Raw genomic sequence first — 56,726 nt, 5'->3', positions numbered from 1 at the left:
CAATTGCGATACCCAACTCTTGCAAGCGTTGCTTGAATGCATTACGGCCAGACAACTTACCCAACACAATCTTGTTAGCAGACCAACCCACATCTTCTGCGCGCATGATTTCATAGGTATCGCGATTCTTCAAGATGCCATCTTGGTGGATGCCGGAAGTGTGCGCAAATGCGTTGGCGCCAACGACCGCCTTGTTTGGCTGAACTACGAAACCAGTAATTTGCGAGACCAACTTCGAAGCAGGAACAATTTGAGTGGCGTCGATACCGCATACCATATCAAAGTAATCCTTGCGTGTACGCAAAGCCATCACAATCTCTTCTAAGGCCGTATTACCAGCGCGCTCACCTAAGCCGTTAATGGTGCACTCAATTTGTCGAGCGCCACCAATCTTCACACCAGCTAATGAATTGGCGACAGCCATACCTAAGTCATTGTGGCAATGCACAGACCAAACCGCTTTATCTGAATTCGGAACACGGGTGCGTAAGGTCTTGATAAATTCACCATACAACTCTGGCGTGGCATAACCTACGGTGTCAGGAATATTGATGGTGGTCGCACCTTCGTTGATGACCGCCTCCACTACTCTGCATAAGAAATCCATTTCTGAGCGATAGCCGTCTTCTGCAGAGAACTCGATATCCTCAGCCAAGTTTCTAGCAAAGCGAATAGAACGCTTAGCTTGCTCTAAAACCTCTTCTGGAGACATGCGTAATTTCACAGCCATATGCAATGGGCTGGTTGCCAAGAAAGCATGAATGCGTTTTGCATTAGCCGCTTTTAGGGCATCTGCTGCACGAGTTATGTCTTTATCGTTGGCGCGAGCAAGCGAACATACGATGGAATCTTTCACGGCCGCTGCTACAGCAGAGATCGCCTGAAAGTCGCCCTCAGAGCTCGCAGCAAATCCAGCTTCGATCACATCTACCTTGAGGCGCTCTAACTGGCGAGCAATGCGAACCTTCTCATCCTTGGTCATTGAGGCACCAGGCGATTGTTCGCCATCACGTAAGGTGGTATCAAAAATGATTACTTTGTCACTCATCACTACTCTCCGGTTCAATATTGCTTAATTGTGTTTACTACTCAATTGCGAATCTAAAAACAAAAACCCCAGCAATTTGCTGGGGCTGGTATGTCGTGGCTAATGAATTACTTTAATCTCATTAACTCAGGCCTTACCTGCCCCAAGCTGTAGGCTTAGTGCTAGTAGAAGCAGGTTCGAGATTAGTGAGAAATTCATCAACATGGATTAAATATAACCTAAATATTCCAAATTAGCTAAAACGGCGGCCGCTCAGATGCCCCCAAGCCCAAATTACATAACCGGAGATGGAATACACCACAAAGAGGCCAAACAAGGTCAAGGGTGGATTAGAGGAGATCAAGACGAAGGTCAGAATCATCAAGACCATCACACCAAACGGTACGCGGTAGCGAACATCCAAGGCTTTGCCACTGTAAAAACGGGCATTCGATACCATGGTTAAACCAGCATAAACAGCGATAAAGAAAGTAATCCAAGGAATCGCCGTGTCACGCACAGGAATCTTATTGTCATCGGCCAACCAGATAAAACCAGCCATCAAAGAACCAGCCGCTGGGCTTGGTAAACCTTGAAAAAACTTCTTATCAACTACGCCAGTATTGACGTTAAATCGGGCCAAGCGCAAAGCAGCCCCTGCGCAATAAGTAAAGGCGGCCAACCAACCCCACTTACCCAAATCTTTTAGAGCCCACTCATAAGCAACTAGGGCTGGGGCAACACCAAATGACACCATATCGGCTAGAGAGTCATACTGTTCGCCGAAGGCGCTCTGAGTATTGGTCATACGGGCAACGCGACCATCCATGCCATCCAAAACTAAGGATGCAAAGATAGCAATAGCTGCCATCTCAAACTGGTGGTTCATCGCATTAACTATCGCAAAGAAGCCGCAGAATAAAGCCGCCGTAGTAAATGCGTTAGGTAGTAGGTAGATTCCTTTGCTGCGTTGACGCGGCTTATCCGCATGCAGCTCTTCTACCTCGAAATCAATTCCATCGCTGAGCTCTTCAGCCCATTCAGCCTGGGAACGCTCAGCCCGTTTAGGAGCAAAGCGACTACGGTCTATACGGCCACGACGACGAAATGTACTCAAAGAATATTCCCAGTTAAAGCGGCTAAATTAATCTAAGCCGGGTACGCGAGCTAATGCGGTGTTCGTAGCAAAAACTTTATCACCAACACTAACCAAAGGTTCAGCTGTTAATGGCAAATATACATCTACACGAGAGCCAAAGCGAATAAAGCCGTAACGCTCACCTGCCTTAAGTCTATCGCCAACGTGGATATAGCAAAGAATGCGTCGCGCAATCAGGCCTGCAACCTGGACCAAAGTCACGATTTGACCATTGGCATCAATCACAACGGCATTACGCTCATTCTCAGTGGAGGCTTTATCTAAATCGGCATTTACAAACTTACCAGGGAAATACTGAATCTCTTTTACCAAGCCGTTGACTGCGCTACGGTTGGAGTGAACGTTAAATACGTTCATAAAAACACTAATCTTCAAAGCTTCGCGACCCGCATAAGGATCATTGGCTTTTTCTACCACGACGATACGGCCGTCAGCTGGTGATAAAACTAAATCACGACCAAGAGCAGCAATACGCTGCGGATCGCGGAAGAACTGCAGAACAAAGATAAAAATGATCCACAAAGGCCATGACCATGCAATGCCACCAAGATAGTGGACTAGCAAAGTAACAGCCCCCACTAATGCCAAATACGGCCAACCTTCTTTCGCAATAATGGGGTGTGGATACATCATCTTTGTTCTGAGCCTTTTTAGTTACTTCTATTAATTTCTAACTGCATGAAACCTAGTTCTTGCTTAGTTCTTAGTTTGGTCAACCAACTTGTTCTTCGCAATCCAAGGCATCATGGCGCGCAACTTCGCACCAACCACCTCGATGTCATGCTCAGCGTTCAAGCGACGACGTGAAATCAAAGTAGGCGCACCTGCTTTGTTTTCCAAGATGAAGCTCTTAGCGTACTCACCAGTCTGAATGTCTTTCAAGCACTGACGCATTGCGTTCTTAGTATCTTCAGTAACAACACGTGGGCCAGTCACATACTCACCGTACTCAGCATTGTTAGAGATAGAGTAGTTCATGTTGGCGATACCACCTTCGTAGATCAAGTCAACAATCAACTTGAGCTCATGCAAGCACTCGAAGTAAGCCATTTCAGGAGCGTAACCAGCTTCAACCAAAGTTTCGAAACCGGCTTTGATCAATTCAACTGCGCCACCACAAAGAACAGCCTGTTCACCGAACAAGTCAGTTTCAGTTTCTTCACGGAAGTTCGTTTCGATGATGCCGGCACGACCGCCACCGTTTGCTGTTGCATATGACAAAGCAACATCACGAGCAGAGCCAGATTTATCTTGGTACACAGCGATCAAATGCGGAACACCGCCACCTTGAGCGTAAGTACCACGAACAGTGTGGCCTGGTGCCTTAGGAGCAATCATGATCACATCTAAGTCAGCGCGTGGCTGAACTTGACCGTAGTGAACATTAAAGCCGTGAGCGAATGCCAATGCAGCGCCCTGCTTAATATTAGGATGAACTTCTTTGTTGTATACGTCAGCGATTTGCTCATCAGGCAAGAGCATCATGACTACGTCAGCATCTTTAACTGCTTCGCCAACTTCTTTTACTGTCAAGCCAGCATTTGCAGCTTTGCTCCAGGAAGCGCCATCTTTACGCAAACCAACAGTAACGTTGCAGCCTGAATCTTTCAGATTCAATGCGTGTGCGTGACCTTGTGAACCATAACCAATGATGGTTACTTTTTTGCCTTTAATGAGGGACAAATCAGCGTCTTTATCGTAAAAAACTTTCATGCTCTTTCCTTGTTTTGAAAATGTAGTTAATTCAGTAATCCGTTAAAAAAATTAAACCTTGAGGATGCGTTCGCCGCGCCCAATACCAGAACCACCCGAACGGACAGTTTCTAGAATCGATGCACGATCTATCGAATCAATAAAGGCGTCTAATTTGGCACCATCACCAGTTAATTCAATGGTGTAACTCTTATCAGTCACATCGATGATGCGACCACGGAAGATATCCGTTGTACGTTTCAACTCTTCACGCTCTTTACCAACAGCGCGAACCTTGATCATCATGAGCTCGCGCTCAATATGAGGACCTTCAGTTAAATCAAAAACCTTAACCACTTCAACTAGGCGATTTAAGTGTTTGGTAATTTGCTCAATCACGTCCTCAGAGCCAATCGTGACGATTGTCATACGAGAAAGCGAAGGATCTTCAGTAGGTGCAACACTTAAGGTTTCAATGTTGTAACCGCGAGCCGAAAATAAGCCAACAACCCGAGACAATGCGCCTGGTTCGTTCTCTATCAATACAGAAATAATATGTCGCATTAGAGATCCTCACTACCCAAAAGCATTTCAGTAATACCCTTACCCGCTTGAACCATTGGCCAAACGTTCTCTTCTGGGTCTGTCTGGAAATCCATAAACACAGTGCGATCTTTTAAACGAATCGCCTCTTTGAGCGCACCCTCAACATCAGACTTCTTCTCGATACGCATACCAACGTGTCCATAGGCCTCAGCCAACTTCACAAAGTCTGGCAATGAATCCATATAAGAGCTGGAATAGCGCTTGTTATAAGTCAGCTCTTGCCACTGACGAACCATACCAAGGTAACGGTTGTTCAATGACACGATCTTCACAGGCGTGTCGTACTGCTTGCAAGTAGACAGTTCTTGAATACACATCTGAATAGAGCCTTCACCAGTGATGGTGAATACATCTTTTTCAGGAAATGCCTTCTTGATACCCATAGCGTAAGGCAAACCCACGCCCATAGTACCCAGGCCGCCTGAGTTAATCCAGCGACGTGGCTTATCGAACTTGTAGAACTGAGCGGCCCACATTTGATGCTGACCAACGTCAGAACAAATAAAGGCGTCACCTCCAGTAAGCTCCCACAACTTCTGAACTACGTACTGAGGTTTTACGATTTGCGAAGCTTCGTCGTACTTCAAACAATCTTTTTTACGCCACTCATTAATCTGCTCCCACCATGCCGCAAGCTTTGCATCATTCTTGCGCGGGCCAGCAGCTTTGAGCTGGGCAGTCATCTCAACCAATACTTCTTTGAGATTGCCAACGATAGGAACATCTACCTTCACGCGTTTAGAAATCACGGATGGGTCGATATCAATATGAATAATCTTGCGTGGATGACTTGCAAAGTGAGCAGTATTACCAATCACGCGGTCATCAAAACGTGCGCCAATCGCAATCAACACATCGCTGTGCTGCATTGCCATATTCGCTTCGTAAGTACCGTGCATACCGAGCATGCCTAGGAATTGCGGACTAGTGCCTGGAAAGCCACCGAGGCCCATCAAGGTGTTGGTGACTGGGTAGCCCAGCAAATCAGCAAACTCTTTTAACTCTGGTGCAGCGTCAGCCAAGATAATGCCGCCACCGGTATAGATATATGGACGCTCTGCTTCTTGCAATAAAGAAACTGCTTTACGAATTTGTCCGCTATGCCCCTTAACTACTGGGTTATAGGAACGCATCTCTAATGTTTCTGGGTATACGAACGGCGCCTTGGCTGCGGATACATCTTTAGGGATGTCGATCAACACTGGGCCTGGGCGACCAGTTTGTGCAATATGAAAAGCTTTCTTGATTACCAAAGGAAGATCTCTGACATCCTTTACCAAGAAGTTGTGCTTCACCACTGGACGAGTAATACCAACGGTATCCGCCTCTTGGAAAGCATCTTCACCAATCGCATAAGTTGGCACGTTACCGCTGATGATCACCATCGGGATCGAATCAGTGTAAGCAGTAGCAATTCCGGTAACCGCATTGGTTACACCAGGACCTGAAGTAACTAGAGCGACACCAACCTTACCGGTTGCACGCGCATAGCCATCGGCCGCATGAACTGCTGCTTGCTCATGGCGAACAAGGATATGTTCAAACTTGTCCTGCTTAAAAATTTCATCGTAGATAAAGAGAACAGAACCGCCTGGGTAACCCCAAACAAATTCAACACCCTCTTTGTGCAAAGCCTGTACCAACATCTCCGCGCCAATCATTTCAGGCGCATTCGCTGTGGAATTTGGGTTTGCTGTGTCTTGGTTAGCTTTAGAAGCTAAAAATTCGGCGCTGCTTGTATTCATTTTTCTTTCGTCCTTTGCAATTTTCGGCAAAAAATTGTTTGGTCTGTTCTGTCTCCTGCTTGTGGCCTGAGTTCGAACGGCGCTGCTACCGGAAAAAACCACTTCTTGAATGAGATTCTAGGTAGTAAGCCCTATATTCTATAGCAATCCCCTAAAATAGACGAATTCCATCTGATTCAGGTCTAATCTACTGAATGGCCTCACCCCAAGAACTTTCTGACTTTCTGAGCAGTGTTGAGCAGCGCGCTTTTAAGCAAGCGGTCTACGCTGTGCGAGATGACGATGCCGCCTTAGACATTGTTCAGGATGCCATGATTAAGCTGGCTGAAAAGTATGGTGACCGCCCCGCAGCAGAACTACCCCTCGTTTTCACCAGAATTCTGCAAAACCGTATTCATGACTGGTTTAGACGGCAAAAAGTTCGCAATACCTGGGTGACCCTATTCTCGAATATGGGCAAGAAATCAGATGAAAACGATGATTTTGACCCCCTAGAGTCACTTTCAGCCCCAGATGACAGTGAAATTCACCAAGATGGTGCATTTAAGCTGGAACGTAGTCAGCTATTACAGTCCCTGGAGTCAGAAATATCAAAATTGCCTGCCCGTCAACGAGAAGCCTTCCTGATGCGTTATTGGGATGAGCTGAGCATTACTGAAACTGCCCTTGCCATGAGTTGTAGCGAGGGAAGCGTCAAAACCCACTGCTCAAGAGCCACCCAGGCTCTAGCTAAAGCATTGAAATTAAAAGGAATTACGCTGTGAACCGCAATGAAGACATCCTAAACCCAACAGAAGCCGACCAATTTGGCCTAGCTGCTGCCACCCTGCTCCGCCACGGATCCCAATCCTTACCAGCAGGCATCAAAGATCGTCTGTACGCAGCACGCCTCAAGGCCATTTCTGTTAAAAAACCAGAAAAAATCCGCATTCAGCAGCATGTTTTGACCAGTTCCACTGGAAGCTGGTCTTCAGGCTCACGCTCTTTTTGGGATAACGTAGGTTGGATTGCTCCACTGATTGTGTTGGTCTTTGGCCTGATTGGTATCGCCCAATGGCAGCAAGACTCCCGCATCAACGATATAGCCGAATTGGATGTGGCCCTCTTAACGGATGACGTGCCACCTGATGCTTACGCCGACAGCGGCTTCATGGGATTCCTCAAAAATGGTCCCTTAGCCGAATCCGATCAAGATAGCCTTGATTCAGCCAAGTCACCGTCTTAAAGTTCACGCGAATCTTAAGCGGATGCTGAACAACCCACGATCCTTAGGCGCCTTACTCGGCATCAGCATGATGTTGGCAATTGGCATACTTGGATCGGTACAAAGTTCAAGCGCATTAGCTCAAACACCTCCAGCTGCGCACGGCAAAACCACTGGCACTCCAGAGAAAAAGCCGGATGGCACATGGGAAGGTCTGAAGCCTGCACAACAAAAAATCTTGGCACCACTGGAAAGCGATTGGGATTACATGCTCCCAGATAGTCGCAAGAAATGGATACAGGTTGCCAACCTCTATCCAAAGATGAGTGAGGGCGATCAACAGCGACTTCAGTCTCGCATGACAAGCTGGTCCAACCTCTCTCAAAAAGATCGTCGTATCGCGCGAGAAAATTACCTCAGCAGCCTCAAGTTCCCTGCAGAGAAAAAAGCAGAGGCTTGGAGTGCGTATCAAAAACTGAGTGATGAGCAGAAAAAGAAATTAGCTCAAGCAGAGGTGAATAAGAAAAAGCCGACAGCTGCGAGTGCACCTACATTGCAACAACACCCTATTACACAGAAGTCCAATCTGGCGCCAACCCTGCCAGCAAGTAGCAGCCCGACTCCAGATGCTCCGGCTCCGAGCGTAAGCCCGGATAGCACTTCAAGCAATCCTTGAGAATCCCCAAGCTGTGATTACCCCCGCCGAATTAAACGCGCTCCCTGCTCCACAATTTTGGCGGAGAGTCTCCTGCGGTCTCTACGAGCAATTAGTTCTATTAGGCGTCATCGCGCTGACTTTCCTAGTTCCCAATTTGGGCCTAGGCATTCTGTTTGGATTTGCCCTACCAAGCTGGCTAACCTTTCTCTATCTATATACCATCCTAGGCATTTACTTTGTTTGGTATTGGACTAAGTCTGGTCAGACGCTGGCAATGCAAACATGGCGCGTTCGCATGATTGGTCCGGGAGGTTACAACCTCACTCGAAAGCAGGCAGTCTGGCGCTATGTCTATGGATCTCTGTGGCTTGTGCCTTGCGTCCTGCTGCAATGGCTCTTTGGGCTCCAGAAGTGGCAGATTATTGAAATGCTTTTCACAGTGGCTTTATTGCTGTGGCCACTCAGCATTTACTTGGATCGCGCCAGCCCCCTGCTACGTCAAAGTCTGCCAGACCGTTTTGCCAGAACCCGCTTAGTGGAATTACCAAAGAACTTGGTGAAACTCTCGTAAACACGAGAGTGCGTGAGCCCTAGATCTCGCGCAAGCACTCCATTGCGGTAGCGGTTTGAATTTTTCTCTGAAAACGAAAGCCGGCCAAGAGACAAGCGAGTACTCCAAAGCAAATTCCCATTGCCAAAGATTGGGCGAATGCATTGAACTCAATCTCCAATACAAAACGACCAAGCGCCCATGTGGCCATTCCAGCAGCTAGTCCAGCCAATGCTCCTGATAGCACCCCAATGATTAAGAGTTCGGCTAAAGCAATCTTTCTAAGTAAAGCGCGTGATGCACCTACCGCCTTGAGTAAGGCTGCACTTCTAAAGCGCTCGTCTTGCGTCGCTGCAATTGCAGCCACTAGCACCAAAATCGCTGCAGCGATCGTGAAAGCAAACAATAGGCCCAGCACGGAAGATAGTCGATCTAATACATCTTGTATTTGCCTCAATGAGGTCGCTACATCAACAATTGTCAGATTAGGATAAGTCTGTGCGAGCTGGTAGTCCAAGCCCTCAATTGCAGCACCTTGGTAATAAGAAGTAATCCAGGATTGCGGCATTTGCTCAAGCATGGCAGGCGGCATGATGACGAAGAAGTTCACCTTCATCGAACTCCAGTCCAACTTACGCAAAGAAGTAATTGGTGCAGTCACTTTTTCACCGGCAAGTTCAAAGGTCATTTGATCGCCTAGTTTTAACTTCAAGGTTTTCGCAATCCCCGCCTCCAAAGAAACTTGCGGAACACTACCCTCAATCCATTTTCCAGAAGTAATGCGATTGCCCTCTGGTAATTGCTCGGTATAGGAGAGATTGAATTCTCGATCTACCAGGCGACGGGCATTTTCATCAACATAATCATTAGGGCCAATGGTCTTTCCATTAACTTCAACCAAGCGTGCACGAACCATGGGGCTAAAGCTCGGCCTTGCTACACCCGCATCTAGTAGTGACTGAGTAATACTTAGCTTTTGATCTTCCTGAACATTAATCATGAAACGATTGGGTGCATCAACTGGAATATTTCCTTGCCACGTAGATAGCAAATCCTGCCTGAGCAAGAGAATCAGCAGCAAGGCCATCAAGGCGATACCTAAAGCAGTAATTTGCATGACTGCAAATCCTGCGCGCCGTGCTTGTGCAGTAAGCGCAAAACGCAGGGCAAAGTTCTGAGCACCCCACTTAGAAAACAAAACATTAAGTATGCGCAGCGAACACCAGGAGAGCAGAGTAAAGAGTGCAACAGCAGCGCCAAAGCTCGCAGCAACCCAAGAGGCCAACTTCCAGTCTTGCGCTGCAATCGCAATTAAGGCCAGACAAGTCATAAGCCCAAAGAGCGCCACCCAGATCACTTTAATGTTTACCGAACCCAACTCCTTCCGAATGAGTCGCACCGGTGAAATCATGACCAAACTCAATAGAGGTGGTCCAGCAAAACCAATCAACAAGCAAGAGGAAAATAAAATGCTCCAGGCCAAAGGCCAGAGGGACAGCGAAGGTAAATTGGCAAATACCAAGTTACCGAAAATACGAATCAAGACTTCTTGCACACCGTATGCAATGGTAGATCCCATGATGGTAGCCAATAAGCACAAAGCGCCCAATACTTTTACTTGATTTAGCAGAATCGTCTTTTGGCTTGCGCCAAGGCATTTCATGACAGCGCAAACATCCGCTTGCTTCAAAACATAACGACGCGCCGATAATGCAATCGCGACTGCAGCCACCATTGCAGTCAGTAAAGCAACTAAAGATAAAAAGCGCTCTGCCCGCTCTAAAGTTTTACGCATGACAGGCTGGGCATTTTCCAAGGTCTCAATGCGCAATCCTCTTAGGCCTTCGAACTCAATCCATTGCGTAGCCCACTGCTCATAATCAGAGATGGCTTGATCGCCTCCCGCTAGCAGCAGACGATAAGTAACACGGCTACCTAGGCCAATAAGACCCGTTGCAGGCAAATCATCAAGCGACATCATGACGCGTGGTGCAAAGTTCATAAAACCAGCACCCCGATCGAGCTCACGCTCCAAGATGCCACTGATGAGAAAAGTCTTATCCCCTAATGACATCCGATCACCCACCTTAGCCTGCAGTGCGCTGAGCATTGCAGGATCGACCCAAACTGAACCAGCCGGTGGTGTTGTGCTGCCTTGCTGTGGTGATACCTGTAAGGACCCGCGTAGGGGATATGACGCACTTACCGCCTTAAGAGAGGCCAGCTTACTTTGAGAGCCAACTGTGGCCATGCTTGGAAAGACAACCGTTTGAGCAGAGCTGAGCTCCTCCCCCTGCTGCCGCTTCGCTTCTTGAATAAAACGCTCAGGTAAGGGCTGATCGGCTACTAGCAACAAATCTGCAGCCAGGAGTTGGCGAGCATCAAACTCAAAAGCCCGCTGCATTCGGTCCGCTAAGAAGCTAACACTAGACAGGGCCGCTACAGAGAGCGTCAGAGCAACTAGTAGTGCTGCCAGCTCACTAGATCGAAGGTCTCGCTTAACAGTCCGAAGAAAGCTTGCCAACACGGAGATTAAATTGCCTGAATCTGACCACCATCAACCCGGATCACCGACCCAGTGATAAAGGACGCACTTTGGCTGGCCAAAAATGCGGCAGTATCGCCGTATTCTTGAGGATTACCGTAACGACCCATCGGTATCTGTTTTAAGCTGGCCTGCACAACAGAATCGTAGCTAACATTTTCACGTTGGGCACGTGCTTCATCCAATTGACGTAAGCGATCCGTTGCTACACGACCCGGCATGATGACATTTACAGTAATTCCTTCGGCAGCCACTTCTGCTGCCAAGGTTTTAGACCAAGCTAGCAATGCCGCGCGTAAGGTATTAGAAATTGCTAAGTTTTTGATTGGGGCAATCGCGCCTGAAGTGGTGCTCGTAATGATGCGACCCCATTTACGTTGACGCATTCCCGGAAGGACTCGGTCAGTAATACTGATAAGCGACAAGACCATATCGTTAAAACTCTTTTGCCATAGCGCGGGGTCTTGCCCAGTAGCTAGGGTTGGAGGCGGTCCGCCAGTGTTATTGATCAGAATATCAATCGGTCCGAGCTCTTGCTCCACTTTGGTAACTAGTGAATCAATCACTGAGCTATCCGATAAGTCCCAGCTTAAAGCCAATGCTTTACCGCCAGCAGCCTCAATCAACTCCACGGATTTTTTTAGACCCTCAGCATTACGTCCAGTCACCGCCACCTTGACGCCTTCGCGAGCCAATGAAACGGCCATTGCCTGACCTAAACCACGACTAGATGCCATTACTAAGGCCACTTTACCTTTGAGTCCTAAATCCATGTCTTCTCCATCTTTTTTATTTTTTTATCCATATCACCAAATCCAGGCTGTCTACTGTCCTAGAGGTGGAGGTAAATTACCGGCGTACTTATAAAGCACTACCTCATACTCTTTGAGAATTTGTGCCAAGGCCTCTTGCTGACCCAGTGCTAAAGCCTGAGGCGTATTGTCTTTAAGGGCAACTCTCTTGCTATAACGATTTTTGCCAATGACAGGATTGCGTTTTTGAGGATCTGTTGCAGTCAGGAAAAACTCAACGGTAACTACGGCCTCAGGTCGAACTCGATAGTCGCCGTAGAACTCCTCTACAGAAGTCTGCAAGATGTAATACGGAAAGAAGCTATTGCCCTGCCCCACCGTCATAGAAAAGATCTGGGCATTATTGAGCCACTGACGGGTCGCATTACTGACCATTTCATTAGGCAGTGCAGAATAAATATTGTAGAAATCCTTTTCATAGCGTTGGTCACCCAAGCGATAAACCAAAGACTTTCCATCAAAAGGAGGTGCTGTTGAGACTGAACCCATCTTCAGCCAAACATCTGTGCGTGGCTTATAAGGAGCACCTGTGCGTTCTGGAGCCACCATCCAACTAGTTGTTTCGAGTGCCGGTCTTTTAGGTAAAGAACAGGCGCTTAAAGCAAGCGCAATGAATGCTACAGCAGCGAACTTAGAGAGGCGTGAGTTTTTCATCACCTGAGTTTTCATTGACATCATTTCTGAGCTCCATTCATTGGAGGTGTAATTCTTGCGGGTGGCTCACCCCAAATCAAACTTGAAGGTGATTGACTCGCTACCCGAGTAAATTCATTTAACTGTTCACTTGCCTGACGGATATTCTCTAGGGTGGCAGTGGTGTCGCCTTGAACGCTAGTAACCGTTTGACGCAAGGAAACCATAGTGGCAACCAATTCGCGCATCAAAATATTAAGCTGATCTTTATCCGTCACCTTGGCAATACGATCCAAAAGCACGTTTAGATCCTTAACCGAAGTAATCAGACCAGAATTGTCTTTTCCATCACCCGCCATTAATTTATTCAGATTACCTAAGAGTGCATCAAATTTCTTCTGAGTTCCATCTACATCCATTCCATTTAATGCGCTGATGAGTTTTTGAATTCCGGAAATAATCTCATCCGCCTGGTTAGGCATGGAAGGAACAACTGGATATTCTGGCTCCCATGAATATGGCAGTGGGGTGTATTGAGATGCGCTTGTATAGAAATCCAATTCTACGTAATTCACACCAGTAATTCCCATGGATCGGATACGTGCCCGCAGGTTATCCTTTAGATAAGTTTGCAAATGGCTCAACTCAATCTTATCTCCAAAAATTTGCATCCGCACCACAACATATTCACGACGCTCTGGCATTGGCACCTCTTTTTCATAGACATCGCCCGACAAGTCTATCGAAGTTACCTGACCAATCTTTACCCCTCGAAAGCGAACAGCAGCACCAGCATCCAGACCAGTCACCGATTGCTTAATGTAGGTTTCCACCATGAATGATTTTTTAAAGAGCTGGCCTGAGCCGAAGATCAAGATGATGGTGAGCAGTGCACCGATTGCCGCCAAGACAAAAATGCCTAAGCGGAAATAATTGGGATTGGAGTTATTACTCATGCTGCGTCCTTGCTCATAATGCGATTAAAGAATTGATGCACTCGGGGATCTTTACTGGTATCTCTAAGAACCTTGGGATCGCCCTCAGCAATAATGCCCTTAGCGTCCTTATCCAACATGATGACCTTATCGGCGATGGAATAAATGCTCGCCAACTCGTGAGAGACGATCACAAAGGTAAATCCCAAGTTTTTTGAGAGATCCAAAATCGTACTATCCAGATCGGCCGATGTAATGGGATCGAGACCTGCTGATGGCTCGTCTAAAAATAATATCTTTGGATCTAGCGCCATAGCGCGTGCAATGGCAGCCCGCTTTTGCATGCCGCCACTAATCTCGCTGGGCATATACGTTTCGTATGGAAGTAGCCCTACTAGATCGAGTTTGCAGCGAGCCAATAGATTCATTTGATCCCTAGTCAGCTGGGTGTACTCCTCCATAAAGAGTGTCACGTTATCCAGCAAATTCATAGAGCCGAATAAGGCGCCCTGTTGGTACATCACCCCAAAGCTGGTCATGATTTTTTGACGCTCAGCGCCTTGGGAGGTAGTAATGTTTTGACCTTCGATCAACACATCTCCAGAGAGCGGCTCATATAGACCGAATAAATTCTTTAGGAGACTGGATTTACCGCAACCTGAACCGCCCAAGATCACAAAGATCTCGCCGTTCTTGACGGAGAAGTTCAGGTTCTGCAGAAGTACTTTTGAACCATAGCCCACGGTGAGATTTTGAACATCAATTGCGTTATCAAGAGCATCCATCAGAAACCCGTCCTGTAAGAGATGTATGCAAAGATGCCGTCCACTAAAACGATCATGACGATACTACTCACTACCGCGCGGGTTGCAGAGATACCCACTGCGGCTGCACCAGTACCCGTCTGCATGCCACGCAAACAACCCATTGCTGAAACCACTACGCCGAATAAAGTGGCTTTCACCAGGCCAGACAAAACATCTTCAACATCCACAGCAGCCAGCATGCCGTTATAGAAATTAATAAAGGGGATGCCATAAATCTGCATCGTCAACATGGAAGAAAAAATGCTGACGATGTCGGCAAACAAGGTCAAGATCGGAGCCACTAATATTCCTGCTAGTACTCTAGGCACCACTAAAAAACGAATCGGGCTTAAGCCACCCGTAACCAATGCATCCACTTCACTATTCACAGTCATCGTACCGATCTCAGCTGCGAACGCAGCGGATGAGCGGCCGGCGAGCAAGATTGCAGTAATCAGCGGCCCCATCTCGCGTACGATACCCAGAGCGGCAAGCGGCCCTACAAATGAAACGGCGCCAAACTGCTGCATACCAATAGCAGCTTGAAAAGAAAGAATCACACCAATTAAAAAAGCGACCAGGCCAACGATGGGTAAAGCAGAGATACCAGCCTCTACTGCGGCATTCACAAAATCACCCCAACGTACTTGCTTAATATTTCGAATCGACCACACTAAGTCCGCTGATAGATGGCCAACAAAAGTAATGAGTCCACGGCCATCATCTATGAGATCTTGAGCAGCCATTCCTACGCTTACAACAAAATTGGTTTTTGGTTTTGCTGTAGCTACTGGAAATAAGTTATCAATCGGATCGAATTCACGCAAGAGCGGCTGATACTTTGGATCAAGGCCCTGAATATCAAATAGACCCCCTGCCTTTTTCTGAGCCTCTTCAACATCAATCAGGAATGCAAAAGCAGATCCATCTAGAGAGCTCACTTTTGATGCATCAAAAACCAGTGAGCGGCCTTGAGCATTTCCCTGCCCCAGCCAAAGACTTTGCTTTTGACGAATATCAGTCCACACGCCCGCCAAGGAATACACATTGACAGCGCCACTCAAGGTAACTTGAGCGTGGGTTGCGTCAGTTTGCGCCCAGATCGCTACTGGAGCTGGTGAAATCGCGGAATTAGCGTCTGAAAGGGCCATAAGCAAACTATAAGGGATTTGAATGAATGCACTATGAAATGGCTAAAAAGAAAAAAGGGCCCAGTTTTTCAACTAGGCCCCGTATGGGTTGGTGCGGCTGGCAGGAATTGAACCCACGACCCCTTGGTTCGTAGCCAAGTACTCTATCCAGCTGAGCTACAGCCGCAACAGCCATAATTATGCCATGGAAGAGAAGAACTACATCACACCCGCTGGCCACGAGCGTATCAAAAGTGAGCTTTTACAGCTCCTGAACCTTGATCGGCCTGAGGTTGTCAAGGTTGTTCACTGGGCAGCCTCCAATGGCGACCGCTCTGAAAATGGGGACTATATCTATGGAAAAAAGCGGCTTCGGGAGATAGATCGCCGAATTCGCTTCCTAAATCAGCGCCTTGAATTTGCCGTAGTAGTCGATAACCAAGCCCGAAAATCAGGGGATGCCGATGCCGAGCAGGTCTTTTTTGGGGCTACTGTCACCTATGCCAGCCTAGAGGGTCCAGAGGCGGGTAACGAGACAACCATCACGATTGTGGGGGTTGATGAGGTCGATCTGGATTTGGGTCATGTCAGCTGGGTCTCGCCGATTGCCAAGGCTTTAATCAAAGCCCGCCTGGGTGATTGCGTCAAAATCCAAACCCCTACCGGCCCTACCGAGATTGAAATCCTAGACGTCCAGTACCTGTAATTGGACTTAAAAGAATTTAGCTAACCCGCACCCGGGTCACGCGCATCACATCGTGATTGGTACGTAAGCTACGCATCACCTTGGAAAGGTGCAAGCGATCTGATACTTGGATCGTAAACCGAATGGTGACGGCATCTTCTTTGTAGCGATCATCCATCGACACGTTCATGATGTTGGAGTCAGCAGCAGTCACACTACTTGCGACCCTAGCCAATACACCTTTACCTTGGCGCGTATCGATCGCGAGATCAACCTCAAATTCTCGGTTGACCTCTTTGCCCCACTCAACCTCAACCCACTTGTCACTGTCCTTGGAGAGCATTCTGAGGGCTACTGGGCAGTCGTTGGTGTGGACCTGCAAGCCCTCACCCTTGCCAAGATAACCAATAATGTTGTCGCCTGGAATCGGGTGACAGCAAGTTTGGAAACTAATTGAGTTACCTTCGCGTCCATCGACCAAGATGGCCTGACGCTGATGATGGTGAGACGCAATTTCTTGTTGAGGAGAAACCCAGTCCGCCGCGCCCAAGCGCATTTGCTCTGAGCCACCCTCGTCATCAATCAAAATCTTTAAGCGAATGGCTAGCTCTTGAGGGGATCTACGACCCAAAGCAATATTGACACAGGCTTCCTCGCGGGTTTTATCACCAGTCCAATGCAATAGCTTTTCCCAAATCTCGGGCGATAGCAGTCCGGCATCTACGCCTTGTTGTCGTAAGGCATTAGCCAAGAGGCGCTCACCCAACTGCAAAGACTCGGCATAGTGCTTGGTCTTGAGCGAATGACGAATGGAGGCACGCGCTTTACCGGTTCGAACAAATGCCAACCAACCTGGATTAGGTTGAGAGTTGGCTGATGTCACTACTTCGACAATATCGCTATTCTTGAGCTCGCTGCGCAAAGGCAACTGCATGCCATTAATCTTCACAGCCACACAAGTGTTACCTACATCACTATGAATTGAGTAAGCAAAGTCTAAAGCGGTAGCGCCACGTGGCAAGGCCCTGATCTGCCCTTTTGGAGTGAAGACATAAACCGCATCCGGGAACAAATCAATTTTGACGTGCTCCAAGAATTCTTGTGAATCTCCACTGCTATCCTGAATATCAATTAAAGATTGCAACCATTGATGTGCGCGGTTTTGTACCTCGCTCATATCTGGGGTGCCATCTTTATAAGCCCAGTGAGCGGCAACGCCTGCCTCGGCAACTGCGTGCATATCACTCGTACGTATCTGAAACTCTACCGGTACACCAGATGGGCCTAATAGTGTGGTGTGTAGAGATTGATAACCATTGAGCTTAGGAATTGCAATGTAATCCTTAAACTTGCCTGGCATTGGTTTATAGAGTGCATGCAAAATTCCGAGAGCCCGATAGCACTCGTCAATCGAATGCACGGTGACCCTGAAGGCGTAGACATCAAGTACCTGAGAAAAACTCAAGTGCTTACTACGCATTTTGTTGTAAATACTAAAGAGGGTTTTTTCTCGACCTTGCAGATCAACCTCGAGATCGGCTTTTGCAAATGCCATCCGGGCATTTTGCAAAATCTTCTCGACCATTTCTTTGCGATTACCACGCGCCCGCTTTACTGCACCTTCAATCACTCTGAAGCGCATTGGCATGGAGTAACGGAAACTAAGATCTTGTAAGTCGCGGTAAATAATATTGAGGCCGAGACGGTGCGCAATCGGTGCGTAGATCTCAATCGTTTCAGCGGCTACTCTGCGACGCTTTTCCATTGGGACCGCATCTAGCGTGCGCATGTTGTGTGTGCGATCAGCTAGCTTCACCAAAATGACGCGCACATCTCGCGCCATCGCCATAAACATCTTGCGGAAGCTTTCAGCCTGCGCCTCAGCATGGCTCTGGAATTCCAACTTATCGAGCTTGGTTAATCCCTCAACTAGCTCCGCAACTTTGCTACCAAACTTGCCAACCAGGTCTGCTTGAGTACAACCCGTGTCTTCGATCACATCATGCAGTAAGGCCGCCATGATGGAGGAGGCATCTAGGCGCCATGTGGCGCAAAGTTCAGCTACCGCTACGGGATGGGTAATGTACGGCTCGCCACTATGACGATACTGACCGAGATGAGCAGCATCAGCAAAATGAAAAGCCTGCTTGATGAGATTCACTTCATCAGGCTTGAGATAGCCCAATTTAGAAATCAGACCATCAATAGAAACAACTTGATGCTTTAAAGGTAATGTTGGCGCAGAGGTAGGGCCAAATAAATGTCGGCTCGACTGAGCCAACAAGGTGGCGATGATGGAAGACTTATCGCTCTTAGCAGTCTCTTTAGGCGAGACCTGGCCTTTGGATTCCGATGTGTTTGGGTCGCCTAAGGGGAGCTCCACAACGGAACCCCTGTATTACAAAGGTACTTTGGTCAACATGTCACGGTCAGTTACACCAGCAGCAACTTCACGCAACGCAACTACCGTTGCTTTATCTCTGGACTCAACACGTGGGGAGTGACCTTGAACCAATTGACGTGCGCGATAAGTCGCGGCCAATACCAGCTCAAAACGATTTGGGATAGTTTTTAGACAATCTTCTACAGTAATACGGGCCATGCTGAACTCACTTAAATTTAGCTTCAATACCTATAGGATAACTGATTAGACCCCAAGGCGCCTTAAAAGCGCAGGGTTGCGAGCCATAATCGGTCCGGAGCGCAGGCGGCTGGCTGCCACCACATGGCGTAAATCAATTAAGGCCTGCTCAAAATCATCATTGATCACAATGAAATCCGCTTCATGGGCATGCTGGAGCTCTAAATGGGCCGCAGCTAACCTTCTCTGAATGGTTGCCTCATCATCCTGCCCTCGTTTGCGCAAGCGCTCCTCTAGAGCCTCAAATGAAGGTGGGAAGATAAAGATCCACTGTACTTCCGGAATGATTTGACGAATTTGCTGAGCACCCTGCCAGTCGATTTCTAACATGACATCGCGCCCGGTTTTCATCTGGGTTTCGATCCAGGCTTTGGAGGTGCCGTAAAAATTGCCGTGCACTTCTGCATGCTCCAAGAAATTACCCTGATCGCGTTCAACTATAAATTCTTCTCTTTTGATAAAGCGATAGTCTTTGCCATCTACCTCACCTGGCCTTGGTGCACGCGTTGTGGTTGAAAGGGAGAGCTTGAGTGCTGCATCTTCTTGCAGTAAAGCGTTCACCAAAGAAGATTTGCCAGCGCCTGATGGGGCAACGATCATCAACATACTGCCTTGGTAGGCAGGAGATAAGTTAGCTTTAGGTTTGGGGCTGGCCATAATAATTTGTGTAAGTAACAGTTACTCTAAATTTTGCACTTGTTCACGCATCTGCTCAATTAAGAGCTTGAGCTCTAAAGCAGCTTGCGTGCATTCTTCTGAAACGGATTTGGAGCTTAAGGTATTGGCCTCACGGTTCAACTCTTGCATCAAGAAATCTAAACGCTTACCTACCGGCCCTTTGCCTGCAAGCGCAGTATCTACCACCTGAAGATGTGTCTTGAGGCGAGCAAACTCTTCCGCCACATCGATGCGAACTGCGTAGAGAACAACTTCTTGACGAATACGCTCCATCAACTCAGTACCAGACCCACTACTTTTACCTTGTTCTTGTGCAGCCAATGCTTCTGCCAGACGCTCAGTCAGTTTCTCTTGATACTGGGCTACATAGACAGGAACCTTAGGCTCAATCACCTTAACAATCTCACGCATCTTGCTAGTGATATTGGTGAGTACTGTGACCAAGGCTTTACCTTCTGTGTGGCGACTATCCATTAGCGCAGCCAAAGCAGCGCGGCCCGCTTCTACGGTGGCGGCAATCCAGCCCTCTTCTTCACCTCTAGGCTCAGAAACAATTCCGGGCCAGCGCAAAATATCAGCGATACGCAATGCTTCAGCATTGGGAAAGGCTACTTGAGCATGCTCTTGAAGTGTATAGAGGGCATCCAAGCGATCCTTGTTCAAGGCACCTAAGGCATGGGGGTTAGCTTTTGCAGCCCCAGCGGCACCCGAATTAACACGCCAGGCAGCCCGAAACTCAACCTTACCCCGAGAAAGGCTTTGAGTAGCCATCTCTCGTAAGGCAGGCTCAGCCCCGCGACACTCGTCCGGAAGACGAAAGCCCAAATCCAGAAAGCGGCTATTAACAGCCCGACATTCCACTTGCAGATCAGCTACAACGCCAGCTCCTAGGGAGACTTGACGAGAAGCGCTGCCATAACCAGTCATGCTCGATATCATATGGACATTGTAGATCTTTAGGACCACACCCCATGACTCAGCACAACATCACCCGCCCTAGTGGCCGCACCCCTACGCAATTACGCCCTGTGAGCATCAGCCGTGCCTTTACCAAGCATGCGGAAGGCTCAGTCCTGATTGCCTTTGGTGACACCAAGGTGCTCTGTACAGCCAGCGTTCTAGAAAAAGTGCCTCCGCATAAAAAAGGCTCTGGTGAAGGTTGGGTTACCGCTGAATACGGCATGCTCCCCCGCTCTACCCATACCCGTAGCGATCGTGAAGCAGCGCGCGGCAAACAATCTGGACGCACACAAGAGATTCAGCGCTTGATCGGTCGTGCAATGCGCAGCGTCTTTGATCTAAAAGTCTTGGGTGAAAGAACTATCCATTTAGATTGCGATGTCTTGCAGGCTGATGGCGGAACAAGAACTGCATCAATTACTGGCGCCTATGTAGCAGCACGCGATGCAATTAATACCCTCCTGCAAAGTGGTGCACTCAAGGCCGACCCAATTATTGATAGTGTTGCAGCGATTTCTGTTGGCATCTATCAAGGCGTCCCCGTGCTCGATTTAGATTATCCAGAAGATTCTTCTTGCGATACCGACATGAATGTCGTTATGACAGGCAAAGGCGGCATGATTGAAGTGCAAGGCACAGCTGAAGGCGCTGCCTTCTCACGCGCTGAATTAAATGCACTGCTTGATTTAGCAGAACAAGGTATTGCGGACTTAACGCAACTCCAAAAAGAAGCGTTTAAATAAAAGATTAAAGGTAGATGGTGCAAAAACTCGTTCTCGCCTCTAACAATGCCGGCAAGGTTCGGGAGTTTCAGGAACTCTTAGCGCCTTTTCTATTTCAGGTCATCCCTCAAGGCGAGTTAGGCATTCCTTCAGCAGAAGAGCCGCACCATACTTTTGTTGAGAATGCGCTTACTAAGGCACGTCATGCCAGTGCTGCCAGCGGCTTGCCCGCACTTGCTGATGATTCAGGAATTTGTGCTCATGCATTAGATGGGGCACCAGGAGTTTACTCGGCACGCTATGCAGGCGTTGATGGAGATAGTGCAGCTAACAACCAAAAGCTGATTGCATCCTTACAAGGTAAAGCCGATCGTGGGGCGCATTACGTTTGCGCCCTCGTCATGGTCAATAGCGCCAATGATCCAGAGCCGCTGATTGTGCAAACTCGCTGGTATGGCCAAATCATTGATGACGCCAAAGGTGCCCATGGCTTTGGTTATGACCCCCACTTCTTTTTACCTGAACTTGGCAATACAGCCGCAGAACTAGAGCCTTCTGAGAAAAATCTCATCAGCCATCGTGGTCAAGCATTGCGCGAACTCATCGCCGAACTTCAAAGCCGTGCTCAATCCGCTTAATCCGGTTTTGGCAACCCAGCCAAAACTCACTGCCCTTCCCCCGTTATCTTTGTATATTCATTTTCCGTGGTGTGAAAAGAAGTGCCCTTATTGTGATTTCAACTCGCATCAAATTAAAGATGGTGTTGGTAATGCAGATGCAGGCGCAAAAGCCTCTCAGGGATTTGATGAAGCGCGCTATATCAAGGCCCTCATTGCTGATCTTGAGACAGAACTACCTCGCATCTGGGGTCGTCAAGTACATAGCATCTTTATTGGTGGCGGCACTCCGAGCTTGATGTCCGCTAATGGCATGAACGAATTGCTTTCAGCCATTCGAGCGCGCGTGAACTTAGAGCCTGATTGTGAAATCACCATGGAAGCTAATCCCGGCTCAGTTGAAGCGGAGAAGTTTGCTGGCTTTGCTAAAGCAGGCATCAATCGCGTCTCTTTAGGCATTCAGAGTTTTCAAGATCAGCAACTCAAAGCATTGGGACGTATTCATAATGGTGAAGAAGCTAAGCGCGCGATTGCGATTGCTTTGCAACACTTTAAATCCGTCAATCTGGATTTGATGTTTGGCTTACCGAATCAAACTTTGGAAGCAGCTAAAGCCGATATTGAAACTGCGCTCTCGTTTAAGACACCGCACCTATCTTTCTATAACCTCACGCTAGAGCCCAATACCTATTTTGCAAACTTTCCTCCGAAGCTGCCAAACGAAGATGAGATAGATGCCATCTTTGAACAGAACTTGGCGCTATTAGAGAATGCAGGTTATCGGCGCTATGAAGTATCTGCGTACGCTAAAAAAGATCAGGAGTGCAAACACAATCTCAACTACTGGCGCTTTGGGGATTACATCGGAATTGGCGCAGGCGCGCACGGAAAGATTTCCTTCCCAGACAAAATTACCCGCCAAGTGCGGGAGCGTCATCCAGAAAACTATATGCAGGCAATGGAAAGCAAAGGCAATGCATTAATTGAAGCAAGAGAGATTCCCGCTAAAGATCTTCCATTTGAATTCATGCTCAATACATTGCGCCTGACAGATGGCGTTGACACCATCACCTTTAGCGAGCGTACCGGCTTACCGCTAAATGTAGTTTCAAAAGGATTGGAAGAAGCTAGCAAGAAAGGTTTGTTAGATCCCAACCCAAACAAGCTCAAAGCAACTGAACAAGGTTTGCGCTATCTCAATAATCTGCAAGAGATGTTCTTATAAGTCTAAAGATGGGTGTTTGCGGACTTGGATTACTTTCCAGTCCAGACAGGTGGTTTCCCATCTAAAAATGCGGAAACACCATTCTTAAAATCTTCACTGCCATAACATTCCCGAATGAGATCGCTGCAGTCCGGTAAGTTATTTTTAATCAATCTAGCTAAAGTCAACTTGGTCGTTTTTTGTGTAATGGGGGCTAATTTCATTAAGCGTTCAGCCAATTGATTAGCCTCAAGCTCAAGATTTTCGGCTGGATAAGTGGCTAGGAGATAGCCCTGTTTCAATAACTCGGGTGCAGTAACCAGTTCAGCCAATAGCAACATACGCTTTACGATATTGACACCTAGATGCGCGACGAGCCAAGCAACATTGCCGGCAGATAAACAATTGCCCAGAGTTTTTGCAATCGGAACTCCAAAGCGGGCATCTGGTGTGGAGATTCTGAAATCGCAACAACTGGCAATTGCAAGACCTCCACCAACCGCCATGCCATCAATCACCGCAATCGTCGGGATAGGCAATGTTGCCAAGGGGGCTAAATATTGATCGATACCCTCTTCATAAGAAATCCCGTCCTCACCGGACGTAAAGCCGGAGAACTGAGCGATATCACTTCCAGAGACAAAGGACTTGCCTCCAGCACCACGCAAGATAGCAACCTTGGCCTTAGGGTTCTTAGCCAAATCTTCACAAATGGATTTCAGACTCTGATACATCCCTACCGTCATTGCATTGCGGGCGGCAACGTGATCAAAGATGATGTATGCAACATCATTGCGAAGTTCTAAGCGAACCTCGGCAATACGTTCTGGAGTGGAGTTATTTTCTGCTGTCATGAAATAAAAAACCCTCCCTCATTCAAGAGAGAGGGTCTGTAAATACTATAACTGAATAAGCTAATTCTAGAGATTACTCAGACTTGATGTTCAGACTCTTTACCAAGCGCTGATACTTTGCCAACTCACCCGCTAAGAACAAGCTGAAAGCAGCTGGTGTTGCCGGACCTTCTGGCTGCAGACCCTGGGCATCCAATGTTTTCTTAATCTCTGGATCGTTCGTAGCAGCTTTGACTGCCTGGTCAATCTTATTCACTACGGCTGGATCCATACCTTTTGGACCCATCACGGAGTACCAATTGGTCACATCAAATCCAACGATGCCTACTTCGTTAAATGTAGGTACGTTAGGTAGCAATGACAAACGCTTTGGGGTAGAAATTGCCAAAGCTTTTAAATTGCCCTGACGAATCTGCTGCAAGTTTGGTGGCAAGGTATCAAAGTTCATTGTGATTTGACCGCCTAATAAGTCCACAATCGCTTGGCCGCTTCCTTTATAAGGAACGTGATTCATTTCTACACCAGCGATCTTGGAGAACAAGGCGCCGGCGAGATGTTGCGTACTACCAATACCGGATGAGCCATAAGTCATCTGACCTGGATTCTGCTTAGCCAGTGAAATCAACTGCGCTACGGAGTTCACCGGAAGAGAAGATTTAACAACCAACACGTTTGGCACATAACCCAAATAGGTGATCGGCGTAAAGTCTGTCGCTGGGTTGTAAGGAACATTCTTCAGCACAAATGGAGAAATCGCATTGGAGTTGGAATGCCCCATCAATAATGTGTAGCCATCTGGATTAGATTTAGCAACTAGGTCTGCACCAATCGTTCCTGCAGCGCCAGATTTGTTTTCAATAATGACGCTTTGACCCAAAATCTCACTCATTTTTGGAGCAATAGCACGAGCCACAATATCGGTACCGCCACCAGGAGCAAATCCGACAATTAAACGGATAGGTTTAGTTGGGAAGGCCTGTTGCGCACTCGCGGAAAATGGCAATACACTACAAATACCTAGGGCCAAAAAAGCGAATCTGCGCAAAATCCTTTTAGGGGATTGATTGATCATACGGTCTCCATTTTTTGTTTTATATTCAAGGCTAGTATTTAGCAGAACAATATAAACATATAAAAACAATTGAGACAATGATGAAAACACCTACCGGTAAGCCTTTACCCCTAGCGGGAGTTCGAATTCTTGACGTGAGTCAAGTTATGGCGGGCCCCTACTGCTGCATGTTGCTTGCGGACTTGGGTGCTGATGTCATCAAAATTGAACCTCCAGGCACTGGAGACCAGACTCGTGGGGCAATGGGATTCAAGATGAAGGGTTCGGACAGCATGGGCTTTCTGAATATGAATCGCAATAAACGCAGCGTAACCCTCAACCTGAAAACGGAAGCCGGAAAAAAGGTATTTTTTGAGCTGGTTAAAACCGCAGACATCCTCGTTGAAAACTATCGCCCAGGTGTGATGAAAAAATTGGGCATTGATTACCCTTCGTTGAAAGACATTAACCCAGGATTGGTTTATGCCAGCATCTCTGGATTTGGGCAAACGGGTCCATGGGCAGATCGCCCTGGTTTTGATCTGATGGCACAAGCGATGTCTGGCGTCATGAGCGTAACAGGCTATCCGGATGGTCCCCCTGTAAAAGCGGGTGTTCCCGTAGCGGATATTGGTTGCGCCCTCTTCGCGGTCTATGGCATTTTGTCAGCCTATATTGGTAAAACCAAATCTGGTGAAGGTCAATTTATTGACGCTTCCCTGTTTGACTCTGCATTAGCATTCTCGATTTGGGATACAGCGCAGTATTGGGGCACAGGTGTTGAGCCCTACAAGCTAGGCACCGCCAATCACATGAGCGCGCCCTATCAGGCCATGAAAGCCTCTGATGGGTACTTTGTAATGGGCGCTACCAATCAAAAGCTCTGGAAACTCCTCTGCGACAAAATTGATCGCCCAGAATTATTTGAAGATCCGTTGTTTGTCACCAATCCCTTGCGCCTAGCCAATCGCTTAATGTTGGCGGCCGAACTTGAGAAGACCTTTGTCACCAAAACCAGCGAGGAATGGGTTGACCTCCTCCTGGCGGCAGGCATCCCGGCTGGGCCGATCAATACCTACCCCGAAGCTTTTGATAGCGAGCATGGTCAGCACCGGAAAATGCGCATGGAGATTGATCATCCAATCGAGGGCAAAGTTCCCAATATTGGCTTTGCAGTCAAGATGATGGGTACACCACAACAAGTTACGCGCCACCCCCCTTTGCTTGGTGAGCACACTGATGAGGTGCTTCAAGAATTGGGTATTGCTGGAAGCGAACTGAAGGCGCTTGAAGACGGTGGCGCTTTTGCGGCCTAAGGAATTGATCTCTTGCAGGCAAAAGAAATGGGCTCCAAGGAGCCCATTTTTTAATGCACATCTATCACTTGACTTAAGTTAAGCGCCATCTGAGTTCGCAATCGGAGGAGCCTCAAACGGGTCTTTGATTGGTTGAGCTGGCGGAGCTTTTTTAGCCTTTGTACCCGGCATCAACTCAAAGTCCGGGGTAAAGGTAGTCATTGTGCTTCGCAATTGATCAAATGCCTTGCGATCACCTTCGAACTTGGCTTTTCCTTCAGCTTGCAGTTTTTCAAAAGTAGTTTGACCGCCCATGACTTTTTCTAAATCACTGCGATTTACGGTAATAGTTAGATTTGGACTTTTATCCTGGTAACCCTTGATATTGGTCAGCGCAGAATTACTCATCTCAACCACAAACTTCTCGCGGTTATCAGGAGTGTTCAAGTTAATAGTGAACTTCATGCCGGCAGCTTTTTTGCTATCCATGCTGATGGCCAAAGCATTGAGCCAAAGCTCTGTAGTCATTGCTCTGATCATGTCAGGGCCATTGGTCTTTGGTGATGCTCCAGAAGGCATGCCGTGACGCAACTCGTAGGCAGCACCCAAGAAGCTGTTACGCACACTAGGACTTTCTTTTTGATAGCCAATTTGCTCAAAAATATCTGCGAGCAAATCTTTAGCAGCGGTATTGTTTGGCTCTGCGTAAACTAATTTATTTACGATCTCCATTGCTTCGCGATACTTACCCTGCTTATAAAGTTGCTTACCTTTGGCCATGATCTTGGCAGAGCCGCCCATCATCTCTACATACAGCGGCGCAGAATCTTTTGGCGAAAGCGGAATCAAGGTAGCAGGATTAGCATCCCAGTAACCCAAGTAACGATTAATCACTGCACGGCTGTTGTGCTCCTCTGAACCGTGGTAGCTATGTGCTGCCCATTGGGACTTTAAGCTCTCTGGTTGCTTGTAGACGTTATGCACTTCATTGATCGTTACGCCATTGTTCGCCAAATGAAGAACCTCATTGTTCAAGTGTGCATAACTATCACGCTGCGTGCGCATCACTTCTTGCACGCGATCATTACCCCAGCGCGGCCAAGAATGGGAGGCAAACATCACCTGCGCTTCATTGCCATAGCGATATAAGGCATTGTTAATATTCTTAGACCATGCCAAAGCATCACGTACTAGAGCGCCACGTAAGGTATAGATGTTATGGATGGTGCCAGTAATATTTTCAGCAGCCCAGAAAGCCTTCATCTGCGGGAAGTAGGTATTCATCTCTGCAGGCGCCTCTGTACCCGGCGTATTTTGGAATTCCATCTCCACGCCATCCACTGTCATTTTTTCAAATGGCTCATTAATGAGAATGGTTGGCTCGATTAAACCGAGGTTTCCTGCTGCGGTATTTTTACCAATCGATTGGTCAACGTGACCAAATGGGCTGCGCGGCAATAAAACGCCGTACTGGAAATACAAGCGGCGTGTCATGGCATTGCCCGCGTATACGTTCTCTGCAACTGCGTGATCCATGAAGCCGGCTGGGGCAATAATCTTCACTTTGCCACTCTTCACATCCGCCTCATCCACTACACCACGCACACCACCAAAGTGGTCAGCATGTGAATGTGAGTAGACCACTGCTACTACTGGGCGCTTGCCTAACTTCTCATTCACCAACTCCAAAGCTGCTCTGGCAGTCTCTTTTGAGGTCAATGGATCAAAGACAATCCAACCGGTATTGGTTTTAATAAAGCTAATATTCGATAAATCAAAGCCGCGAACTTGATAGATTTTTCCGGGGACGACTTCGTACAAGCCATAACCCATATTGAGAATCGCCTGGCGCTGCAAGGATGGATGGACGCTATCGAAATCCTTGCCTTGCAATAGGAACTCGTAACTACCCATATCCCACGCCACATTTCCTGCATCAGCCATGATGGTTTTATAGGCCGGTGCCGCAATAAACCCCCTCTTAGATTCCTCAAAATCACGCTTATCTTCAAACGGAAGAGTTTTGCGCAAACCGTTTTGTAACTCTACCGTATAGGTTGATGGCGCCTTACCCTTAGCGTCAAAGTGCTTGCCTTGCATTGCACCTGGGTCAGCAACAACTCCACCTCCGCCTGCTGCAAAAACAGCGTTTCCAGAAATTAGTGCGATAGATGCAGTAATCAGGGTTAAGTGGGTTTTCATGGGGGCCTTGAGCTAATGCAAATATTGGTAAAAAAGTACTTATCGAATATAAAGAATCGACTGTCTTTGGGCAATTAGCCCTATAGCTAGTAAGCTACTCCTGCGTGGATGGCAAAAAAACAGTAAATTGAGCACCACCGCTAGGGGCATCTTCATAGCGAATGCGGCCACCATGACGAGAAACAATGTGTTGGCAAAGCCATAAGCCTAAGCCCATACCTGAACGCTTGTTGCTATTGGAGAGTAATTCAAATAAGTGCATCTGGGCATCAATCGGAACGCCGCCGCCATTGTCAGAGATAAGCAATTGAATCCCCCCAGAAACATCTCGACTCTCAATCCGGAGCATTCGAGAGGATCGAGTGGATTCACTAAGAGCCTGGATTGCGTTATTAATGAGATTCAGAAGCACTTGCTGAATCTCGCCACGATTAACATTGATTGCCGATCTTGAGCTCAGATCTAGAGCCACTTGAATATTCTTCGCCTGAATTTCTGGCTTGGTAATTTTGAGAATTGACTCGATCAACTCCACAATATTAATACGCTCTACCCCAATCTTTCCATCAGAGAATATGGAGCGCAGCGATTGAATGATGTTGGTGGCGCGCTGGTTATCAGCCAGTAACGCAGCCAGAATCTCTTGGTTTTGCTCCGCAGTCAAATGACCCTCAGATAACTTCTTCTGTAGAAACTGAATATTCAGTTGCGATGCCCCCAAAGGCTGGTTAAGTTCATGTGCTATAGAGGCTGACAAAGCCCCTGTTGCCGCAGTTTTATTGGCCTTAAGTAAAGTCGAAATTAAATTCTCACGCTCGATTATTAAGGCTTTAATTTCATCATTTTCACTTTTTGATTTTGCGTTTGCCAAGGCGACTTTTTCAGCCCAATAACCCCCAATAGCAATGTAAGAAAGCGTATTAACGACCAACTGACCAACCGTCAGCAATATCAGCAGTTGCGGAAGTTGCTCCACCTTGCTGATAGTAAAACCGGTTGAAGCTAAAACCCCCAGGCGGCCCAAGGAAAAACATAACTCAACTGCAGTTGCATATTGCATATACATTAACTGCTGAGAAGGCTCAAAACTTCTCTTGCGCCTGAGCATCATAATTTGCCAAGAGAAAAATATGATCCCTATTACGCACATAAACGTGGTGCGCATCTCGTAGTTTCCATAAATGCGAAGAAACTCGAAAGTCGGGATAAAAACCACAGTGGATAACGCAAAGCCATATTGCAGGCGCTTACTAATTGGACCAATCAGTGATTTGCAAAATAAGAGCTGAAAAATGGCGGCAATATAAAACAGCGAATTCGCGATGGTGAAATTAAATTCAGTCTTTTCAACGCTCTGAATTACCATGGCGCCACCACCAAAGATCACTAGGGCAAGAACATTCAATATTAATGAACCCATCCAATAAGGATTGGGTCTGAGTTCACTTTGGGATCGGTGATAGTGATAGATGCCCAATAACAAACCCAGCTGGATCATGGCCAGGATAAAGAAATACAGGGCAATCAGAAGCTTCATACTATCTATCGTACAACGAGGGACAGGGCCAAGGAACTACATCCCTCTCGAGTTGGGTATTTACTGCGTGAGGCTGGGCAAGCTACCACTAAGAATTAGATAGAAGAAGTAGATGGTGCCAAGTAAAACTAAAGCTCCAATCAGATACTGCGGATATCGAATACCCTGCTCTGGAAAGCCCTTCTTTTTGCCAGTGACCATAGATCGCACCAGATTCTGCTTTTCAATAACGCTCATTCCAATTGCGGCAATGATATGGACGATCACAAGGCCGAGAACTAAGCTTGCAACCGCTTCATGCATCTCAGATGCAAAATTACCGAAAAATTCTTTAACTGTCAGGTAACCAGTAAATCCAATTAAGAGAATCAGAAGCATCAACACAAACATGACTAAGCCACCCGCAGGATTGTGGCCAACATCATGATGGGGATGACCACGCAACATCGCCATGAAATGCTCAATGACTGCTTTTGGACTTTTGAGGAACTGACTAAATCTGGCGTAGCGAGTACCAATGACACCCCACACCAATCGAACCAGCACGAGTAAGCACGCGGTATAGCCAAATGCATAATGAATCATTGCCAGTCGCTCACTCTCTGAGGTAAGCCAGGCACCTGCAAAACAAATCACCAATAACCAATGAAACACTCTCACTGGCATATCCCACACCATAATTGCTTGCTTCACTTTTCCAGTCGCACCAATCGTGTCGTTTATAGGTGTATTCATTTTGCAGGAATCTTAATATTTTTCTCACTGAAGATGCCATTAGCAGCATCAATGTGACAAGCGCTACAGTTGGCAGGACTCTTAATCCCAGCCCTCTTCCAGACATCCGGCCTCACCTCATCATGTTTACGAATAAACCAAGAAGTTTTAGTGATGCGATTTTCTGGGGCAGTCTCGCTATATTTTTGACGAGTAGCTGCATTCTTAATTAACCAGTTCGTAAGCTCAGCCTGAGTCTTTGCATCCACGCTGGCATCTGTGCCAAAGTGTTTTGACAAACTAGACATCACGTTTTTCCAGCTTTGCTCACTTAATAGTGCTGGCGGATAGGCCATATGGCAACTTGCGCACTCAGCTTCGTAAGAAGCTGGTGCATCAGCAGGCATCGTCATTTTGGCGGCAAACGTAGGTGAAGATGCTAGTAGCAAGGAAGCGGCAATGAATAGAGTTTTTTTCATATTGATGGGTTTTATTTAACAGTCATTAACCAAGAGAGCACATCTGCTTTTTCTTGGGCAGTGCAATCTCTACCCAGCACATCATTGCAGTTACGCTTAAACCACTTCTCAGCTTTAGCTTCATCAGTGAATCTCGCAGGATTGGCGCTAGGTGCTAATGGCTTAATGACCTTGCCAGTAACAATATGTTTGGTGTCGTGATTGGGCGGATTTTCATGGCAGGAAGCACAGCTCCACTCTTTGCCATGTTTGGCATTGAAAAACTGCTCCCCTCTTGCAGGCGAAGCTTTACCTGATTGAGCTTCATAAGACTTCAACAAGTCCTGTGGAGTTGCTGCCATCGTAGAGAAACTTAAGCCAACCAGAATACATACCGCCCATCTTTTAAATAACATACTTACCCCTTGTTTGCTTACTTTCAGGTATTAGTATGCTCCTTTGGTGTGACAATCTAACCCTGATAGATAAGCAGAATAGTCAAGTATTGCAAAGAGATTGAATCCAGTTGACTCAACAATCATTCTGATTACTGATATGAGTAATACAATTGGCAGAATTGCTATTTATTAGCTTTTATCTATTACCGCATTACCCCTTCAATAGGGTATTGCACATGATCAATATTAAGGACCAAATCATTATGAAAAAAATCATCATTGCTATCGTCATTGCTGCTATCGCAGTTGGCGCATACCTTTTCCTCACTAAGCCAAAAGCACCTATCGCTGGTGTAGCTGCTCAAGAAGCTGCCCTCATTTATGACGGCGAAGTAATCAAGATTGATGCTGCAACTCGCACTGTTACTTTGAAAAATAAAGACGGTGAATCTACTGTTGTTGCTGGTCCTGAAGTGAAGAACTTTGCTGAAATTAAAGTTGGGGATCGTTTTGACGTTGTTTACGAACTCGCTGTTGCTATTGAGTTGGTTAAGGTGAAAAATCCAGGCACTACTAGTGAGCAAGTTACTACTAGCACTACCACTGCCCCAAAAGGCGATAAGCCCGGCATCATCACTACTAACACTGTTACTGCTACCGCCAATATTGAAGCGATTGATGCAGCTAAAAATATCGTTTCTTTAAAAGGCCCACAAGGCAACATCTTCAAAGTTAAAGTTCAGAACCCTGACTTGATGAAAGATATCGCTGTAAACGACCAAGTTAAAGTGGTTTACACAGAAGCGATTGCTGCAGTAGTAAGCGCACCAGCTGCTAAGAAGTAATGCAATAACGTTTTCTAGTTACTTGAAAGACAAAACCCCAGCAAGTGTGAACTTGCTGGGGTTTGTATTTTCTAGGTTGAAAATTGGGAGGCTAACATTTGGACCTTCTCTTCCATTCCCATAAAAATTGACTCAGCCACATCCATTGGGAATGGCCCTGTAATGCTCGTCCTTACTTGATTGATGACAAACCCAGTCATCTCAATAACTTCGCCAATTAATTGCTGTGCTACATCAGCACCAAGACCTGCCTGCTGAGCCTGAGCCAGCCAGTGTCTATAGTGAATTTTATCTAGCAGGTAGTGATTGGTCGATCCCCGAACAGCCATTGCTAGCTTCGCTTTTTGGGGTGCTATTTGATTTACCCCAAAACCTATTACTGGGTGCGCTGATAACACGTCATAAATTGGAGTTGCTTGGTATTGAGAGCCCGGCAGATGCGCAATGCTAAAGTTTTTACCATGTCCATCAGTTGCAGCTAAGATCCAAAAAATAATTTGTGTTTTAAAAAAATGTATTCGATCTTGCTCTGCGTTCACCGACCCCAGCAATAACTTCATTGCAGATGTGATACTCGGACCTCCATCCGCCTGATATTTGCTCATTGGCGATATGCCCATTGCCTGACAAAAATCCTCCTGAGGGAGGCGCATAATCCATTGCCCATCAGCAGCTAATCTCCGGTCAAAGCGCTCAACGACCAATACTTTTTGATCCTCAAAAGAATTAATTTCACAGGGAGCAGTTGGAATACCATATGCAGCCATAATTTTAGAGCAGAGCCACTCATTCTCAACCGATGTGCGCATGTCAGCACGCATATGACCAACCAAACCCAAGGGCAATTTCAAAATATGTGTAGTTGGAGTGCTACCTTGAGGCAAGAGCCAACGTCCATCGCGCTTAAGTAGCGCAGTTTTTTCTTGCGCACCGGCTATGGATAGTCTTAAATCATTGCTTTGCTCTGCTTGCCTGAAAACCGAATCCGACGAGACGCGACGAAGATGATCTGCGATCTCCTCATTGCTCAATGCTCGACCTTGAATTTGATAAATTTCTGCTGGCAACTCACCATCGGGCAGGAGCTGTATAGCCCCAACACAATCGCGACCAAGCTGAGATAACAAGTCAAAGGCGCCCAAACTTTTTACCTGATAACGACTCGCTAACCTCCTACGAATCACGTCACTATCAGGCAATAAGTTATCAAAATAATAATTAACAGGATCGCCTTGATGCGCCGCATTACCCGGCAAGAAAGGAAGGGATAGTGATAAGGGTCTTGCTTCTGCCCGCATAATCCATTCATTAGAATAGGAGAAGCTTTCAAGTTGTCTTGTGATTTGCCAAGTGCCCACTTGAACACCATTCATCCAAATGGTTAGGCCCCTTGATTTTGTGCGAGCTGCCATGACTACCAAATCTCCTTGGACTCAGATTTCATGTTGGTTTTTGCTTCTTTTGAGTTTTTAATGATCTGCTCTAGTGATATGTTGACATCCAGGATCCGCAAGACCAGGAACAATCTTTCAAGAGTGGCTAATTGCGGATTGCCCTCAAAACGCGCATAAGCCTGCTGACTAATTCCGAGCTTTTCCGCCATATCAGCCTGAGTCACCCCCTTTTGCTTTCGGAAAGCCCTAATAAATAACTTCAAGGTCTCTAGGGTTTGAATTTGATAAATCATCTGCAGTCTCACTATGAATACAACTTTTAAATTGTAATATACAATAACAACACTTGGGTTGTATATTATCATAACAACTTATAAATTGTAAATAACAGTGAAAGCTTACCGACGCCGACCCTTTTAGTCGTTCAGACCTCAACGATCAATGAAGGGTTGAACTGTGGATTTTCCGCATGGCTGGTTTTCTATCTCTTTTTATCAAACCGTAATAATCATCATCCAACAAAATCGCGGAAAGACTAGAAACATCCTCCGCTAGAGGAATCGCCCGCATATCGCCAATATCCCTCTCTCTAAGAAAGTCTGGTTTCCTTGAAAAGAGTTCAAGCATGAAGGGGTGTCCAGCGGTCTTAGGTTTTTTAAAGCGGTAAAACTGCCTAGTGGCATCGCTCTTTTGCTGAATCTCGTACTCGCCCGCCTTCACAAATTCCCAAAATTTCTCAATGAACTCAGGGGTCAGCGCATCAACAATCACAACAATATCCAAGTCTTTAGTGGTGCGGCTAAATAGCTCCCCGGCACTCTCCATAGCCAACTGCGTAGCGCTACCGCCTATCAACACATACTGATCCTCAAATCCTTTAAATACTTCCTCAAAGACCTTCAGCCCTACTTGCGTTGCCATTAACCTATCCCTCTCAACAATTCTTTTAACGCCACTTGAACTCGATCATCATCCATGGCCTCAAGACTTAAAAACAAAGAGTATGGATCTACGATGCCGTTATTCGCATCACCCTCTTTGGTATTGAGGGTTTTAATTCTTTGTGGCGCATAACGCCAAACTTCTAACTCCAAACTGCCATCGATCGCCTCAGGGACAATTTGATCGGCATCCAACTCGCGCTCTAATTTACGCCAGTCCAATTCTCCAATTGCTCGCACAATATTTGGTGGCTCTCCAAGCATAGTTTGCTCAGCCAAGGCGCTCAATCCTGCAAGAGGCAAGCCCTCAATACGTGGATTTGGATTTCGAATCCACAGGCGTTTACGTACCGGGGTTTGTAAATAAGGCTTAATGGCTTTCCAGAGCTCGCCCCCTTCAGCCGTCAGTCGCCAGAGTCGCCCTCCTCTATAAGCATCCATATCTAACCAACCATGCTCCATCAACTCGCTTTTAATACGAGTCATAGTCATAAGGCTATAGCCCAAGTACATGGCAATCTCTTTTGGATTTGATGTGTCAGGTAAATTACCAAGCAGCGTATTAATCAAAAATACTTGGGTTGCCACATGTAGCTTTTCTTTGACATCGACCCTCGTTGCCAATGCGCGCTCTTGAAACTCCACTCCCAACGGGGGTAGGTAGGCCTGTTTAAACGGAATGATAAAAGGCATTCGCCTCGCAACCATCTCTCTGCGCGCATAAGCCTGAAGAGCATCTCCAACCCAAATGACCGGCACCCCAGCCTCTTTCTGAATAAGTGCCCTTTGTTTAAGTAATGCTGGCAATGCTTGAACCCCGTCTTTATTGGCCATCAAAAGAACCTCGATTCCAGCCAGCCTAGCTTTGCCCATATCGTATGTTTGGGCAAGATAGCGTGGTAATTGCGCCCCTTTCTCCCAAGTACCCTCCTGCAGCAAATCCTCTCCTAGGGCTTGCTGCAAGTAAATGCCTGCTTGGTTAAATAACTCATGTGCATTCTTCATGCATCCATTTTAACACTGTTTTTAGCTATTAACATACACTATGTTAATAGGAAGTAAAGTATGTTAATTAATTGATTTTATTAAATTAGTTAACAATTTTTTTATTGGGTGAAGGGCTATTAATAATCACCCCCGTTAGCAATTATTTAACCCGAGCCATATCAGCCGATTTATTGACAATGTTGATCATTTAACCTGGAAATAGGCAATTTTATTGACGCATAGAGAGCCCCAAAAACAAAGAGCCCCGTGGTTAGGGGCTCTGCTGTCGTATATGGCGGAAGAGGTGAGATTCGAACTCACGGAGGACTTTCATCCTCGCCAGTTTTCAAGACTGGTGCATTCAACCGCTCTGCCACTCTTCCTTGCGATTTGAGTCCTAGATTATAAAGAACTTTTGATTTGTGCCTCTAAATGCTGGGCAATCGCCAAACAAGAGGTGAGCCCTGGGGACTCAAAGCCATAGAGGTTAAATAGGCCTTGAAGCTGATGCTGCCAAGGCCCTTCAAAGTAAAAGTCTCCTGCCGGGGCGTTTGGCGGGACGATTTTGGCTCTGACACCGGAATAATCTGCCTGTAGGGCGCCATCCTTGAGCTCTGGCCAGTACTGTCTTACTGCCGCATAAAAGCCCTCTCCCCGCTGAGGATCGACCGTGTAGTTAATCTGGCTTTCATCATCAATATCGAGCCACTCCACATCAGGACCAAACTTCGCCTGACCACCCATATCGAGAGTCAGATGAACGCCCAGTCCACCCGGCTCAGGAATTGGGTAAATCAAATGGCTAAATGGAGATTTGCCAGACAAGGAAAAATAGTTACCTTTAGCAAAGTAAGCTTTAGGTATCAAGTCTTTTGAGAGGCCTTCAATTTTTTGAGCTAGTGCTGGAGCACTCAGCCCCGCGCAATTAATCAGCAACTTCGTCTGAATGGTCATGCCATCAGCACCACCGATAGTGAGCTCAAAACCATCTTCAGCATTTGCGCTGATCGGCTTTGCGCTGAGTAATGGAGATTGATAGGCAACCATGCCGCCAGCATCTTCAAAACCGCCCAGTAGGGACAGCATTAATCCATGGCTATCCACAACCCCCGTTGAACTTGAGAGTACTGCAGCCTCGCATTGCAACTGTGGCTCTAGAGCCTTGGCCTGCGCCCCAGAAATCATCTTGATATCCGGAACCTGATTGTTCTGCGCCTTATACAAAATCGCTTGAAGATCATCTAGCTGACTAGCATCACTAGCCACAATAAGTTTGCCGTAAGCTTGTGTACTCACTTGATGGCTGCGGCAGTATTCATAAAGGAGGCGATTACCCTCCACACAGAGTTTGGCTTTTAATGAATCCTTTGGGTAATAAATTCCCGCATGAATGACTTCACTATTGCGAGCACTACTAATGGTTCCAAAGGAATCCTCGCGCTCTAGCAAAATAGTTTCCCGACCCTGTAATGCCATCTCGCGAGCAACCGCCAAACCAACGACCCCAGCGCCCACTACTACGCAATCAACCTGCTCCATTCGGCTATTCCTGACCTGATTTCAGATATGTCTCAATTTTGTAATGACTTTTGCCTCAGCGAAAGCCTTTATATTGCTGAAATCGTAACATTTTCAGCGTTTTAAGGGGATTTTGATGCCCTTGTTGATAAAATCTAGCAATGTCTGTGCAAGCCCAATTAGCTAACCAAAGTATTCATTCAGCCCTCGATATGGTGCTGGACACCGCCTATCAAGGAATTGATGCGGCCAGTTGGAAAAAGCTCTTTACCGGCGCACGTCAATCGCAATTAGAGCAATTCATTGTGGATATGTTTGCTGGCAAGCACATCAACAATAGCGAAGATCGCCCTGCCCTCCATTCTGCACTCCGCAATCTCAGCAAAACGCCCGTTTTGATCGATGGTAAAGATGTCATGCCAGCAGTCTCTGAGGTGTGGCATCGCATTGAAGCTTTATGCAATAAATGGGTTGGCGTAACTGATGTCATTCATATTGGTATTGGCGGATCTGATTTTGGTCCTCGCCTTGCTATTGAAGCCTTAGCCCATGTTCCCGGCATTGAAAGCCGTGGCATGCGTATGCATTTCTTGGCCAATATTGATACTGCTGAGCTTGCTCGTATCTTGGCGCGCGCTCAGCCACACAGTACTCGTGTGATTGTGGTCTCGAAGTCATTCACCACCCTTGAAACTTCCATGAATACCAAAGCCATTGTTGCTTGGCTTAAGGACAGTGGTTGTACGCATAGTCAAATTGAGCATGCCTTATATGCTGTGACTGCCAATATCCCTGCTGCCAAAAGCTTTGGCGTCAGCGAAGACAACATCTTCCCTTTTTGGGATTGGGTTGGTGGTCGCTACTCAGTCTGGTCTGCAGTAGGTCTGCCCATTGCCTTGCAATATGGCTTTGAGACATTCAAGCAGTTTTTAGCTGGAGCCGAAGCGATGGATTTGCATTTTAAGAATGCACCTCTAGAACAAAATCTGCCTGTCATCATGGCACTCTCTTTGTTGTATCAGCAAGAGAAACATGACATCAAAGCATATGCCGCCATTCCGTATGCAGATGCATTGGACTGGTTTCCGAAGTGGTTGCAACAGCTCGATATGGAAAGCAACGGTAAGAGCGTGGATCGTGATGGCAAGCCAGTCAAACATTCCTCGCCGGTGGTATTTGGTAGCGCCGGTAGTAATGCACAGCACTCTTACTTCCAGCTCTTTCATCAGGGTACAGAAATTATTCCAATTGATTTCATTGCCGTACGTGAGCCGATGAGTGATCGGCCTGAGGCTGTAGCGCATCACCGTATTCTGCTTTCTAATTGCTTGGCGCAAGCGCAAGCATTAGCAAATGGCAAGACTGCCAGCAATCCGAATGATGTCTATCCAGGTAAGCGTCCAAGCAATCTTTTGCTACTGCCTAAGCTCAACGCTTTTTATCTTGGTGCCCTGCTCGCTTTGTATGAGAACCGCACTGCCACATTAGGTGCGCTGTGGAATATCAATAGCTTTGACCAACCTGGCGTCGAATACGGCAAAGTGCTGGCTAAACCGATTGAGAAAGCCTTAGCAAGCCATCAACATGATATTGCTGCCAGTGCAGATATTGACGCTGTTACTGCTGCTCGCATTAATCTATTAAATTCATAGAGTGCCAATCCACCTAAGTCTGATCAAATTGACATTGCCAGGCAAATTGTTTAAACTTGTATAAACATTTAACTAGGGGGTGCACATGGCTCCAGCATTAAAGGTAGAGCAAACCATTCAAGAATGGGGGAATGGTCTTGGTGTTCGAATCACCTCACCAGTGGCTAAGGCTGCCCATTTTTCCCAAGGAGTCCCTATCTCAGTTGAGGTTGTTAAGGATGGCGTTTTACTCAGGGTGGTTGGCAAGCCTAAACTGAGCCTCTCTCAAAAGCTAAAAGCCTTTGATCCAGAGACACATGGCGGCGAAGCAATGACATCAACACCTATTGGGAAAGAAATTATTTAATGGCAGAAAAATTAAAGGCTTGGGTTCCTGAACGTAGGGACATGATTTGGATTAACTTTAACCCTCAATTGGGAAAAGAAATGAAAGATGAGCATCCCATGCTCGTCCTCTCACCTAAAGCGTTTAATGAAAAAACTGGCCTTGTTATTGGACTCCCCATGACGCACGCAAAGTCCAATGAAACCAATCCATTTGCAATCAAATTTTCTGTTGGTCGTAGCGAGCCCGTCTTTATCTTGACACATCAGCCAAAATCTTTTGACTGGCGCCTGCGCTCTGCAAGACCTCATCCATGGAAGAGCCTGCCGCCCGCTCTCTTTCAGGAGGCTTGTGAAGGCCTCAACTCAATCATCGAAATCGCTCATTAATACCGCTAGGAATCAAAGTGAAACTATCCCCCTCAATTTTTAAAGCCTATGACATCCGCGGCATTATTGATGAGACCTTAGATCCCTCTATCGCTAAACTGATTGGCCAAGCGTTTGGCACGGAAATGCGTGAGCTTGGTGAAAGCGATATCGTCATCGGTCGCGATGGCCGCTTATCTGGTCCTAGCTTGATTGAGGCATTAACAGAAGGCCTACTTTCTACTGGTATCAATGTGATTGATCTAGGTATGGTGGCAACGCCGATGGTGTACTTTGCTGCCAACCACACCATTGATGGCAAGACTCCAAAGTCCGGCATCATGATTACTGGTAGTCACAATCCCCCGAACTATAACGGCTTCAAAATGGTCTTGGGTACATCAGCTATTTATGGTGAACAGATTCAGGATTTGCGTAAACGGATTGAAGCCAAGAAGTTTGCTACCGGCCAGGGAACAAGAAGTACTTTTGATATTTTCCCGATGTACATTAACTACATCGTTGGCGATGTGAAGTTGGCTCGCCCCATGAAGATAGCTGTAGATTGCGGTAATGGTGTTGGTGGTGCATTTGCGGGCAAGCTATTTAGAGCTCTTGGTTGCGAAGTCCAAGAGTTGTTCTGTGAAGTCGATGGACATTTCCCGAATCACCATCCAGATCCAGCCCATATTGAGAACTTACAAGACCTCATTAAGAACCTGCAGACTACTGATAATGAATTGGGTCTCGCCTTTGATGGTGATGCCGATCGTCTAGGCGTTGTCACTAAAGATGGTCAGGTGATTTTCCCGGACCGTCAAATGATGCTGTTTGCCAAAGATGTGCTCTCCCGCAATCCGGGCGGACAGATTATTTATGACGTGAAGTGCACCCGCAATTTAGCCACTTACGTAAAAGAGCATGGTGGCGAACCCATTATGTGGAAAACCGGGCACTCTTTAGTTAAAGCCAAGTTAAAAGAAACTGGTGCCCCGCTTGCTGGTGAGATGAGTGGCCATATCTTCTTCAAGGATCGTTGGTTTGGATTTGATGATGGTCTTTATACGGGTGCACGCTTGCTGGAAATTCTTAGCAAGGAAAAGAATCCGAGCGACACCCTCAATAACTTACCAAATGCAATCTGCACTCCAGAGTTGCAACTTGCTTGCGCCGAAGGTGAACCTTTTGCATTACTTGAAACTATCAAGGCTAATGCGAAGTTCCCTACTTCTGAATCCATCAACACTATTGATGGTGTGCGCGTGGAATATGCCGATGGCTTTGGCTTGGCTAGACCATCCAATACCACTCCAGTGGTGGTGATGCGTTTTGAAGCTGATAGTGAAGAGGCGATTAAGCGTATTCAGGCGGAATTTAAAGCGGTCTTGTTGGCTGCTAAGCCTGAAGCAAAACTGCCTTTCTAGATAGCTGAAATAATACCCACATAATTTATGCGCATATTGACTGCGTATAAATTATGCATATAATTGGCTCATGATCATTCATGACTCCACCCGCACTCAAGACAAAGTCTTAAAAAAGGCGACTAACCTCACCCTAAATACTGAGGTTTTGGCTGAGGCCAAGAAATTAGGAATCAATATCTCAAAGGCTTGCGATGCATTCCTTGAATCTCTTGTTCGACAAGAAAAAGAGCGGTTATGGAAGCTGGAGAATGCTGACTTCATTGCCAGCTATAACAAAACTATTGAAGATGAAGGTTTGCCATTGGATAGCTGGAGAACTTTCTAATGGCGAGATTTAGCGTTTATGAAAATATTGGGGAACATGCCAAGACCACACCTTTTCTACTGGATGTGCAAACTGACCTATTAAGTGGCCTTGATACCCGAATCGTCATCCCCCTAAGAAAAGCTAGTCTCTATAAAAAAGTACAGCTTCCTCAAGATCTCATGCCGATCTTCTCAATTAAGGGCAGTGACTTTGCACTTGAAACCCCAAAGATGGCAGCGGTACCAAGCAAAATTCTTAAAAAAGAAATCGGCAGCTTAAAGAGCCAGCAACATCTCGTGATGACTGCAATTGATAGACTCTTTCATGGCTTCTAATCAGGGTTTAGTGAACTAAAGGCTTCTTGCTTTCCGCAATAAGGTCTTGTTTTACTTCGCCAGCCTCAATGACCTGGGGGACATCACCCCAAGCAGCATGTTCACGCAATTGATTGAGTAAAGCGCACATAGCTTGCAATGTTGGCCCTGCCATCTGGAGATTGATATTTGCGCCACCCGGCAATTCAAGATCATCAACTAATAGATTAACCACCTCAATCAACTCAGATGCCAACTGAGATCTGCATCTCCCTTTTATTTCTCGTTTGTAGTCTTTTTTAAATTGAGTGGTGCACTCAATCCTCCTCATTCAGATCCTTTAATAAGCCCTTTACCGATCCAAATGACATTAGCCGTCGCTCCCTCGCCTCTCTCATTGCCGCTATAGTCGTTACATTTGGGACCAAGGGCTCAAACGGGAGTGACTTTTCAACCGCTACTCTTGTTAACATCATCCTCAGGGCATCAGACACTGTTAATCCCATCGCCTCCAGCACAAGGCTCGCCTCATTCTTAATATCCTCATCTATCCGAGCGCGCACCACCGCATTGGCAGCCATATTGATTCCTTATGTATCTTTCAATTTATGTAGCTACATTGTAGCTACATTTAATGGAATAATCAAGCCGATTAAATCCATGATCAAGGAGGCTAAAATTGCGCATGACCTCTATTGTTAGTACCCCTATTGCATTTGACTATCCCCAGCAGAATGCTGCTGGCGCAACCTGCACTGCCCAAGCCTGGGCCAAAACACCCCCACAACTGCATGGAGCTGAAAAAGCTGCTGTCATTGCCCGCATCAAGCAATTGCTGATTGAGAAAGATGCTGCATTAGTGGCTCACTACTATGTAGACGGGGATATTCAAGATTTGGCTTTATCAACCGGTGGCTTTGTAGCCGACTCTTTAGAGATGGCACGCTTTGGTAAGAATCACTCTGCCAAGAATTTAATCGTAGCTGGCGTGCGCTTTATGGGGGAGTCTGCCAAGATTCTAAGTCCTGAAAAACGTGTCTTCATGCCGGATCTAGAGGCAACCTGCTCACTTGATTTAGGTTGCGACGCTACTGACTTTGCGGCTTTTAGAGCTTTGCATCCCGATCGCACTGTAGTTGTCTATGCCAATACTAGCGCCGCTGTTAAAGCCCAAGCTGATTGGATGGTAACGAGCTCTTGCGCATTAGCAATCGTTCATCAACTCAAAGTTGAGGGCAAGAAAATTCTGTGGGCGCCCGATCGTCATTTAGGTCGCTACATTCAAGAGCAGACTGGCGCTGATATGTTGCTCTGGAATGGTGCCTGCATTGTTCATGATGAATTTAAGGCGGTTGAATTAGAAATGTTGATTGCCGCACATCCCAATGCCATGGTTTTGGTTCACCCAGAATCGCCGCAAGCAGTGGTGGATTTAGCAGATGTAGTTGGCTCCACATCAGCAATGATTAAAGCTGTAGTTGAAGGCTCTGCCACTGAATATATTGTGGCGACTGATAATGGCATCTTGCATCGTATGCGCCAATTGGCACCCAATAAGAAACTTATTGAAGCCCCTACTGCTGGCAATAGCGCAACCTGCAAGAGCTGCGCCCACTGCCCTTGGATGGCCATGAATGGCTTGCAAGGGATCTTGGATTGTCTTGAGAATGCCACCGGTGAAATCTTTATCGAGGAAGATGTCCGAGTTAAGGCTCTAGGCTGCGTCGAACGCATGCTGGACTTCACCCAGAATCACCCTGACCTGCTTGCCAAAGCCCAGCATGGCTTTGTAAAAAATATTGGTGCGGCTTAATTGCTTATTTTGTATTTTGTTTTTTCTTAATTTAGATCGATTCATTCATGTTTGAGTACAACGAGACTTTAGAACAAGCCCGTCAACGCAATATTGCTGATGCGCTAATGGAAGATGTTGGTAAGTGCGATTGGACTGCGCAATTAGTTCCTAGCAAACCCGTTCATGCCCAATTAATTGTTCGTGAGCAGGCTGTGCTGTGTGGGGTAGATTGGTTTGAGGGCACCCTTAAGAAATTAGATCCTTCAGCAAAAGTGACTTGGCACTACCTCGAGGGTGACTTGATGAAGCCCGATACCAAAGTTTGTGATATTGAGGCCAACTCTCGCGCCCTTCTCTCTGCTGAGCGCCCCTGCATTAACTTCTTGCAAACGCTCTCTTGGACGGCCAGCATTGCACGTCAACACGTTGATGCGATTGCAGGCGTCAGCCCAAATCCTAATGGCTGTGCAGTACTCGATACCCGCAAAACGATTCCTGGATTACGTCAGGCCCAGAAATACGCAGTCCGTGTGGGTGGAGGTCAAAACCAACGTCTTGCTTTATGGCATGGCATCTTAATTAAAGAGAATCACATCGCTGCTGCAGGTGGTGTTGCTGATGCAGTGAAAGCAGCGCAGGCATTGAATTCTGGGGTAGATATTCAAGTGGAAGTAGAAAGTCTTGCTGAATTAAAAGAAGCTTTGGATGCTGGAGCAAAGAGCGTCTTAATTGATAACTTCACTACCGATCAAATGAAAGAAGCGGTTGCCTTTACCAATGGTCGCGCTTTATTAGAAGCTTCTGGTGGTATCGACTTAGATCAGATGCGTGCGATTGCCGCTACTGGCGTTGATCGCATCTCTCTTGGAAAGCTGACTAAAGATATTAAAGCTGTGGATTTCTCGATGAGGATTCTACAACGATGAGCACTCAACCCAAACATGTCACAGCAATCAATGGCAATATATTTCTAGACCTTGGGTTTTTACCTGAAGAGGCATCGACTCTCCAAGCTGAATCCAATCAAATTATTTCCGAAAAACTCGCCCTAATAAATGAGTTGATGATCAAGACTCATAAAAGCACGGACTGAATTCCCTTCATATCAATAATTTGCAATAATTTTGCCGCAGCACCACTTGGATGCTTTCCAGAGCCGGCAGACTCCCATTTCTGAACAGTCGAAACACTGACGTTGAGTAATGCGGCAAAAATTGATTGGCTCATTTTTGCTCGATGAATCCTAAGATCGGCTACCTTTTTTGGCGTAAAAACTGGTGGCTTCTCTATGCAAAGCGCTTTCATCTTCACGAGGTCATGCTTTGTCAACAGACCATGATCATCCAAGGCCAAAGCCATTTCAAGCAGCTCATCTAATACTCGTTTTTCTTCAGTAACTATTTTCTTGCTCATCGCAATTTAACTCCTTTAATATTCCGAAACTGGCTAACTCACGTAGTTTAGGTATATCTGCCTTCTCAAAAGATTTTGAAATTACTGTTGCCGCCTCCTGCTCTCTATCCGTAAAGTCTGATCCAGGGCTACTTTTCTCTCTACCAACAATAAAAACAATTGCGTCTTTATTTTTCTTTGCCACTAGCGTACGAATGCCTCCGCTTTTCCCTTGCCCAGCGATAGGAACCCTTTTCTTGCAAATGCCATCACCCAAGTCGGCCTCATAAATACCCAGATCAATCTCTCTTGCTGCATTACATAGTGCGCTAGTTGCAACTATCTTTTTAGCCCACCGATCAAATGTTTTTGTTTTCATGACTATTTTCATAGTCAAAATTCTAATCTATTGCACTCAGTGCTATAACATTGTAGTTGACAATGGATTGGGGTTGTCTAACCTCTAATATTTGTATATACAATAATTAGAAATAATTGCTAATCACGAATGTCGGGGCTGGAATTGAATAGGAAAAATCAAAATTCGCAGGAAGATTGGGTTAACCCAGACGACGCACCAGAAGCGGATGAAGAATGGTTTAGGGATGCTCATGTCTATGTTGGAGACACGCTTATCAAAAGAGGTGTTGGTAGACCTCCCATTAAAAATACTAAAGAAATGCTGAGTCTAAGAATGGACTTTGATGTGCTCGAGAAACTGCGCGCAAGCGGCAAAGGCTGGCAAACTCGCCTAAACAAATATATTAAAGATGCTGTCTTGAAAGGTGATCTTTAATTAATTTAGGTCTCAGGATTTTCTGAGGTACCTTCAGCCTGAGGCGTCAGAATAGTCGGATAAGAAACCGCCCAAGTTCCTGGGTAATCACGGCTGTAATGCAAGCCCCTGCTCTCTCTGCGCATCAGGGCTGACCTGACAATCAACTCTGCACATTCCAACAGGTTGCGCAGCTCAATGAGGTCGCGAGTTACTTTAAAGTTGGCGTAATACTCTTGCACCTCATATCTTAGGAGTTTGATGCGGTGTAATGCACGCTCTAAGCGTCGATTGGTTCTCACAATACCAACGTAATTCCACATTAATGAACGTAACTCATCCCAGTTATGGGCAATCACCACCTGCTCGTCAGCATCTTCTACTTGACTCTCATCCCAGAGCGGAAGTTTTGGCATTACTGGGGTTTTTAGCGAGGAGATATCTACTGCTGCTGCCTTACCAATCACCACACACTCTAATAAGGAGTTGCTTGCCAATCGATTCGCGCCATGAAGCCCTGTATAAGTCGCCTCACCTACGGCATATAAGCCTGGTAAATCCGTTTTTCCTTTGAGATCTGTCACCACACCGCCACAGGTGTAATGCGCTGCAGGCACGACCGGTATGGGTTCTTTTGTGATATCCAGACCCAGAGTCATGCAACGCGCGTAAATCATCGGGAAATGTTCTTTAATGAATGCTTCACCCAGATGGGTGGCATCCAAATGCACGTAATCTAAACCGTGCTTCTTCATCTCAAAGTCGATGGCTCGGGCAACAATGTCACGCGGAGCTAACTCATTGCGCTCATCATGCTCAGGCATAAAACGAGTGCCGTTTGGTAGCTTGAGTAAGCCGCCCTCGCCCCGCATTGCTTCGGTAATCAGAAAGGTGCGATCACTGGGGTGATACAAGCATGTCGGATGAAACTGAATAAATTCCATATTACCGACACGGCAACCTGCACGCCAAGCCATAGCAATGCCATCGCCAGTAGCAGTATCAGGGTTGCTGGTGTAGCGATAGACCTTACCGACACCACCAGTGGCCAACACCACTGACTTAGCTTCAATTGTTTCTACGCGATTATTCTTAATATCTAGGGCATACACACCATAGCAACGATTGGATTTGGTGCGCTGCGTCTTCGCATCTAAGTGGCGATTGGTAATTAGATCTAAAGCAATCCAGTGCTCCAAGATTTGAATATTTTTATGTGCCCTAGCTTTATCCAAAAGAACCTCATGGATGGCTTTACCAGTGGCATCAGCAGCATGCGCAATGCGACGGTGACTATGGCCACCCTCACGTGTTAAATGCAAACCCATTGGCCCTGACTCATCAGCGGTAAACGGTACACCTTGCTCAACCAACCAACGAATAGCTTCAGCACTTTCTTCGGCAATATAACGGGCGGTTGACTCCACCACGAGGCCTGCACCTGCATCTAAGGTGTCAGCCACATGAGAATCAATACTGTCATGCTCCTTATCCACTACCCCCACAATGCCACCTTGTGCCCACGCTGTCGCCGCTTCACCAAGGCCACGCTTGGCCATGAGAATCACCGGCTGGGATTCGGCCATATGGAGTGCTACGGTTAGACCAGCTAAGCCTGCGCCAATGATGAGAACGGGAAGCTCTGCTTTGGTATCAGCTTGAGGTGTTGAGGGTTTTGAACTAGCCATGGAGGGTTAATTCTAAAGGGCAATAGGATTCTTGGTATTTTTGATCCAATTAATCAGTCGTTCGAGGGACAAAAGGTATAAATCCCTTATCTTTAACCTCGCTAAGCGATGCCAAACACTCAGCCACAAAGCTGGTTGGTAATTCTGGGTTATCTATACATGCCTTACCCAGTCTTACCCAAAAATTGACTTGCTGATCAATAGCATGCTGATTGCCCTCCTTGCGAAGCAATGTCAGCATATGTCCACTTAAATTTAAATGAATTAATCGCAACATATTTACGTTATTGAAAGAAGTGCTTTAGCTTTACTTCGCACCTCAGTCAGGGCAAAAGTGCTGACTGCACCCTTATATTTCGCTTTTCGAATTTTCCAGTCTAGGGATTTAACTTGATCAGAAAGAATCGCGGATTGAATGCCATCAATTTCCACCAGAACTTCAAATGGATAGCCCTTAATTTTTGTAGTCAAGGGGCAACAAATCATCAAATTTGTTTTTTTGTTATACGCCTCTGGCGTTAAAACCACGGCGGGACGTCGCCCCGCTTGCTCATGCCCAGCTTGAGGATCAAACTCTAACCAAACAATATCCCCTGCATTTGGAATATAAGTCTTAGCCATCAGAGTAATTCTTTACCTACGGGCACACCAAAATCATTTTCATGATGAATATTTTTCGCAGTTATCCCAGCAAGCAATTCATCGAGCTGGTATTCCTTCTGAACAATCGGCTCAATAACGATTCGACCTCTCTGTACCTTAACCGAAACAATCTGATCAATATTCAAGTGGGCAGACTTCATGACAGCAGTATTTAGACGCAACGCAGGACTGTTGCCCCACTTTTTAATAATAGTTTGCATAGATGCCCTCTTTGTTTCAAATGTATCTACATTGTATCTACACTTGTGCAGATGGTCAAACCTCAACATAAAAACCCCACCTTAAAGGTGGGGTTTGGTTGAAGCGCCATCCTTTACGAAACCGATGTAACTTTCTGCCTCTTAGGATCATTGGTGCCGTAACCCATTACTGGGGCAGCTTGACCGCCTTTAGCAAGCTTGACGGCGCAGTACTTAAACTCTGGAATCTTGCCAAACGGATCTAGGGCAGAGTTGGTGATTAAGTTAGCTGCAGCTTCATAGTAGGCAAACGGAATAAAGATTACGCCACGCGGAGTGCCGTCATCTCTACGTACGTGGATGCCTACCTCACCACGACGTGATTGAACCGTAATAACATCACCAGCAGAAACACCTAACTGGGTCATGTCTTCGCCATTCATGGAGACAGTCGCCATCGGCTCAATTGCATCCAAGACAGTTGCACGGCGAGTCATACTGCCGGTGTGCCAATGTTCTAACTGACGACCCGTAATCAATACAAATGGATACTCTGCATCTGGACGCTCATTCGCAGGAATGATATCGGCAGGCACCAACTTCACCCTGCCATCTGTCGTAGCAAATTTGTCATCAAATACGATTGGACGACCTGGGTCTTCTGCAGACAAGCATGGGTATGTCACGCTAGATTCTTTTTCTAGACGCGCCCAAGTGATGCCGTTAATGGCTGCATGCATTGCTTGACGCATCTCGTCATATACCTCTGCAACACCATCATCCGGGCCTTGGTAGTTCCAATTGAGGCCCATGCGATTCGCAATTTGCTGAATGATCCACAGATCAGGCTTGGCATCTCCCGGAGGATTAATCGCCTTCTTACCCATCTGCACCATACGATCGGTATTGCTCGCAGTACCGACTTTCTCTGGCCATGCGCTTGCTGGCAATACTACGTCAGCCAAGAGCGCAGTCTCAGTCATGAAGATATCCTGGACAACCAAGAGATCCAAGGACGCCAAAGCGTGACGTGCATGATTCAAATCAGGGTCGCTCATCGCAGGGTTCTCACCCTCGACGTACATACCGCGAATCTTGTCTGGATCACTATCCGGCGCAGTGATCTTGTGCATGATCTCTACTACGGTGTAGCCAGGTTTCTTATCTAATGGGGTATCCCAGAACTTCTCAAACCAGGCATGCGCTTCTGGATTATCAACACGTTGATAGTTCGGGAACATCATCGGAATCAATCCTGCATCACTAGCACCTTGAACGTTATTTTGTCCGCGCAGTGGATGCAAGCCAGAGCCAGGCTTACCAATTTGACCGGTGATACTGACCAAGGCAATTAAGCAACGGGCATTATCGGTACCGTGAACGTGTTGGCTCACACCCATACCCCACAAAATCATTGCTGACTTTGTAGTAGCAAACTCACGCGCTACTTCACGCAAAGTCTCTGCTGGAATACCGCAGAGTGGCGCCATTGCTTCAGGGCTATAGCCTTTGATATTTTCTTTAAGCGCTTCAAAATTATTTGAGCGGTTCTTGATGAAGTCTTTATCAACTAAACCCTCCTCAATGATCGTATAGATCATGGCATTGAGCATCGCCACATCAGTGTCTGGCTTGAACTGCATCGTGCGCCAAGCATGTTTACTGATCTCGGTTTTGCGTGGGTCGCAGAGAACAATTTTTGCACCGCGTTTAGCGGCATTCTTAAACCAAGTGGCGGCTACTGGATGATTTGCGGTTGGGTTAGATCCAATCAACATGATCAAGCTGGAATGCTCAACATCGTTCACTTGATTACTTACAGCACCAGAACCAACACCCTCTAACAACGCAGCAACTGATGATGCATGGCAAAGACGGGTGCAATGATCAACGTTATTGCTACCAAAACCTGTACGAACAAGTTTTTGGAATAAGTAAGCCTCTTCGTTGCTTCCCTTGGCGGAGCCAAAACCAGCTAAGACCTTATTGCCGTATTGATCTTTGAGCTTTTTGAGGCCGCCACCGGCGACTTCAAGCGCCTCTTCCCAAGTTGCCTCACGGAAGATGTCAGACCAATCTTGCTTGCCTTCTAGCAAGGCCTCATCTTTCGCCACGCCAGCCTTACGAATCAGTGGCTTAGTTAAGCGCTGTGGATTATGGATATAGTCCATACCAAAGCGGCCTTTAACGCAAAGACGATTATGGTTGGCTGGGCCATCACGGCCTTCAACACTAACAATCTTTTCATCTTTTACGTTGTAAGTAATTTGGCAACCGACACCGCAGAAAGGACATACTGAATCCACTTTGCGGTCTACGGTTTGTGAACCAATTAAACCCTTAGGCATTAATGCGCCGGTTGGGCAAGCCTGAACACACTCACCACAAGCAACGCAAGTACTGTCGCCCATTGGATCATTCAGATCAAATACGATCTCGCTATGAGCGCCACGCATAGCGTAGCCGATCACATCATTCACCTGCTCTTCACGGCAAGCACGTACACAACGATTACATTGAATACACGCATCTAAGTTCACCGCCATTGCTGGATGAGAAATGTCATTGCTGACTTTGTCACGGCGTAATGCTTTGAGCTCTGGTCGAACTGTCACATCCATGCGTGCTGCCCAGGTGCTTAATTCGCCATGTTGATTTTTTTGCTCTTCTTCCTTGCTGTCTCCTACCCACTTAAAGCCCTCGTCCGGCATGTCTGATAACAACATCTCCAACACGAGCTTTTGACTCTTTAATGCACGTTCGCTATTCGCCTTGACATCCATTCCTGGAGTCGCGCTACGGCAGCAGCTTGGCGCCAATGTACGTTCGCCGTTAATCTCCACAACGCAAGCGCGGCAGTTACCGTCAGGACGATAACCATCTTTGAAACACAGATGCGGAATATCAATACCGTGGCGTTTAGCAGCTTTGAGAATGGTCTCACCTTCGTAAGACACGATGGTTTGCCCGTCTAACTTGAACTCAACGGTTTGCAATTCAAGTTCTTTAGGATTTACTGGTGCGTTCATATTTGTCTCGTTTTTCCCTTAGTTTTTTTGCTGCTGATTAAGCAACCTCTTCTGGGAAATATTTAGCAATACAGCGAATGGGGTTTGGTGCAGCTTGACCTAGACCGCAGATAGAAGCATCCACCATCACAGTTGCTAGATCTTCTAGAGTGTCTTTATCCCAAGATTTGGACTGCATCAGCTTGGCGGCCTTGCTGGTACCCACACGACATGGCGTGCATTGGCCGCAGCTCTCATGCTCAAAGAAGTGCATGACATTGAGTGCCATATCGCGCGCTTTGTCTTTATCTCCAAACACCATGACTGCAGCAGAACCAATGAAGCAACCATAAGGTTGCAAAGTATCAAAGTCGAGCGGAATGTCATTCATCGTCGCTGGCAAGATGCCACCGGATGCGCCACCAGGTAGGTAGCCATAGAACTTGTGGCCATCTTGCATGCCACCGCAGTACTCATCAATTAATTCCTGGATAGTGATACCAGCTGGAGCTAATTTAACACCAGGATTCTTAACTCGGCCACTAACGCTGTAGCTACGCAAGCCTTTACGATCATGGCGACCAAAAGAGCTAAACCACTCTGGACCACGCTGAACAATATCGCGCACCCAGTAAAGGGTTTCAAAGTTGTGCTCTAGTGTTGGGCGACCAAACAATCCTACTTGAGCAATGTATGGCGGACGCATACGCGGTTCACCGCGCTTACCTTCGATACTTTCAATCATGGCAGACTCTTCACCACAAATGTAAGCACCAGCACCACGACGCAACTCGATCGATGGCAATTTAAATGGGGGATTTGCTTTGAGCTTAGCTAATTCCGCTTCTAGCAATTCACGGCAACCATGGTACTCATCGCGCAAGTAAATGTAGCAAGCATCAATACCTACGACACTAGCTGCAATCAACAAACCTTCTAAGAAGCGATGTGGATCACGCTCTAAATAGGTACGGTCTTTGAAAGTACCCGGCTCACCTTCGTCAATGTTCACGGCCATCAACTTGGGAGCAACTTGATCCTTCACAATGCGCCACTTGCGCCCTGCTGGGAAGCCTGCGCCACCAAGGCCACGAAGGCCAGAGTTTTCCATAGCCTTGATGATGCTTTCAGCATCTTTCTTACCTTCAGAAATTTCTTTGGCTAAGGCATAACCACCTTGAGCACGATAAGACTCGTAACCCACATAATCTGGAGACAGCGCTTGATTTTCGCCTTGAGGAGATACACCTTTTTCAGCCAAGGCTGCAGGATCAAAATTGGCACTGTCCTTGGCCATGGGCTGAGTAGTCAGATTATTTTTGACAGCAGCACTCACCTTGTCGGTAGTCGCAAACAGAACTGGGTACTGATGTACCACCGCTACTGGAGCTTGCTCACAACGACCTACGCAGGGTGCGGCTACAACTTTTACGTTTGGATTGCCTAAGATGGCTGGCAACTTTGACAAGAGGTTTTGCGCGCCCGCTAATTCACAGGCGATGCCATCACATACTCGTACGGTGATATCCGCGACAGGATCATTACCACGCACCACTTCGAAGTGATGGTAGAAAGTAGCTACCTCATAGACTTCAGCCATCGGCAAATTCATTTCTTTTGCGAGGGCAACTAAATGACGATCATGCAAAGCACGGTATTCATCATTGAGCTTGTGTAAATTTTCAATCAGTAAATCACGACGATGAGGAACGGCACCAATTAACTGGCGAACCTCTGCCAATGACACATCATCTGCTTGACGTCCTTTGAGCTTGCTCTTGCGACGAATGGTTTCCCTTAAATCATCCGCAGTTGCCACAGCAACAGCCTTGATCTCTCCGGAGGGTTTTGGGTGATTCATAGTATTTGTCTCTAATTTCTAGTCGCAATAATGATGCTGTTTTTATGTATTGAATGCTTTGCTTAAGAATGTCCGAAACAGCGAGAAATGATTTGCCTCGCTATATATAGGAAATTCCCAAAATCACAATCGATTTTGGGTTATTTCTGCACTCAAGTCCTTGACGGAGCTCAAGTGAATTTATCAAGGGTAAACCCTAGATTAAATTACGGATGGGGATGGCTTATCGCCTGGTGGAAGAGAGTAATCCAACTTGCGCTCATAAACGCGTGCCTTGAAGCAGTCGTTATAGCCTTTACTGCCGATTTGCCAACCAATGGAAGTGCAATCATCCTGGGCTGCTGACTCTATGGAGCCACATCCAGTCAGACTAATGGCAGCAATCGACGCAAGAATGGCTAGGGGGCGCAATGTAGATGAATTCATACCTCAAGTCTACTTGATTCTGACTTCAACTTCGAGAGGAACGCCCTCCTTCCCTGCGCCAACCGCTTTGACTTCACCCAAACTAATTCGATCATTTAGTCCAGGGTTGCTTTTCACCATGAAGTTCTGCGCTAACTTGGCCCGATTTTTGGCCAAGGTCCTCAGATCTTCTTCCGTCACCGGAATGCTGGCAATGAGCTCTGCATGAAGCTGTTCATTGCGTGCCGCACCTTCAGGCAAAGTAATTAAGCGCTGACCCAATTTTATTCTGCCGACATATTGAGCGTAGGCCGACTTCAAGCCAGATTGAACCTTCGTATCAGATAAATCTGGCGCAGGAATAGGCTCGCTAGGGGGGGTGTTGATTCCAGCCGCCATCAGAATTGCGAGATCTGCAGTTGCACGCGCTAAAGCCGTTTTATCCGCATCAGGGTCATAAGTTCCCGCGAGCTCTAAAGTCGCATTCGGTTTTTTGGCTAAGAAGTCGCCAAACTTCTCTAAGCGATCCTGGTCAGGAGGCAGATAGACCGCCTCACCCAATACTGCATTTACCCCATCATTGGCACCCATTCCCAGAAGCGCACCCAATGCCCTAAATGGCGCAGTGGCGACATTAGTCAGGACGTTACTGATTGCCTGCCATACCAAACCACTTGCACTGAATTCTGGAGAATCTACATTGCCAGCAATATTGATCGTGACATCAATCGTGTCGTCAGAATCTTCGAGCAAAGCAATCGCTAAACCCAATGGTAATTTTTTACCTTGAAAATCAGCCACCTCTTCCCCAAGCTGAATCTTCTTGATAACGATTTGATTGCCACCCTTTAGCTCGCCGTCCTTGGCGCTGTAATGCAGATTTAAATTAACTCGGCCGCTAGCAATTTGATAACCAGCAAATGTCATGACCGCTGGGTTAAATGCATTAAGCGGAATATTTTTAAAGTTCAATGTTACGTCGTTATTACGACGTGGGTCATCGAATGCAATCTGACCCTTACCTCGGATTGACCCGGATTCCGCCAGAACCCCATCTAAAGTCATCACTGATAAATGACCTGGAAGGTTACTGACATTCGCAAAGGTGGCATTGAAGTTTCTTAATTTGACCTTGAAATTCGGCTTCATAGCCAGATCAGCAAATTGCATTTCGCCTTCGCGCAGTTTCAAGGCCTTGATATCCAGAACAAAAGTGGATTTATCTTTTACTGCTGTCGATAACTTCTCCACATCAGAAGCCTCTACGCTTGGCTTTGAAAATAAACGGCGGAAATTAGAAAATCCTTTGTCATCAATTTCAAACTGGAGGGCCGGTTGATGAACAGATATTTCATTAGCAATGAGGCTCGATCCAGACTGCTTTGAGCTCCGATAGATAAATTGATTCAGATCCCCCGACTTCCACTTCATGAGGGATTGTTTTTGCCCTTGCTCAAGCAAGTCTAGATCCAGCAAATGCAGATCTCCAGATATAGTCAGATCATCACCTTTCAAACCGATATCTACAGCGGATTGAATGACCCCGCCTTTAGCTTGCAACTCTTTATTCGCAGGAAGTAATCCGACGAAAGGTGCAATCGAAAGATTTTCTACTTGGACATTACCCGCGATGGATTTATCAGACTTCAAATCCCAATGGGAGCTGATGCGTCCATCATCAATCTCTAGGTCAAGATTAGCGCCTATGACATCTGGCGCAGGATTATCTAAGGCGCCCTTAATGACAATACGTTTAAAGGCAATCCTCTTATTTGGGCCTGGCAAAGTAAAGCTTAGAGCGCCTAAATTCAATCCGTACTGACCGCGAACGCCATTCACATCACCTCGCTTATCGTAGTTTGCAATATCGAGCAACTCGATGGAAAGTGGCTTCAGCTGTTCATTCAATTTTTTGCTGGGGTCTGATATCTCCAAAGCGGCATTTGAAATCTTGAATTCATCCACTGAAATCTTGATACTCTTTTTGGGTGCAGCTGGATCAGTTGGCGGCAAATTGCGCGCTATCGCAGCAATCAATTCTTGCCAATTCCATTGGCCTAAATCACCTTTGGTGGCACGTTTTTCAAGCAATACACTGGGAGCATCAAAAAGAATCTCATCGAATCCCAGTTCACCAATCATGAGACGGGACCACTTCAGCATTGCTACGGATTTCTTTAGCTCAAGTAACTTTCCCTGTCGTCCGTCAGTTAATTTCAAGCCATCAATCTCAATCCGCAAGCGCAAAGGAGAAATGCTGAGATCTTGATAGGAGATCTGATAACCAATCTTTATTCCATAAGCCTCTACTGCATTCTTGATGGCGCCAGGAACCCAAAGGTGGGCCGCACCCCAAAATAATGAGATCAAAGCAACGAATGTCACAAGGATCCGAACCAGCCAAAGCTGGAGTAATGCAGCCCTAGACAAGATAGATTGCATCAACTTAAGCTCCTAGACAAAAATTTCGTACCTATCTGCGCAGACAATTGGACGCAAAGCCCTTGCATGCTTTTGCATCTTTACTATCCCATAATTGGACATTGTCTTGAGGGTTCGGGATAGATTGCCCTGCTTTCGCCCAGTTAATTCGGCTAACTCTGAGATGGAAATCGGCTTTGATTCACGAATGACGTTGAGTAGTGCACGATTTTCGTCACTTAAAACTTGAGCCAAAGAGCGCATAGAGGTAAACCATATTTTGGGATCGCTCGGGAGAGCCTGTAGCTGACCCTTAGCTATCATCAGAACACGTTGACGCATTTGTTGCTGTGACGCAATTCCTATCTTAATAACTTTCATTTATCCCTCGCCAAACTCAACACCCTATCGACATCCTCAAAAAAATCTTTTAGCAACTGGTAGGCATCCTTAAATTGGTAACTTATTCCAAGATCTGTCGCGCATCGATGCTTATGATCATATGGAAGCTTACGATTTACATAGCCAGAGGTTTTTGTTGAATGCGCATTGTCATAACCCAGAATTCGAACCCCTCGAGGGTTGTGTAAAGTTAAGGAATATCGAATTCCATGAGGAATGGACATAGTTACATCCACCTCCCATGCCTCAATTTTTACCCAATAACCATTCTCCTGATCCAAGATCTGTTCATGTAGATCTAATAAGACATTCTTACCCGGTGATTTCATTACCTTAATATATCAACTAATGATATAACAAAAGTAACAACCCCACTAGTAATTGGGGTGATTGCCCTTCCCGCTATTATTTACAAAGGCGGGAATCCCACCTTTTGCGTCCATCCATTATTGAATGCATGAATCACTGGCTTTTCATAAACGCCTGCCTTGGTAAACGGTTCATCTGCTAGCCAAGCCTCAACATCTGCCTTGCTTGGGAA

62 protein-coding genes and 2 tRNA genes (2 of these 64 only partly in view) are annotated in these 56,726 nt (G+C 46.6%); 19 read left to right on the top strand and 45 right to left on the bottom strand.

The window, feature by feature from the left end; genetic code table 11:
* The 6 genes from ICN11_RS04510 to ICN11_RS04485 form a co-directional block, all read right to left on the bottom strand.
* Nucleotides 1-1,048, bottom strand: partial view of a 2-isopropylmalate synthase gene (locus ICN11_RS04510; protein WP_215334779.1) — the 5' portion only. The gene continues 500 nt to the left of window position 1, outside the view; only the first 1,048 of its 1,548 coding nucleotides appear in the window; its start codon is at nt 1,046-1,048; its stop codon lies off the left edge, out of view.
* 232 nt (nt 1,049-1,280) lie between these two features.
* Nucleotides 1,281-2,144, bottom strand: coding sequence for a CDP-diacylglycerol--serine O-phosphatidyltransferase (gene pssA / locus ICN11_RS04505; RefSeq protein WP_216229350.1), 864 nt, complete (start codon nt 2,142-2,144; stop codon nt 1,281-1,283).
* A 27-nt stretch (nt 2,145-2,171) separates the two neighbouring features.
* On the bottom strand, nt 2,172-2,819 hold the full coding sequence (locus tag ICN11_RS04500; protein ID WP_216229349.1) for a phosphatidylserine decarboxylase: 648 nt from the start codon (nt 2,817-2,819) through the stop codon (nt 2,172-2,174).
* A gap of 63 nt (nt 2,820-2,882) precedes the next feature.
* On the bottom strand, nt 2,883-3,899 hold the full coding sequence (ilvC, locus tag ICN11_RS04495) for a ketol-acid reductoisomerase (protein WP_216133084.1): 1,017 nt from the start codon (nt 3,897-3,899) through the stop codon (nt 2,883-2,885).
* 51 nt (nt 3,900-3,950) lie between these two features.
* The gene (ilvN, locus tag ICN11_RS04490; protein ID WP_015420909.1) at nt 3,951-4,442 is read right to left on the bottom strand and encodes an acetolactate synthase small subunit; all 492 of its coding nucleotides are present in this window, start codon (nt 4,440-4,442) and stop codon (nt 3,951-3,953) included.
* Nucleotides 4,442-6,229, bottom strand: a complete 1,788-nt coding sequence (locus ICN11_RS04485) for an acetolactate synthase 3 catalytic subunit (RefSeq protein WP_216229348.1) — start codon at nt 6,227-6,229, stop codon at nt 4,442-4,444. The genes ilvN and ICN11_RS04485 overlap by 1 nt, the downstream gene beginning before the upstream one ends.
* Nucleotides 6,230-6,423: 194 nt before the next feature.
* On the opposite strand from ICN11_RS04485, the gene ICN11_RS04480 reads away from it, so the two are divergent.
* Genes ICN11_RS04480 through ICN11_RS04465 form a run of 4 tightly spaced genes read left to right on the top strand, consistent with a single transcriptional unit; the run spans nt 6,424 to nt 8,662 of the window.
* On the top strand, nt 6,424-6,993 hold the full coding sequence (locus ICN11_RS04480) for an RNA polymerase sigma factor (protein ID WP_215326823.1): 570 nt from the start codon (nt 6,424-6,426) through the stop codon (nt 6,991-6,993).
* Complete coding sequence (locus ICN11_RS04475) at nt 6,990-7,454, top strand: DUF3619 family protein (protein WP_216229347.1); 465 nt, start codon at nt 6,990-6,992, stop codon at nt 7,452-7,454. Before ICN11_RS04480 ends, ICN11_RS04475 begins: the two co-directional genes overlap by 4 nt.
* A 22-nt stretch (nt 7,455-7,476) precedes the next feature.
* Nucleotides 7,477-8,109: a DUF3106 domain-containing protein gene (locus ICN11_RS04470; protein WP_216229346.1), complete on the top strand. Its 633-nt coding sequence runs from the start codon at nt 7,477-7,479 to the stop codon at nt 8,107-8,109.
* A gap of 13 nt (nt 8,110-8,122) precedes the next feature.
* The gene (locus ICN11_RS04465; RefSeq protein ID WP_370623597.1) at nt 8,123-8,662 is read left to right on the top strand and encodes an RDD family protein; all 540 of its coding nucleotides are present in this window, start codon (nt 8,123-8,125) and stop codon (nt 8,660-8,662) included.
* Between the two features lie 19 nt (nt 8,663-8,681).
* Here ICN11_RS04465 and ICN11_RS04460 read toward each other — a convergent pair whose 3' ends face one another.
* The 7 genes from ICN11_RS04460 to ICN11_RS04430 form a co-directional block, all read right to left on the bottom strand.
* Nucleotides 8,682-11,168, bottom strand: coding sequence for an ABC transporter permease (locus ICN11_RS04460; protein WP_370623596.1), 2,487 nt, complete (start codon nt 11,166-11,168; stop codon nt 8,682-8,684).
* Between the two features lie 5 nt (nt 11,169-11,173).
* Nucleotides 11,174-11,959 carry an SDR family oxidoreductase gene (locus ICN11_RS04455; RefSeq protein WP_216229345.1) on the bottom strand — a complete coding sequence of 262 codons (786 nt, stop codon included), beginning with the start codon at nt 11,957-11,959 and terminating at the stop codon, nt 11,174-11,176.
* 51 nt (nt 11,960-12,010) lie between these two features.
* Nucleotides 12,011-12,676, bottom strand: coding sequence for a membrane integrity-associated transporter subunit PqiC (locus ICN11_RS04450; RefSeq protein WP_255539879.1), 666 nt, complete (start codon nt 12,674-12,676; stop codon nt 12,011-12,013).
* Nucleotides 12,673-13,587, bottom strand: coding sequence for an MlaD family protein (locus tag ICN11_RS04445; RefSeq protein ID WP_216229344.1), 915 nt, complete (start codon nt 13,585-13,587; stop codon nt 12,673-12,675). The genes ICN11_RS04450 and ICN11_RS04445 overlap by 4 nt, the downstream gene beginning before the upstream one ends.
* Nucleotides 13,584-14,351: an ABC transporter ATP-binding protein gene (locus ICN11_RS04440; RefSeq protein ID WP_216229343.1), complete on the bottom strand. Its 768-nt coding sequence runs from the start codon at nt 14,349-14,351 to the stop codon at nt 13,584-13,586. The genes ICN11_RS04445 and ICN11_RS04440 overlap by 4 nt, the downstream gene beginning before the upstream one ends.
* Nucleotides 14,351-15,523, bottom strand: coding sequence for an ABC transporter permease (locus tag ICN11_RS04435; RefSeq protein WP_216229342.1), 1,173 nt, complete (start codon nt 15,521-15,523; stop codon nt 14,351-14,353). The genes ICN11_RS04440 and ICN11_RS04435 overlap by 1 nt, the downstream gene beginning before the upstream one ends.
* Nucleotides 15,524-15,612: 89 nt before the next feature.
* Nucleotides 15,613-15,689: transfer RNA gene (locus tag ICN11_RS04430), tRNA-Arg, on the bottom strand.
* An 18-nt stretch (nt 15,690-15,707) separates the two neighbouring features.
* Here ICN11_RS04430 and greB point away from each other — a divergent pair.
* Nucleotides 15,708-16,208 carry a transcription elongation factor GreB gene (gene greB, locus ICN11_RS04425; RefSeq protein WP_216229341.1) on the top strand — a complete coding sequence of 167 codons (501 nt, stop codon included), beginning with the start codon at nt 15,708-15,710 and terminating at the stop codon, nt 16,206-16,208.
* A gap of 16 nt (nt 16,209-16,224) precedes the next feature.
* Here greB and ICN11_RS04420 read toward each other — a convergent pair whose 3' ends face one another.
* Genes ICN11_RS04420 through ICN11_RS04405 form a run of 4 tightly spaced genes read right to left on the bottom strand, consistent with a single transcriptional unit; the run spans nt 16,225 to nt 20,445 of the window.
* Complete coding sequence (locus tag ICN11_RS04420; protein WP_370623595.1) at nt 16,225-18,570, bottom strand: bifunctional (p)ppGpp synthetase/guanosine-3',5'-bis(diphosphate) 3'-pyrophosphohydrolase; 2,346 nt, start codon at nt 18,568-18,570, stop codon at nt 16,225-16,227.
* Nucleotides 18,571-18,585: 15 nt separating this feature from the next.
* The gene (rpoZ, locus tag ICN11_RS04415) at nt 18,586-18,789 is read right to left on the bottom strand and encodes a DNA-directed RNA polymerase subunit omega (protein WP_011902918.1); all 204 of its coding nucleotides are present in this window, start codon (nt 18,787-18,789) and stop codon (nt 18,586-18,588) included.
* A gap of 45 nt (nt 18,790-18,834) precedes the next feature.
* On the bottom strand, nt 18,835-19,485 hold the full coding sequence (gene gmk / locus ICN11_RS04410; RefSeq protein ID WP_216224870.1) for a guanylate kinase: 651 nt from the start codon (nt 19,483-19,485) through the stop codon (nt 18,835-18,837).
* A gap of 21 nt (nt 19,486-19,506) precedes the next feature.
* Nucleotides 19,507-20,445, bottom strand: coding sequence for a YicC/YloC family endoribonuclease (locus tag ICN11_RS04405; RefSeq protein ID WP_216229340.1), 939 nt, complete (start codon nt 20,443-20,445; stop codon nt 19,507-19,509).
* A gap of 32 nt (nt 20,446-20,477) precedes the next feature.
* On the opposite strand from ICN11_RS04405, the gene rph reads away from it, so the two are divergent.
* From rph to hemW, 3 genes are read left to right on the top strand one after another with little or no spacing between them, the layout of a single operon-like run.
* Entirely contained in the window at nt 20,478-21,209 is a 732-nt protein-coding gene (gene rph, locus ICN11_RS04400; RefSeq protein ID WP_216229339.1) for a ribonuclease PH, read from the top strand.
* A gap of 17 nt (nt 21,210-21,226) precedes the next feature.
* The gene (gene rdgB, locus ICN11_RS04395) at nt 21,227-21,826 is read left to right on the top strand and encodes an RdgB/HAM1 family non-canonical purine NTP pyrophosphatase (protein WP_216229439.1); all 600 of its coding nucleotides are present in this window, start codon (nt 21,227-21,229) and stop codon (nt 21,824-21,826) included.
* Between the two features lie 7 nt (nt 21,827-21,833).
* Nucleotides 21,834-23,030, top strand: a complete 1,197-nt coding sequence (gene hemW / locus ICN11_RS04390) for a radical SAM family heme chaperone HemW (RefSeq protein WP_216863141.1) — start codon at nt 21,834-21,836, stop codon at nt 23,028-23,030.
* A gap of 29 nt (nt 23,031-23,059) precedes the next feature.
* Here the strand turns inward: hemW and ICN11_RS04385 are convergent, their stop codons facing one another.
* Entirely contained in the window at nt 23,060-23,863 is an 804-nt protein-coding gene (locus ICN11_RS04385) for an enoyl-CoA hydratase/isomerase family protein (protein WP_216229337.1), read from the bottom strand.
* Between the two features lie 73 nt (nt 23,864-23,936).
* On the bottom strand, nt 23,937-24,935 hold the full coding sequence (locus ICN11_RS04380) for a tripartite tricarboxylate transporter substrate binding protein (protein ID WP_216229336.1): 999 nt from the start codon (nt 24,933-24,935) through the stop codon (nt 23,937-23,939).
* An 80-nt stretch (nt 24,936-25,015) separates the two neighbouring features.
* Here ICN11_RS04380 and ICN11_RS04375 point away from each other — a divergent pair, with 80 nt between their 5' ends.
* Nucleotides 25,016-26,230 carry a CaiB/BaiF CoA transferase family protein gene (locus ICN11_RS04375; RefSeq protein ID WP_370623600.1) on the top strand — a complete coding sequence of 405 codons (1,215 nt, stop codon included), beginning with the start codon at nt 25,016-25,018 and terminating at the stop codon, nt 26,228-26,230.
* Nucleotides 26,231-26,308: 78 nt separating this feature from the next.
* Here ICN11_RS04375 and ICN11_RS04370 read toward each other — a convergent pair whose 3' ends face one another.
* The 5 genes from ICN11_RS04370 to ICN11_RS04350 form a co-directional block, all read right to left on the bottom strand.
* Nucleotides 26,309-28,411 (bottom strand): alkyl/aryl-sulfatase, encoded by a 2,103-nt coding sequence (locus tag ICN11_RS04370; RefSeq protein WP_216229334.1) that lies wholly within the window; start codon nt 28,409-28,411, stop codon nt 26,309-26,311.
* Between the two features lie 94 nt (nt 28,412-28,505).
* A complete protein-coding gene (locus ICN11_RS04365) occupies nt 28,506-29,948 on the bottom strand; it encodes a sensor histidine kinase (RefSeq protein WP_216229333.1) in 1,443 nt (480 codons plus the stop codon).
* 60 nt (nt 29,949-30,008) lie between these two features.
* Nucleotides 30,009-30,683: a cytochrome b/b6 domain-containing protein gene (locus ICN11_RS04360; protein ID WP_216229332.1), complete on the bottom strand. Its 675-nt coding sequence runs from the start codon at nt 30,681-30,683 to the stop codon at nt 30,009-30,011.
* On the bottom strand, nt 30,680-31,141 hold the full coding sequence (locus tag ICN11_RS04355; protein WP_255533030.1) for a diheme cytochrome c: 462 nt from the start codon (nt 31,139-31,141) through the stop codon (nt 30,680-30,682). The genes ICN11_RS04360 and ICN11_RS04355 overlap by 4 nt, the downstream gene beginning before the upstream one ends.
* Nucleotides 31,142-31,152: 11 nt before the next feature.
* Nucleotides 31,153-31,536 carry a DUF1924 domain-containing protein gene (locus ICN11_RS04350; protein WP_216229331.1) on the bottom strand — a complete coding sequence of 128 codons (384 nt, stop codon included), beginning with the start codon at nt 31,534-31,536 and terminating at the stop codon, nt 31,153-31,155.
* A gap of 245 nt (nt 31,537-31,781) precedes the next feature.
* On the opposite strand from ICN11_RS04350, the gene ICN11_RS04345 reads away from it, so the two are divergent.
* Nucleotides 31,782-32,363, top strand: a complete 582-nt coding sequence (locus ICN11_RS04345) for a hypothetical protein (protein ID WP_216229330.1) — start codon at nt 31,782-31,784, stop codon at nt 32,361-32,363.
* Between the two features lie 71 nt (nt 32,364-32,434).
* On the opposite strand, the gene ICN11_RS04340 is transcribed toward ICN11_RS04345, so the two are convergent.
* The 6 genes from ICN11_RS04340 to ICN11_RS04315 form a co-directional block, all read right to left on the bottom strand.
* The gene (locus tag ICN11_RS04340) at nt 32,435-33,775 is read right to left on the bottom strand and encodes a type II toxin-antitoxin system HipA family toxin (RefSeq protein ID WP_216229329.1); all 1,341 of its coding nucleotides are present in this window, start codon (nt 33,773-33,775) and stop codon (nt 32,435-32,437) included.
* A 2-nt stretch (nt 33,776-33,777) separates the two neighbouring features.
* Nucleotides 33,778-34,050, bottom strand: a complete 273-nt coding sequence (locus tag ICN11_RS04335) for a helix-turn-helix domain-containing protein (RefSeq protein ID WP_216229328.1) — start codon at nt 34,048-34,050, stop codon at nt 33,778-33,780.
* A 145-nt stretch (nt 34,051-34,195) separates the two neighbouring features.
* Nucleotides 34,196-34,678, bottom strand: a complete 483-nt coding sequence (locus tag ICN11_RS04330; protein ID WP_216229327.1) for a hypothetical protein — start codon at nt 34,676-34,678, stop codon at nt 34,196-34,198.
* Nucleotides 34,678-35,703, bottom strand: a complete 1,026-nt coding sequence (locus tag ICN11_RS04325) for a hypothetical protein (RefSeq protein WP_216229326.1) — start codon at nt 35,701-35,703, stop codon at nt 34,678-34,680. Before ICN11_RS04325 ends, ICN11_RS04330 begins: the two co-directional genes overlap by 1 nt.
* Nucleotides 35,704-35,978: 275 nt before the next feature.
* Nucleotides 35,979-36,068, bottom strand: a tRNA-Ser gene (locus tag ICN11_RS04320).
* A gap of 19 nt (nt 36,069-36,087) precedes the next feature.
* Nucleotides 36,088-37,224 (bottom strand): NAD(P)/FAD-dependent oxidoreductase, encoded by a 1,137-nt coding sequence (locus ICN11_RS04315; protein WP_216229325.1) that lies wholly within the window; start codon nt 37,222-37,224, stop codon nt 36,088-36,090.
* A 140-nt stretch (nt 37,225-37,364) separates the two neighbouring features.
* Between ICN11_RS04315 and pgi the strand changes: the two genes are divergently transcribed.
* From pgi to ICN11_RS04285, 6 genes are all read left to right on the top strand, one after another.
* Nucleotides 37,365-38,855 (top strand): glucose-6-phosphate isomerase, encoded by a 1,491-nt coding sequence (pgi, locus tag ICN11_RS04310; RefSeq protein ID WP_216229324.1) that lies wholly within the window; start codon nt 37,365-37,367, stop codon nt 38,853-38,855.
* An 85-nt stretch (nt 38,856-38,940) separates the two neighbouring features.
* Nucleotides 38,941-39,201, top strand: coding sequence for a PbsX family transcriptional regulator (locus ICN11_RS04305; RefSeq protein WP_216229323.1), 261 nt, complete (start codon nt 38,941-38,943; stop codon nt 39,199-39,201).
* Nucleotides 39,201-39,569, top strand: a complete 369-nt coding sequence (locus tag ICN11_RS04300) for a type II toxin-antitoxin system PemK/MazF family toxin (protein WP_173960092.1) — start codon at nt 39,201-39,203, stop codon at nt 39,567-39,569. The genes ICN11_RS04305 and ICN11_RS04300 overlap by 1 nt, the downstream gene beginning before the upstream one ends.
* Nucleotides 39,570-39,586: 17 nt before the next feature.
* Nucleotides 39,587-40,972, top strand: a complete 1,386-nt coding sequence (locus ICN11_RS04295; protein ID WP_216229322.1) for a phosphomannomutase/phosphoglucomutase — start codon at nt 39,587-39,589, stop codon at nt 40,970-40,972.
* A 70-nt stretch (nt 40,973-41,042) separates the two neighbouring features.
* Complete coding sequence (locus tag ICN11_RS04290) at nt 41,043-41,300, top strand: type II toxin-antitoxin system CcdA family antitoxin (RefSeq protein ID WP_216229321.1); 258 nt, start codon at nt 41,043-41,045, stop codon at nt 41,298-41,300.
* Nucleotides 41,300-41,617 carry a CcdB family protein gene (locus ICN11_RS04285; protein WP_216229320.1) on the top strand — a complete coding sequence of 106 codons (318 nt, stop codon included), beginning with the start codon at nt 41,300-41,302 and terminating at the stop codon, nt 41,615-41,617. The genes ICN11_RS04290 and ICN11_RS04285 overlap by 1 nt, the downstream gene beginning before the upstream one ends.
* Before the next feature lie 7 nt (nt 41,618-41,624).
* Here the strand turns inward: ICN11_RS04285 and ICN11_RS04280 are convergent, their stop codons facing one another.
* Both ICN11_RS04280 and ICN11_RS04275 read right to left on the bottom strand, forming a co-directional pair.
* Nucleotides 41,625-41,852, bottom strand: coding sequence for a hypothetical protein (locus tag ICN11_RS04280; protein WP_216229319.1), 228 nt, complete (start codon nt 41,850-41,852; stop codon nt 41,625-41,627).
* A 61-nt stretch (nt 41,853-41,913) separates the two neighbouring features.
* Entirely contained in the window at nt 41,914-42,177 is a 264-nt protein-coding gene (locus tag ICN11_RS04275; protein WP_216229318.1) for a type II toxin-antitoxin system RelB/DinJ family antitoxin, read from the bottom strand.
* 104 nt (nt 42,178-42,281) lie between these two features.
* Here ICN11_RS04275 and nadA point away from each other — a divergent pair, with 104 nt between their 5' ends.
* Together nadA and nadC are read left to right on the top strand one after the other, a co-directional pair.
* The gene (gene nadA / locus ICN11_RS04270; RefSeq protein ID WP_216229317.1) at nt 42,282-43,409 is read left to right on the top strand and encodes a quinolinate synthase NadA; all 1,128 of its coding nucleotides are present in this window, start codon (nt 42,282-42,284) and stop codon (nt 43,407-43,409) included.
* A 47-nt stretch (nt 43,410-43,456) separates the two neighbouring features.
* On the top strand, nt 43,457-44,317 hold the full coding sequence (nadC, locus tag ICN11_RS04265; RefSeq protein WP_216229316.1) for a carboxylating nicotinate-nucleotide diphosphorylase: 861 nt from the start codon (nt 43,457-43,459) through the stop codon (nt 44,315-44,317).
* 148 nt (nt 44,318-44,465) lie between these two features.
* Here the strand turns inward: nadC and ICN11_RS04260 are convergent, their stop codons facing one another.
* A complete protein-coding gene (locus ICN11_RS04260) occupies nt 44,466-44,804 on the bottom strand; it encodes a DNA-binding transcriptional regulator (protein ID WP_216229315.1) in 339 nt (112 codons plus the stop codon).
* Nucleotides 44,782-45,162: a type II toxin-antitoxin system RelE/ParE family toxin gene (locus ICN11_RS04255; protein ID WP_255539878.1), complete on the bottom strand. Its 381-nt coding sequence runs from the start codon at nt 45,160-45,162 to the stop codon at nt 44,782-44,784. Before ICN11_RS04255 ends, ICN11_RS04260 begins: the two co-directional genes overlap by 23 nt.
* A 144-nt stretch (nt 45,163-45,306) precedes the next feature.
* On the opposite strand from ICN11_RS04255, the gene ICN11_RS04250 reads away from it, so the two are divergent.
* Nucleotides 45,307-45,579, top strand: coding sequence for a BrnA antitoxin family protein (locus ICN11_RS04250; RefSeq protein WP_255539877.1), 273 nt, complete (start codon nt 45,307-45,309; stop codon nt 45,577-45,579).
* A 5-nt stretch (nt 45,580-45,584) separates the two neighbouring features.
* On the opposite strand, the gene nadB is transcribed toward ICN11_RS04250, so the two are convergent.
* From nadB to ICN11_RS04195, 11 genes are all read right to left on the bottom strand, one after another.
* Nucleotides 45,585-47,246, bottom strand: coding sequence for an L-aspartate oxidase (nadB, locus tag ICN11_RS04245; protein ID WP_216229312.1), 1,662 nt, complete (start codon nt 47,244-47,246; stop codon nt 45,585-45,587).
* A gap of 49 nt (nt 47,247-47,295) precedes the next feature.
* On the bottom strand, nt 47,296-47,523 hold the full coding sequence (locus ICN11_RS04240) for a hypothetical protein (RefSeq protein ID WP_216229311.1): 228 nt from the start codon (nt 47,521-47,523) through the stop codon (nt 47,296-47,298).
* 2 nt (nt 47,524-47,525) lie between these two features.
* Nucleotides 47,526-47,867: an endoribonuclease MazF gene (gene mazF, locus ICN11_RS04235; protein ID WP_216229310.1), complete on the bottom strand. Its 342-nt coding sequence runs from the start codon at nt 47,865-47,867 to the stop codon at nt 47,526-47,528.
* Complete coding sequence (locus ICN11_RS04230; protein WP_216229309.1) at nt 47,867-48,109, bottom strand: PbsX family transcriptional regulator; 243 nt, start codon at nt 48,107-48,109, stop codon at nt 47,867-47,869. Before ICN11_RS04230 ends, mazF begins: the two co-directional genes overlap by 1 nt.
* A gap of 113 nt (nt 48,110-48,222) precedes the next feature.
* Nucleotides 48,223-51,117, bottom strand: coding sequence for a formate dehydrogenase subunit alpha (gene fdhF, locus ICN11_RS04225; RefSeq protein ID WP_216229308.1), 2,895 nt, complete (start codon nt 51,115-51,117; stop codon nt 48,223-48,225).
* 37 nt (nt 51,118-51,154) lie between these two features.
* Nucleotides 51,155-52,957 carry an NAD(P)H-dependent oxidoreductase subunit E gene (locus ICN11_RS04220; RefSeq protein WP_216229307.1) on the bottom strand — a complete coding sequence of 601 codons (1,803 nt, stop codon included), beginning with the start codon at nt 52,955-52,957 and terminating at the stop codon, nt 51,155-51,157.
* A 201-nt stretch (nt 52,958-53,158) separates the two neighbouring features.
* Entirely contained in the window at nt 53,159-53,383 is a 225-nt protein-coding gene (locus ICN11_RS04215) for a hypothetical protein (protein ID WP_216229306.1), read from the bottom strand.
* Nucleotides 53,384-53,392: 9 nt separating this feature from the next.
* Nucleotides 53,393-55,804, bottom strand: coding sequence for a DUF748 domain-containing protein (locus ICN11_RS04210; RefSeq protein ID WP_216229305.1), 2,412 nt, complete (start codon nt 55,802-55,804; stop codon nt 53,393-53,395).
* Between the two features lie 12 nt (nt 55,805-55,816).
* Entirely contained in the window at nt 55,817-56,164 is a 348-nt protein-coding gene (locus ICN11_RS04205; RefSeq protein ID WP_216229304.1) for a winged helix DNA-binding protein, read from the bottom strand.
* A complete protein-coding gene (locus ICN11_RS04200) occupies nt 56,161-56,514 on the bottom strand; it encodes a DUF6516 family protein (protein WP_216229303.1) in 354 nt (117 codons plus the stop codon). The genes ICN11_RS04205 and ICN11_RS04200 overlap by 4 nt, the downstream gene beginning before the upstream one ends.
* An 80-nt stretch (nt 56,515-56,594) precedes the next feature.
* Nucleotides 56,595-56,726: the 3' portion of a YciI family protein gene (locus tag ICN11_RS04195; RefSeq protein WP_216229302.1), read on the bottom strand. The gene runs 171 nt beyond the window's last position; 132 of the gene's 303 nt are visible here — the last part of the coding sequence; the start codon falls outside the window, past its right edge; its stop codon occupies nt 56,595-56,597.

The organism is Polynucleobacter sp. 78F-HAINBA, from assembly GCF_018882325.1.
In the GTDB taxonomy this organism is placed as follows: Bacteria; Pseudomonadota; Gammaproteobacteria; order Burkholderiales; family Burkholderiaceae; genus Polynucleobacter.
The sequence above is the reverse complement of the archived record's forward strand: the minus strand, read 5'-3'. Positions and strand labels throughout refer to the sequence as shown.

Coding starts and splice junctions, on each gene's coding strand:
- ICN11_RS04485 (WP_216229348.1), bottom strand. CDS start 6,229: ATGAATACAAGCAGCGCCGAATTTTTAGCTTCTAAAGCTAACCAAGAC.
- pgi (WP_216229324.1), top strand. CDS start 37,365: ATGTCTGTGCAAGCCCAATTAGCTAACCAAAGTATTCATTCAGCCCTC.
- ICN11_RS04290 (WP_216229321.1), top strand. CDS start 41,043: ATGATCATTCATGACTCCACCCGCACTCAAGACAAAGTCTTAAAAAAG.
- ICN11_RS04230 (WP_216229309.1), bottom strand. CDS start 48,109: ATGCAAACTATTATTAAAAAGTGGGGCAACAGTCCTGCGTTGCGTCTA.
- ICN11_RS04440 (WP_216229343.1), bottom strand. CDS start 14,351: ATGGATGCTCTTGATAACGCAATTGATGTTCAAAATCTCACCGTGGGC.
- ICN11_RS04260 (WP_216229315.1), bottom strand. CDS start 44,804: ATGAGCAAGAAAATAGTTACTGAAGAAAAACGAGTATTAGATGAGCTG.
- ICN11_RS04455 (WP_216229345.1), bottom strand. CDS start 11,959: ATGGATTTAGGACTCAAAGGTAAAGTGGCCTTAGTAATGGCATCTAGT.
- ICN11_RS04345 (WP_216229330.1), top strand. CDS start 31,782: ATGAAAAAAATCATCATTGCTATCGTCATTGCTGCTATCGCAGTTGGC.
- ICN11_RS04405 (WP_216229340.1), bottom strand. CDS start 20,445: ATGATATCGAGCATGACTGGTTATGGCAGCGCTTCTCGTCAAGTCTCC.
- ICN11_RS04380 (WP_216229336.1), bottom strand. CDS start 24,935: ATGATCAATCAATCCCCTAAAAGGATTTTGCGCAGATTCGCTTTTTTG.
- ICN11_RS04365 (WP_216229333.1), bottom strand. CDS start 29,948: ATGAAGCTTCTGATTGCCCTGTATTTCTTTATCCTGGCCATGATCCAG.
- ICN11_RS04375 (WP_370623600.1), top strand. CDS start 25,016: ATGAAAACACCTACCGGTAAGCCTTTACCCCTAGCGGGAGTTCGAATT.
- ICN11_RS04220 (WP_216229307.1), bottom strand. CDS start 52,957: ATGAATCACCCAAAACCCTCCGGAGAGATCAAGGCTGTTGCTGTGGCA.
- ICN11_RS04205 (WP_216229304.1), bottom strand. CDS start 56,164: ATGAAAGTTATTAAGATAGGAATTGCGTCACAGCAACAAATGCGTCAA.
- ICN11_RS04500 (WP_216229349.1), bottom strand. CDS start 2,819: ATGATGTATCCACACCCCATTATTGCGAAAGAAGGTTGGCCGTATTTG.
- ICN11_RS04285 (WP_216229320.1), top strand. CDS start 41,300: ATGGCGAGATTTAGCGTTTATGAAAATATTGGGGAACATGCCAAGACC.
- fdhF (WP_216229308.1), bottom strand. CDS start 51,117: ATGAACGCACCAGTAAATCCTAAAGAACTTGAATTGCAAACCGTTGAG.
- ICN11_RS04435 (WP_216229342.1), bottom strand. CDS start 15,523: ATGGCCCTTTCAGACGCTAATTCCGCGATTTCACCAGCTCCAGTAGCG.
- ICN11_RS04355 (WP_255533030.1), bottom strand. CDS start 31,141: ATGAAAAAAACTCTATTCATTGCCGCTTCCTTGCTACTAGCATCTTCA.
- gmk (WP_216224870.1), bottom strand. CDS start 19,485: ATGGCCAGCCCCAAACCTAAAGCTAACTTATCTCCTGCCTACCAAGGC.
- ICN11_RS04210 (WP_216229305.1), bottom strand. CDS start 55,804: ATGCAATCTATCTTGTCTAGGGCTGCATTACTCCAGCTTTGGCTGGTT.
- ICN11_RS04305 (WP_216229323.1), top strand. CDS start 38,941: ATGGCTCCAGCATTAAAGGTAGAGCAAACCATTCAAGAATGGGGGAAT.
- ICN11_RS04215 (WP_216229306.1), bottom strand. CDS start 53,383: ATGAATTCATCTACATTGCGCCCCCTAGCCATTCTTGCGTCGATTGCT.
- ilvC (WP_216133084.1), bottom strand. CDS start 3,899: ATGAAAGTTTTTTACGATAAAGACGCTGATTTGTCCCTCATTAAAGGC.
- greB (WP_216229341.1), top strand. CDS start 15,708: ATGGAAGAGAAGAACTACATCACACCCGCTGGCCACGAGCGTATCAAA.
- ICN11_RS04255 (WP_255539878.1), bottom strand. CDS start 45,162: ATGAAAACAAAAACATTTGATCGGTGGGCTAAAAAGATAGTTGCAACT.
- nadA (WP_216229317.1), top strand. CDS start 42,282: ATGACCTCTATTGTTAGTACCCCTATTGCATTTGACTATCCCCAGCAG.
- ICN11_RS04385 (WP_216229337.1), bottom strand. CDS start 23,863: ATGACAGCAGAAAATAACTCCACTCCAGAACGTATTGCCGAGGTTCGC.
- ICN11_RS04240 (WP_216229311.1), bottom strand. CDS start 47,523: ATGTTGCGATTAATTCATTTAAATTTAAGTGGACATATGCTGACATTG.
- rpoZ (WP_011902918.1), bottom strand. CDS start 18,789: ATGGCCCGTATTACTGTAGAAGATTGTCTAAAAACTATCCCAAATCGT.
- ICN11_RS04445 (WP_216229344.1), bottom strand. CDS start 13,587: ATGAGTAATAACTCCAATCCCAATTATTTCCGCTTAGGCATTTTTGTC.
- ICN11_RS04450 (WP_255539879.1), bottom strand. CDS start 12,676: ATGATGTCAATGAAAACTCAGGTGATGAAAAACTCACGCCTCTCTAAG.
- ICN11_RS04275 (WP_216229318.1), bottom strand. CDS start 42,177: ATGGCTGCCAATGCGGTGGTGCGCGCTCGGATAGATGAGGATATTAAG.
- ilvN (WP_015420909.1), bottom strand. CDS start 4,442: ATGCGACATATTATTTCTGTATTGATAGAGAACGAACCAGGCGCATTG.
- mazF (WP_216229310.1), bottom strand. CDS start 47,867: ATGGCTAAGACTTATATTCCAAATGCAGGGGATATTGTTTGGTTAGAG.
- ICN11_RS04340 (WP_216229329.1), bottom strand. CDS start 33,775: ATGGCAGCTCGCACAAAATCAAGGGGCCTAACCATTTGGATGAATGGT.
- ICN11_RS04325 (WP_216229326.1), bottom strand. CDS start 35,703: ATGAAGAATGCACATGAGTTATTTAACCAAGCAGGCATTTACTTGCAG.
- nadC (WP_216229316.1), top strand. CDS start 43,457: ATGTTTGAGTACAACGAGACTTTAGAACAAGCCCGTCAACGCAATATT.
- ICN11_RS04470 (WP_216229346.1), top strand. CDS start 7,477: ATGCTGAACAACCCACGATCCTTAGGCGCCTTACTCGGCATCAGCATG.
- ICN11_RS04350 (WP_216229331.1), bottom strand. CDS start 31,536: ATGTTATTTAAAAGATGGGCGGTATGTATTCTGGTTGGCTTAAGTTTC.
- rph (WP_216229339.1), top strand. CDS start 20,478: ATGACTCAGCACAACATCACCCGCCCTAGTGGCCGCACCCCTACGCAA.
- ICN11_RS04200 (WP_216229303.1), bottom strand. CDS start 56,514: ATGAAATCACCGGGTAAGAATGTCTTATTAGATCTACATGAACAGATC.
- ICN11_RS04330 (WP_216229327.1), bottom strand. CDS start 34,678: ATGGCAACGCAAGTAGGGCTGAAGGTCTTTGAGGAAGTATTTAAAGGA.
- ICN11_RS04315 (WP_216229325.1), bottom strand. CDS start 37,224: ATGGAGCAGGTTGATTGCGTAGTAGTGGGCGCTGGGGTCGTTGGTTTG.
- ICN11_RS04335 (WP_216229328.1), bottom strand. CDS start 34,050: ATGATTTATCAAATTCAAACCCTAGAGACCTTGAAGTTATTTATTAGG.
- ICN11_RS04370 (WP_216229334.1), bottom strand. CDS start 28,411: ATGAAAACCCACTTAACCCTGATTACTGCATCTATCGCACTAATTTCT.
- nadB (WP_216229312.1), bottom strand. CDS start 47,246: ATGGCTAGTTCAAAACCCTCAACACCTCAAGCTGATACCAAAGCAGAG.
- ICN11_RS04300 (WP_173960092.1), top strand. CDS start 39,201: ATGGCAGAAAAATTAAAGGCTTGGGTTCCTGAACGTAGGGACATGATT.
- ICN11_RS04360 (WP_216229332.1), bottom strand. CDS start 30,683: ATGAATACACCTATAAACGACACGATTGGTGCGACTGGAAAAGTGAAG.
- ICN11_RS04480 (WP_215326823.1), top strand. CDS start 6,424: ATGGCCTCACCCCAAGAACTTTCTGACTTTCTGAGCAGTGTTGAGCAG.